Raw genomic sequence first — 57671 nt, forward strand, 5'->3', positions numbered from 1 at the left:
GCAAATTGGCGGTGCCGACGAGATTGGAGCTGATATAGCTTTCCGGATGATCGATGCTGTATCGAACGCCGGCCTGTGCCCCAAGATGGACGACGATGTCGGCGCAGGCTTCCGAAATCGCGTTCAGGAGGCGCGGCTTGTCCTCCAGCATGGCCTCGACCATGTGAAAACCGGGAAATTCGGCGAGACGGTGCAGGCGCGCGCGCTTGAGGCGCACGTCATAGTACGGCGTCACACCATCATAGCCGATCACCTCATGACCATCGCGCAACAGACGCAAGGCCAGGTGAAACCCGATGAATCCCGCCGTCCCGGTGATAAAAAGCTTCATGGCGATATCCAGGGCTTTTGCCTGGTCGGCACACAAAGCTCGTCTCTGACGCAAAACCGCAAACAACGGCCAAACACAGCGCGGCTGACGCCAATATTCATCTAACTTCTCTTCTCACGTCGCTCTGGGTGCGATCTCATCATCGATCACATCGCCTGGTCTGCCGCAAACAGAACTTTGTTAGATCATCCACGCGCCTGCCGCTAGCCGGCCTTGCTTGAGACGCAGAATTTTATCGCTGGCGGGGACCATCTGGCCCGCGCGCTGGATTGCCTGTTGGCTGCAAACGCGGCGTTAGAGGCGTGGCAGAAACAAGGCCCGCGCTATGGCCGAGCTGGCCTGGACATCGAGCGGGCCAAGATCGCACGCCGATCGTATGCCGGCATCTTCGCAGAAGGTCTGCAGCACCTTGATGGTCTTGCCGTCCAGCGTGCCGCCGCGCTTGCCGGTGTAGAGTCCCAACTCCGCTAACTTGGTTTGCAGCACATGCACATAGACGTTCTTGCTGACACCGCGCAAGCGCATGACCGCGCTGATCGCATTGGGCGGCGTGAGCAACTCCAGGTCACCATTGACCTTGTCGAACACGGCGGGCGTGGGCGGCAGTTTGGCGGCAAGATAGATGCGCTCGAGGGCCGCTGTTTCGCGGCCCAAAACCTGTTCCTTGTCGCTGATCAGCGCGGTTGCGGCCGCTGGATTGGGCTCGACGATGGAGCCCACGCCGTCACGGTAAAAACCGATCAGAAAGCGGATGGCTGCGACATTGTCCGCGTCGATGGCAGGTTGCAGGGTCGCGACCACGTCGCCAGCTCCGGCGCCGGGCACCAGGCCGGCGATTTGCAGGCGCGCCAGTTCGAGCGCAGCGCCCGGAACGCCTTCGCCGATGGCTTTCTGTAAATCCGCGATGGCCTGCTCGCCATGGACCTCGGCGAGAGGCCCGTTCGCCACCGCCACGTTGCCGCGCACCCTGGCGGACGGATTGCCGGCCGATACCGATTGCGCGAAAGCGGCCACTGCGCGCTCGTAATCGGCGGGCAGTGGGTCGCCGGAGGAAAACACCACACCAAGTTGCTGGTAGGCAGTTGCGTCGCCTTTGGCGGCTGCATCTTCCAAAAGGGCTACCGCTCGCCCGGCGTCGGCCGGAACGCCCGGAGCCCCCCTGAGCAACAGGGCAGACAAGGCCCGCCGGGCGCTATTGTCGTCCAGGGCGATGGCTTTTTCATAAAGCGGGACTGCATTTTGCGGCTGCGGGCGCAGCCTTGCGCCATTGATCGAGCCATTGCGATAAAGGTCAGCCAGCCGCACGGCGCCGGCGGCGCTGCCGGCTTCACTGGCCTGCTGGTAGAGCGTGGCGGCTTTTGCGGCATCCGGACGGATGACTTCGCCGCGCGCCAACAGATCGCCGGCGAGAACCCAGGCCGCCGCATCGCCATCGGCGCCCAGACGTTCGAGCGTAGCGATGGCGCCAGCCACGTCGCTCGGGGTTCCCTGCCCGCGCGCCAGCATTTCGGCGGCCAGCCGCTTGCTCGACGCATCGCCCGCCGCACTATAGAGTGCGAACGCCTTGGCAAAGTCTCGATCGACCCCAGGTGCACCATTATAGTTGAGTTGGGCGAGCCTGGCGGCGGCCTGGGCATTGTCGGCATCGACGCCGCGTTGATAATAGTCGGCGGCGCGGGCAGCGTCGATCGCCACGCCGATGCCGCGCGCATAGTAATCCCCGATCGTAACGAAAGCGCTGCTGTCATTGGGCGCAAGCGTTTCCAGCATGGCGATGCCACCAGCAGCATCGGCAGGACCGCCTTCGCCCTTGACCCGCATATCGGCAAATTTCTTTTGCGCATTGCCGTCGCCGATCCGCGCGGCCTCGCCATAAAGGGCGAGCGCCGTTTCCGGATCGGCCGGCATGGTTTTGCCGGCGCGATAAAGATCGCCCAAACCGTTGATAGCGCTGGTATTGGCAATAGCGATCCCCAAGCCATACAGCGCGACCGCCCGTTCTGCATCCGGCTCTATCCAGGTGCCTTGTGCGTAAAGCCCGGCCAGTTGCGTCGCGGCCGACACATCGCCACTGGCAATCGCCTCCTCGAGCAACATTACGGCACGAGCGGTATCGGCAGCAATGCCGTTGCCAGCGATCAGAAGGCTGGCAAGACCGCGCCTGGCGCCATTGTCGCCTTGCAGTAGAGCCTGCTCGTAGAAACCCGCGGCGGCGGTGGGATCGGCCGGTACACCGAACTGCCCGGACCGCAGGATATCTGCCCGACGGGTCAAGGCCTCGGCGATACCGGCATCGGCAGCCGCGAAGAGTCGCGTCAAGCCTTCGGCTTTTTCCGCGTCGGTGCGGCTATTGCCCAAAAGATAGCGGGACAGAATCATCGCTGCACCGCTGTCGCCGTCATCGGCGCGTTGCCGCACGTTTTGCAGCGCCGCAAGGCCGATAGCGCCAAAATCGTCGCCAGCCAGGGCAGCGAAACCAAATTGTGCGGCGCCACCTTGCGCGAACGCAGGAACGCCTGAAAGCAGCCCGATGACGAGCCCGAGAACCGTTATTGATCGCCGCATTGTGGACCTCCGTCGGTGCTCGATAGTCGCTGACAACACCTGCTTCGTCAATTTGACAGCGGCTCGGACGGATCAAGGATGCGTGCGCGCTGGGGCCGGAGCAAGGCACCAGCGAGCCTTGCCGAGCCGACGAGATCAAGCGAAAACGCCCTGCAACAGACCTGTCCATCAAGCGTCTGATGATGTTAAATACCATTCCCGTTCAGCCAATTAGCTGCCAAGATTGGCTATCGAAGCGTTTGAACAAACTCAACTCTGCTGCGGCTCCACTACCATTTTCGCAGCACTGATTTTACCGCCTGCGCCGCTTGAGCATCGTTCAAGTTGTCGACGTTAAGGTAAACACGCGGTAAAGCTGGCATCGAGAGGCGCGACGCGCCACAAAGATTGGGAGCCCGAGCTTCTCGGGAACGCCCAATGTCGAGGGAGCGACGCTTCCGCCGCAACGGTGTTGCTCCCTCGGTCTTTCTACTGCTGACCCGGAAGCAACTCCACAACACGATCAAGCGAATGCGCTGCTGCTGGTTCAGCGCACGCCCTAGCCGGCTTGACCGGTTCAACACCACCCAAACACCGAAGGCTATCCAATGGTGTTGGATAGCCTTCTGTGACGAGAGGTGCGGCGGACACTCGACACAGCATAGACGGAATCGCCGACTTTTCGTTCCGCCGATCTGAAAAATTGCTTGGCGTCAACGAGTTGAGTGCCCATAGCGGTCCTTGGCCGTCACTGCCCCGGAATTGTCTTAATCTGCACTAAAATATTAACGACGATTTACCCATCTTTGCCGCTCGGAAATGGCGGCATCTTTGTACCCCTGCGGCAGGCCATGGCCCATGCAGGCGGTGTGGAAGGGGCAGCGCCGTGCGGCGGCGATGCTGCCCCCTTCACCCTATTTCATCGTCAATGCCGGAAAATAATTTGCCGCCCCAGGGGCCAGCATCGTCGCGATGTCCGCCAAACGCGCACTCTTGATATCGCGCTGGCAGGCAGAAATCGCGCTGGGCAAACCTTCCAAGGTGAAGACGACTGTGTCACCGGTTTCAAAACGGATGGCAAGATGTTCGGCAATCAGATCTTTGAGGGGGCAATCCTGATCCATGCCAGGGCTTTGGACGGTGGCAACCTCGTTGACAAGCCAATCGATCAGCTCGGCTGGTGCGCCTCCGCGCTCACCAGTACGCCATCCCTTGAATATCTTCGACAATGCCAGGGGCGCACCGGCGACCACGTCATAATTATGGCTGGTGGAATAATGTTGAGGGCCAGGCCCGCCACAGAACGAACTTCCTGCCGCGACCCAACTCATTACGGTTGGCGACAGATAGGTAACGCGCAACTGGGCTTCATCGTACCAGCCGAGGGAGTCTGCGGGCGCTGGTCCCATAGCATCGTTCCAGCCAAAGCCCGCATAGCCCGCCGACAGACATTGGAATGCTGCAGCATTCAGACGCGCGTGCTCGCTGGCCAGCGCCCGATTGATCGGCGCTGTATCGCTGCCATCAGGCAGCGCCACGACGCGCGGGAAAGCGAATTTCGTTCGGGGATCCACGACATATTGGAAACTGGCTCCGGCAACGGTTTGCACGGGCCCCGTGTCCAGCGCCACGTCCATCTTGAGCATGTCATAGGGCAACGCCTCGGAGGTAAAGCTCAGCGAGCGATCATCAGCCGCCATCAGCGCAGTATTTCTCAAGGTGTCGGGCGTGACGGTGGCCGCAACCGGCAAGGCGCGTTGGGCGACGCGCTCAAGCTCGATGGCCAAACGGCCCGCCGACTTGCCTGCCGGCTTTCGACCGCCTGAAATGTGCTGTCCGTCCGCCGACCGCGTCAGTAGCCAGGTTGCGGCGAGCGGCGGCCTGGCTTGGGCATCGTCGTCGTCCGCTGCCGTGGCGCAAGCCCCCGGCAGGCAAGGCGCCTCCTCGGACAGGGACCAGAAATTCCCATCGGCGCGCCGTGCCTGCAACGGCACGTCGCCTCCATAGCTGCGATAGAAAAACCGGCCGACGACGGCACCATCCTGCGGTTCGGTTATTTCAGCGACAATCGGTACGCCGCCGAGCACGCCTTCATAGGTCACCGCAGCAGCGAACACCTGAGACGTAGACAGCAAAATGGCGAAAATGGGCAGGGCAAGGCGCATGGTCAACACTTTCGGCTCGCCCGCCCATGTCTAACAGATTGCCATGGCCGCGACAGCTTTTATGTGGTGGCTCGGCAGCCAGACATCTGGCGACCGACCCGCTGCGAAACAGGCGTAGAGATCACCCTGCCCTCAGCTGCCCCTAGGACCTATTCGCTGATCGGCAGCGGCGACCACCGGCCATCAGACTGGCACCGGGCGCCCGTTCCAACCTCGCTGCCGCTTTCGGCGGCGCCAACGCTGTAGAATTGACCTTCAAAGAAGCAACCGCCGGAGCGATCCTCTGTCGGCTCCCACTGATAAGCAGGCGAGCATTTCATGATGGCATTGCCGGCGCGGACCGTGGCGCCAGGCGAAAAGCCCATGCCGCCCACGAGGCAACTTGAAGCGCCGCTGGCGCCAGGTATAGTCTGGGCTGCAGCAGGCATTGCCCACAATGCCGCCAAGCCGATCATCATCAATTTTCCGAGTGCCATGACGTTCTCCATGAGCGATGGTGCAGTGTTCGCTTCTTACCGCCGTGGCCTTGCGGAATACACGTTTTACACGCGGTTTATTAAACCACAACAATTGCCCGGGCAACTCGTAAAACATCTTCTGTTAACCAAGACATACTGCTGTCATCGCAGCAGAACGTCGCATCATCGTACGGCCAAGGCCGCCAAGGTTCGATCATCACTGCGGTGATCTTGCCGGCGCTATGCCGTGTGTCGGCCGGTGCTCGATCAGCTGAATTGCGCCCAGATGATCCAGCCGATGGCAATCACCAAAAGCCAGGCCAAGACCGCCAGCACGACGATGATCGGCGCCCTGCGTTGGCGCAGCCAATCGATTGCCTCTTCTGGATATCCCAGGTCTCGCAGGATTTGGAACACGCGATGCATCGGCGATCACTGCGGGATTTCCGCTAAGGGCGTCTTGCCAAAATCCAGAGAATGCAAGCTTCCACCGTTTCTACCAACGGGTCCGGCGAGCTTTTGCTGCAAAAGTATTTTGAGCCCGACACAGCGGCTTTGCCGCCAGCCGTTTGGACGATCAACAGTGAAGACTGACCAATAAGCCCGGCCGAAAAGGCGTTCACCATTTCTTCTTTGTAATAACAGGCACCGTTTGGCGTGGCGCCGGCTAGGGCTTAATGTGGGGTGGGCCCGAAGATACGAAGATTGCCACGCAATCTGAGCAGCACGCCCCGCCGCCAGCGTGACGCTGCTCCCCCACCCCTGCCGCTAGCCGGCACCCAGAATCTGCGCCCCCATGGCTAATATCAGGTTAACCAGCGGGCCTCTCTCCTCGCGCAATGCAAAAATCTGCGGATCACCGCCAAAACTGCAAAGCTGCAACATAGCCAAGAAAAAACGCCTGCTCGGCAAACTTTTAGTAAAATATGACTGTATTTTTTCTTGGCCGCGACTCATAGAGGACGCGTGGGCCTTCGGTTTTCCGTAGGGATCGACATGAGTCGAAGGGGCAGCGTCTCCGCCGCACGGTGCTGCCCCTCCACAGCTCACCAAGGCAATTTCCGGCCAGTACGAGCAAGCTTGCTGACACCCTGCCTGAGCGTTACCAGATGAGCTGCATCAGCCCAAAAACCAGTGTCCAGGACAGCAGCGCCAAAATGAGGATTACCACAATCCGGCGCGCAAATAGCCACTGGATCGCCTGCTCCAGGTAGGCGATCTGCCGGATAATAAAATACAGGCGGTCCAAGCTTGTTCTCTCGTCTCTGCAATGTCGGCGTCACGTTCGCGCCCGCTAGCAGCATGCTTGAAAAAAGTGGACCGAAACGGATCGAAGAAATCACTCTCGCATCGGCAGAATTGCTCCGCCAAGGATGACCTTCGCATAAGTCTGGTTGTGGCGCGAGAGGACGTACGGTTTCATGGCATGCCGGACTGGCGCCAATCGAGCCAGCTTTGGCCATGCGCGGCTTAGGACGTCAGGTGCTTACCCGCCGACTGCCCGAATGAAAATTTGGAAACCAAGCCCAAAGGCGGCCACGACGCCCCAGCTTCCCAGCCCAAGAGCCGCTATGGCCTGACCCCGCGCCGGAACGCGATGCGCTTGTATGAATGGTCGATCGTCCAACACCATTTTATTGCCCTCCGCAAACAAGGTTAACGAAGATTAAGACCATTTTGGGTCAGGGGCATATTTCGCGCTGAGGTCGCCGCGACCTCAACGCATCAGCGCGACTATTCCGACGACAGGGTCATGATATTTAGAAACTATCTTGGGCACAGCCCGTAACTGCGCCACGATGGGACCACCGCCGCAACGGCCCATCAGCAGACCGTTCCGCCTTGGCGGGCGGTCTGCACTAGCGGCTTGCCTAGCCCAGCACGCTGGTTGCTACGGTTTGCACACCGCTCGCAGCGATAGAAACCGCCGCCCAACTCGCTAATGCCAATCCAAGCACGATCCACCCTCGCGGGATCGGCAATGGTTTGTTCGATGCGGCGCCCAGCTTTGCCATATCCCGATCATCGCCGAATACTCTTAGCAATTGGTTCAACAAAAGCGTGCACCGCCTTTACTGGCCGCGCGTGCCGGGCCGCGCGACACCGCATCTCTCGTGCACGCGTTTACCAATCGGCTGACATGGTTAATGCTTCTAAATAATTGTTTAATTTATGAGATTTGTCCCTATGCGATTTTTGCAGCCGTTCTTATCATCGTTAAAATTTGATTAACAAAGGGTTTTGAAGTTTATTGAATGCAGCCGCTCAGATGTCAGGAGTATGCGGATGCTTCTTCAACCTCAGGTCCCCGGATCATCCACCAGCTACGCATCGCAAATCGAGGTACCGGGCCTGGACCTGAGAACCGGTCGCTCCGCGGGTCGGCTTTGGCCCGAATTGGCGCAGCTGGAGTGCGCCCATGACATCTCCCACGCCACGCTGTGGAGCTTCATGAACTTTGCCGGTCGCCCGTCTTACAACCCTGCCCTGCTCGTCGAATTTCATCGCTGGCAGCGCAATATTGCCCGCCTGAAACACGAGACCGGCAATGCGCTGAAATACGTCGTGCTCGGCTCGCGCTATCCCGCCGTGTTCTGCTTCGGCGGCGATCTCGTGCATTTCCTCGACTGCATCACCCACGGCGACCGGCAGGCTTTGGTCGATTATGGGCTGTCTTGCGTCCAAATTCTTCATAACAACTGGAAAGCGCTCGGTTGCGACATCACCACGATCGGGCTGGCGCAGGGCGATGCGCTGGGCGGTGGATTTGAATCCCTGCTATCGTTCGATGTGGTCTGCGCAGAAAAAGGCACGAAGTTCGGCTTTCCAGAACAATTGTTCGGCCTTTTCCCCGGCATGGGAGCGCTGTCGTTTTTGGGGCGCAAGCTTGGTTTCGCCAAGGCCGAATGGTTCGTGCGGACCGGCAAGACGGTAACGGCCGAAGAGCTTTACGAGCTCGGACTGGTCCATATCCTGGCTGAGCCCGGCAAGGGCATCGAGGCCGTGCAGCAGTATATCCACAAAAACAGCCCGCGCCACGGCGCGCAGCTGCAGATGCACCGCGCGGCCAAGCGCGCCAACCCCATACCTTTCGAGGAGCTCAGCGATATTGTAGGGCTGTGGGCGGACGCCTGCATGCAACTGGAACATCACCACTTGCAGGTCATGCGCCGCCTGGTCGGCGCCCAGTCCAAGCTGGGCAAGGTGGCTTAGGTGTCAAGCTGCCAGAAGTCGACGAAAGGCCGCCGGCGAATATTCGCGCACCATGGCCGCGAGCGCGGTCCCCGATTGTGGCCGGCCAAGCAGATAGCCTTGCACATGGCTGCACCCGGCTGAAACCAGGAACTGCAGCTGATCCTCGGACTCAACGCATTCCGCCACGACCGACATGCCCAGGATTCTGCCGATCGTGCTCACCGCACGGATCACCGCCACCGAACTCGGATCACGCCCCAAATCGCGCACAAACGACCCGTCGATCTTGATCTTGGTGAACGGGAACTTGCGCAATTGGCTGAGTGAAGAATAGCCGGTGCCGAAGTCGTCGAGCGAGACGCCGATGCCCATAGCCCGGAACTTGTCGATCATGTTGCGAGTCTCGAACGACTCATCGAGCAGGGCGGTTTCGGTGATCTCAAGCTCAAGCCGCTCAGCCGGCAATCCGGTTTGTTGCAAGGTCTTGAGCAGAAATTGCGGGAAAGTCTTGTCCTGGAACTGGACCGCCGAAAAATTCACCGCCACCGATGCCGTGGTTTCCAGTTCCACGGCCATCTGGCAGGCATGCTCCAGGACCCAACGGCCGATTGCAATGACGAGGCCGGTTTCCTCGGCGACGGGGATGAATTCCGCAGGGGAAATATAGCCGCGGGTTGGGTGCCGCCAGCGAATGAGCGCCTCGAAGGATTCGATCTTGCCGCTGGCCAGCGCCACGATAGGCTGGAATGCCAGCGAAAACTGGTTCTCGGCAATGGCCGTGCGGATATCGAGTTCGAGCAGGCGCCGCTGCTGCGCGAGTACGTCGAGATTGTCTTCGAACATGACCGCAGAGTGCCGGCCCTGCGCTTTGGCCTTGTAGAGCGCCATGTCGGCGCGCTTGAGCAGCACATCGCCGGCATCCCCGTGCTCGGGCGACACGGCCATGCCGACGCTCGCGCCGATATTGATTCGGTGCCCACTGATTTCAAACGGACCGCCAATGGCTGCGATGATCGCCGCCGCCAAGGTCTCCACGGCAACCGAGTTCTGGTGCAGCGGTTGAATGATCACGAACTCGTCCCCGCCCAGGCGAGCGACATAGCCATTGCTGTTGGTGACCATCACGATACGCTTGGAGACCTCGATCAGCAACTCGTCGCCGATCGGATGTCCAAGCGTGTCGTTGACCGTCTTGAAGTTATCCAGATCGATCAGCAGCAGCGCCAGTTTGGTAGTCTTGTCACCCTCTTCGAGCGATTTCTTGATCAATTCCTTGAAGGATGCGCGGTTCATCAGCCCGGTCAACTCGTCCGTCCAGGCCAGTTGCTGGATACGCTCCTGCGCCTTTTCCTGTTCGGTCACGTCCTCGAACACGATAACGACATTGCCGTTTTGCATGATCTGACGCGATACCGCGACGGTCTTTTCATTGCCAAGCTTAACGAAGCTCTTGCGCGCCCGAGTCGAACTGACGCTTTGCCGGATCACATCCACCAGTGGGGCGGTATTCACCGTCTTGTCCTCATTCGTGTCCAGACTGCTCAGCATCTCCTCGAGCGCCATGCCTTTGGTGAAGGCCAGCTTTCCCAGCCCCAATATGCCCAAGAGCTTCTTGTTCCAGACCAGCAGGTTGCCGTTGGCATCGAACATGGTCAGCCCATGCGACATGTTGTTGAGCGCATCGTCGAACAGGTTGGCTTGCTCTTGCGAGGTTTTCGCCAACTCGGCATTCAACCTGCGGGTCTCCAGCGCGTTCACGATCGTCTGCCGGACCGAAAGCGTAATGTCCGTCATGCCGAACATGAACAAGAACAGCGCATAGCCCACGATCTGGTAGAACGTCGTCGGATGCAGGATCAGGCCCAGGCACATCGGACCCGCCGCCAGATACAATTGGGTCAAGGCGATCCACGGCCGCCCCGCATTGCGCCCGGCAATGCTGGCAGCATAGGCTGCGGTCGTCGTGGTCAGCATCAAATGCAGTGGCTCGCTGCTGACCCGCAGGATAGCCAATAGGCTGACAAGCCCCAGCAGCGCCGAAAACAGCGCAGCAAAACTGGCATAGGCGAATTCCCACCGATTGACGTTGCCGCCATCGACGCTTTTGCTTGCGTTTACATAGCGAAAGCCGACAAAAATGCGGATAAACGCCACCACCACGATGGCATCGGCAACGCTGCGAACCCACACGTCTTCAACCATGAAGCTGACGGTTACAGCGATCCAAAGTCCCGCCAGCGCGCCCGTGATCAACGAAGCGAACGGATAGAACAGTCCATTGACCAGGTTGAGGCGAACTTCCAGCGACAATGTCCGCTCAGACCGCAACATTTCGATGAAGCGCTTGAACATAGGCGCATACCTCCGACACGGAAACTAATTGCAAGTTGTGAACAAATCTTTGTTTGTTCGATCAACTTTTGTCCATGTTGTTGCAAGGCGCGCTCACCTGTGGGCCCGCGAGCCCGCCGTGGCACCGGCCTTTCAGCCGGTTTACGGGAATGGCTTGCCCCACCGCCCGCATTACATGTCGATGGCATTGCGCGAAAAGCTGCGAACGACGTTGATCGGCGCGTTCGAGAGCCATTTCCAAACGGATGCCACACCCGCAAGCGACCCCCGCCGCCTGACGGAACCGCGACGCCCGGGCGATAGTCTACGGCCCAGATTGCACGACTTTATCCACCTAGTCCCCGATCCTGGCGTCCGGGACATACTCAAGGTCCGCTCTCTTTTGAGGACCTTTCGATGCCCGACCGCTACGCCGACTACGCCTCCAGCCTGGAATCGCCAGCCGCCCACGCTTTCGCGGTTACGCCCCACGATACCAATCCCCTGCCCGAGCCGACCCGCGCACTTTATGTGGGCATTGGCGGCAGCGTGGCCGCGGTCCTGGTATCGGGCGCCGATGTCTTGTTCACCAACGTCGCCGATGGGTCTATCTTGCCGCTGCGCGTCACCCGCATCAAGGCCACCGGCACGACCGCCACGGCCATTTTGGGCCTGGCATGATGTTGGGTCTCGGCATCGCACTATCGCCGGCACTGGCGCCGTCGAGCCGATTGGCACCCTATCAGGCTCGTCCGGCCCTGCCCGCTGGAACTATTATCACGCAATGGCAATCCGGCCATGGCTGGACCAAGGGCGGCACTGGCGGTTCAGGCGGCGACGACACTGCTGTGTTTGCGGAAGGCATCCAGAGCTATCGACTGTCCACCCCCGCCAATGCCACGCCGATTTACGCTACCAAGGCGGGGCTTTCGGGCATCAACCTGACGACCCACTTCCTGCGCTACCGTTTGCGCGTCAGCGAGTGGGCCAAGCTCGGCGCCCTCTATTTGGCTATTACCGATGGTGCAGGCGTGTTTTCCCAGACGACCATAGGCTCGGGACTCACCGGGATCGCCAGCGACGGCGAGTGGGTGTATCTGCACCTCACCGGTGGCGACTTCAAGCAGCCGCAAGCATCCAATTACCTTACCGTCGATCCGAGCAACGTCACCGCGTTCCGGCTGTCGGCGCAAGGAACCGCCAGCAACGCCCCATTCGACTTGAACATTCAGCATCTGGAACTGCTGCCCTATGCGGGCCCGGGTCACGTCATCTTCGCTTTCGACGATGGCTGGAAATCGACCTATGCCAAAGCCTTGCCAATTTTGTCTGCCCGCAATTTTCCCGCGCTCGTGTACCCGATCTGCGATGCCATCTCCGCCGGCATCGGGTCCGGCAGCTATATGGGCCGCGATGAGCTCCGCAGTCTTCAGGACACCTATGGCTGGGATATCGGCTGTCATGCCGCCACCCTTGCCCATCACAACAGCGCCAATGGTCTGCTCGACTTGTCCCTGGCCGATTTTCGTCAGGAATGTATCGACATGAAGCGGTGGAACCGCCGCTATGGCTTCACCGCCGACCATTTTGCCTGGCCGCTCGGCAAGCAGGACCGCGACCGCCGCTTGATCGCGGCGCAGTATTTCTCCTCGATACGGGTCTTCAGAAACCAGTTGAACAGCTTCGAAACCGACACCTATCCATTCGCCGACCCCACCTATTTGCGGCAAATGGCGGTGACCGGAGGCTCGTCGCCATCCAGCGCAGCGGCGGTTACGGCCGCGATCGATCAAGCAATGACGGCAAAAAAGACAGCGATCCTGACGTTCCACAACATTGTCGACGGCGGCGGCTCCAACGGTATCGACTACCCGACAGCCAGTTTTCAGGCGATCGTCAACCATGTCGCCGCGCAGGGATACAAGGTCACCACGCTGACAGAGGTTTTCGCCGATGGTTTGAGCTGAGGACCAACGCCGAGACGGATCAGCCACAGTTTTCAACTGCGCCGCAAAACGCTGCGCGCCGCCATCATCAACGGATTAACCAGCCAATATCCCAGCCGATACGGTGCATCCGTTATGGCGTGTAGCAACTTGCCAAAAGCGGGATGATAAATCTTGAGCGTTTCGCGCAGATAAATGAAGTCATACAATGACGTATTGGCAAAATGAATGATCGCAGGTTTGACCAACTGCCCTTCCTTGACGAAGGAACATTTGAACGCCGGAATATCGATTTCTATCGGGCCGGTTTTATTGATCGGCGTGCGCATCGTACTGCCATGATCTTCCACGACGCCGACGCCGTTAAGCGCCATCGCAATGGCCAGAACCGGCTCGTCGGCCGCCGCCCAATGCCGACCAGGCGATGATGAAAGACCAATCTGGCTGTAGCGATCAAATTGCTGGCGGGCTTCGCGGAAAATGGCTTGGCTGACTTCAGAACGGTTAAAATACATGAGACCGCCATTGAACACCGGCAGCGGGCCAGCAATGCCGAACTGCGCACGAATGTCGGCGATACGCATGCCGTACCATAAATGGTCCCCCCGCATCCGACCACAAACGCCGAAATCCTGGCCTTCGAACAGCGGCCACATGAACTCGATCGGCCTGGTCGCAAGGCAGTCGGAGTCGATATACAGCGTCCTCTCGTAAGGTGAGTAGGAATCCAGATTGAGCTTGTGCCGCATATCCGGGCCCAGGTGAGGCTGCACATCTATAATTTGGTCGTAGTCGCCTTTAGCAAAATGTTGCCGCCCGTCAGTGACGACACTCAAATTCAGGTCTGGCGAGGTGAACCGAAGCGAGCGTCCCAGCCGCTTGGCCATTTCGTTGTAGCGCGGCTTTCCAAAAAGCAAACGTAACTATACCGGAACTGCCGGGAACCCAGGCGGGATTGTTTTCGATATTGCCGCTCTTCATATTTGCTTGCCCTGGTCCGGTCGGACATCATGATGTCCATGCTCACATCTGGCGCTTGTCGCCAGCAATAATCCAGCCGCAGCATCCCGTCATCAACTTGTATCGTGACTCCCGACGGTGTTGACGGCATATTGGCTTCGTCGACAACGGGAACTTCCGCTCATGCCTCGAATGATGTTACGCGCCCTTGTAGCTGGGGTGCTGGTTATTCTGACGTCCGGCGCGTTTGCCCAATCGGCAAATGTTGTCGCTCCGGCGGCCCCTGAACAAGGCTGCGCGACGTCCGGCCTCAAGGATACGCTGCAGCAATTCGACGACATCCCTACAACCGGCAAGCTCACGCCCAGCATCAATCGCCAGTTTTCCGGGCTTGGCCGAATCGCTTTTGGCGACGGCTGCCAGGTAAAGATCACCTGCGTGGCACCGGACACCGACCCGGCTTCTGTGGAGGCGAGAAACCATCAATGCGGTGCCGTCTATGGCGCTCTGATTTCTTTTGAGCGTCGCCCCAATGTGCGGTTGCGCCTCATGCGATCAATATCGCAAGTCAAGGCACCCGAGACCGAAGTCAAATACGTCCTGCCAGGGATAACCTATCTGTTTTTTTACTAGAGACCTTGGGCTTTGGCATAGACAAGCCAATGTCCACCAGACTCGTCGTCAGGCGGTATTCGTCCCACCGCATTTTGTGTTGAGATCGACAACGATGGACATGGCCGCGTTGGACTTACAGCACGACAGGCAATTGGCCGAACGGCGGGATTTGCTGTTTTTCAGCATCGTGCTGTTTTGGTTCCTGTTTGACGCCAGCAACATGTCCTACTGGCGCGCAACGTCCGAAGCCACGCTGCTCACCTATGAGCGCCCTTTCGATCGGATCGAGGTGGCGCTGACTTTTGGCCTGCAGGGCCTCTATTTGCTGGCCAATCTCAAGCTCCTTTGGCGCATGGCAATGGTGTTCTGGCCCGTGATTGCGCTTGCAACGCTGTGCCCGGTGTCCACGCTCTGGTCCTACGATCCACCGCTGAGCTTTACCTCCGGGCTGAGCCTTGTAACGACCACCGGGTTTATCGCCACGGCCGTTTTCCGCCATTCATCCGAACAGGTCATCCAGCGCATGACCGTGATCATGACCGTGCTGGTCGCGATTAACCTCGTCAGCCTGCTGGTCCCCAGCCTGTCTTTCATGACGGCCGAACACCGCGGCGCGTTTCGCGGCTGGACCAACCACAAGAATACGTTTGGCCCCCTGCTGGCGCTCCATATTGGCCTGTTGCTCGTGCAGTGCACCAATCGGGACTTTGCGTCTCGAACGCGCCTGCTCTTTTTGGCGCTGATGCCCATTGAGCTGGCGGCTTTGGCCCTGACCCAATCCTCCAATGCCCTGATTGGCGTCGTGGTAGTGCTCGTGCTGTTCACCGGCGGCAATGTGCTGAAGCGCGCATCGCGTGGCGTATGGACACTGGTCTGGGTCATCGGCGCGACTTTGCTGGTACTGACCCTGCAGTTCGCCTCCATCGACGATCTGTTCGCCCTGGTTGGCCGGGAATCCAACTTGACCGGGCGGACGCAGATCTGGGAGCTTGCCCTGCGCTTTGCCGACCAGCGCTTCGTGTTGGGTTGGGGCTACAAGGCCCTGCCTCTGACTGAATTGTTGAGCACTGTTCCGCGCGCCGATGGCGGCGCCCGCTTCATAGTGGGTAGCACGCACAATTCCTATATCGAGATCTACGCCGGCCTGGGACTCATCGGGTGCTGCGCTTATGTCGCCGCCATGACCTGGCTGGCGGGCCGAAATTGGTTGCGGCCCAAGGAGCCATACCGCCGGCTCGGTTTTCTCGTCCTTGGCGCCTATCTGACTATGGGCTATGCGGAAAGTACCATGGGCTTGCATGCCGGGGTAGGCTATTGCTTGCTTCTCGCCTGCATGTTGCCCTCGGTCATCAAGCGACAACCTGCCTTTTTGATCCGTCCCAGCACCGCATCGCCGCTACAAGAATTCGGCCCATCTTTTGACCGCGTTAATACTTAATATTGATCACGCTCGTATTGTTAACAGACAAGCGGCAAGTAGGCTTGGTGTGCGGACCTGGTATGAAGTTTCTCGGCATCAACTTTATTGACGGCAGCGAGGCGCAGCTCAAGACCAGCTTGCTCCATGCTAGCGGCGAACGCTACAGCTATTGCGTTACGCCCAATGTGCAGCACGTTAATATTCTGCATGCGCACTCGACACGTGGCGATCAGTTTCGCCAGGCTTATTGCGCGGCAAGTTTCGTCATCTGCGACAGCCGGATCCTGCAACTGCTGGCGTCGCTGGCCGGCCGCAGGCTGTTCACCCTGCCAGGCTCGGACCTGATTGCGCAAATTCTATGCGATCCGCGTTTTATCGAGAAAAAAATCGGTGTCATCGGGCCTGGTCGGGACGATTTTGAGAAACTGGCGCACCAGTTTGTCGAACGGCAACTGACGTTGATCGATACGCCGTTGCAAATGAGCACGGAGTCTGAGGCGTTTGCCCAATGTCTGCAGGCCGCAGCCGCCGCTGACTGGGACATCCTGCTGATCTGCCTGGGTGCGCCCAAACAGGAAATCTTTGCCAACCGCCTCAAGGCGCTGCGCCGCGATGGTGTCGCGCTATGCGTGGGTGCCAGTATCGACTACCTGACCGGCAAACAGGCACGAGCGCCTTCCTTTATCAAGAATGCCCGGCTGGAATGGCTCTTTCGGCTGTTGAGCCAGCCACGGCGCATGTTCAAGCGCTACATGCTCGATTTCTTCGCCCTGGTGCGCATCCTGTCCAAGGAACTGGCCAGTTCTTTCTTCAAAAGCCGACGCACCTGAATGGCGCCGCTGTTCAGCGTCGTCATTCCGGTCAAGAACCGCACCAGGCTTCTCGCCCGGGCATTGGCATCATTGGCTGGTCAGACTTGCAGTGATTTCGAAGTCCTCGTCGTCGATGATGGATCGAGCGAGGATGTTGCAGCCGTCACCGCTCGATTTCCCGGTCTCGACATCACTCTCCTTGCGGCTGGCGGCACGGGCGCTTCGTCCGCCCGCAACATCGGCACGGACGTGGCACGTGGCGAATACATCGCCTACCTCGACAGCGACGATGTGTTTATTCCCGAAAAGCTTGCGATCGTTGCCGCCGAACTGGCCAAAACCCCTGCCGACGTCATCGCTTCACCCCTCTACGTTTGGCGCAACCAGCCGCACGTCCAGATTCGCCCTGCTCGCCCGCCGCTGCCAAACGAAGACATTGCCGATTTCTTTTTCGTGGCCGACCAGCGTATCCAATCGACCGGAATGATTGTCCGCGCATCCGCCGCGCGCAAGGTGCGTTGGGACGAAGGGCTGAGCAAGGTTCAGGACCCCGACTTTCTGATTCGCCTGCTTCGTGCCGGCAGCACTCTGCACTTTATCCCGACGCCGCTGGCCGTGCTCTATGACGACACCGCCGAGGGGCGTGTTTCAAGCAACAATAGCGAGGCCAATATGCGCGATTGGCTCCAACGCGACGCAGCCCGCCTGTCCCGCCAAGCCCGTATCGGCTTCGAGCTTTATGCTTTGGCCTATGAGGTCGCGCGCACCAGCAAGCTCAAGGCGCTGGCATTGGTCGGCAAAGGCGCGCTGTCCGGAATGATCGCGCCCACGATAATCGCCAAGTCGATGATTCGTATCCTGCTTCCCGAGGCCCGGTTCAAAGCTTTGGCCCAGACCGCACTGCGCCGGAAACCCGAAGCCCACAACGCGCCGCTGGCCGCATATCTGAATGAACTGGAAACGACGGCCACCTGCAGCTTGCAGGGATAGACGGCACAATGCTGATCGACTTCCGCGACCATTCTGCCCTGCTTACCGACCCCGACGTGGTCGCGGTCGGCGCCGGTGCCGTAGGTCTTTGCCTTGCCGTAGACCTGGCGCGGCGCGGCAAGCGCGTCATCCTGCTTGAAGCCGGCGGCAAAAGTGTCGAGCCGGACAGCCAGAAGTTCTTCGAAAATGCGTCTTGGCACGGCAACGCTCTTGAAGGCCTTCATCTTGGCCGTTTCCGGGCCTTAGGCGGCACCACCAATTTTTGGTCCGGACAACTGCTCGAGTTCGACCCTATAGTTTTTGAGCAGCGCAGTTGGATCGAGGACCATGGCTGGCCAATCCAGCGCACCGACCTCGACGATGCCTATGCGCGCGCTTACGACATGCTTGGGCTCGCTCGGCGCATCGATGATGACGCCGTTTGGCAGCGCCTGAAGATCGCCCCGCCATCGGTCGACCGGAATCTGGATTTCTTTTTCAGCCGCTGGGTGCCGGAAACCAATCTGGCTCGTCTGTTTGAAAACGAAATTGCCAAGCTCACCAATCTTCAAGTTGTGATCAACGCTCCCGTCACTGCCTTGTCGATGAGCAGTGACAAGGCCATCGCGAGCCTTGTCATTGGCGGCATTGGCGGCAAGCAAATTCATTTAAGTGCGCCAAGGATCATCCTGGCCCAGGGCACGATCGAGATGGCACGCTTGCTTTGTATGCCGCTGGCGCTTGGCAACGCTGCGCCTTGGGCGGGTAATCCATGGTTGGGCCGAGGTTTCGCCGATCACGTCGATGCCTATGCAGGTACGGTGACGCCGATCGATCGCAAACGTTTCCACCAGATTTTCGACAGCTCGTTTGTCGACGGGCTCAAGTACAATCCTAAACTCAAGCTGTCCGAAGCCGCCCAACGAGAAAACGCGATGCTTGGAATTGCAGCACATTTCATCTTCAATTCCAGCTTTGCAGAGGATCTAAGTGCACTCAAGGTGTTTGCGCGCGGGATTCTCAAGGGCCGGTTCGACGGGCGTATCCTGACCTACCCGGCCAAGCTCATACCTCTCGCTAAGATCGGCGTCCCCATGGTCTTGCGCTACCTGCGATATCGCCGCACCTACAACCCTGCGGACCGCGGTATCCAGTTGCGTTTGACCGGTGAGCAAATCGCCCTGCGCACCAGCCGTTTGCAACTATCGGATACACGCGATGATCTTGGCATGCCCATCGTGGCCATGGATTGGCAAGTCGACGGCGCTGAAATCGAAACTATGGCAGGTTTTGCCAAGCACGTAGCGGACTTCCTTGAAGCGGAGGGTCTGGCCAAGGTTGACCTCGCGCCGCAATTAGTGGCTCGCGATCGCGCCTTCATGGCTGGGGTCGATGATGCCAATCATCATATGGGCATGGTAAGGATGGGCCGCGACGCCGGCGATGGCGTCGTGGATTCAAACCTGAAGGTCTTTGGTACCGATAATTTGTTTGTGGCCGGAGCCGCCACATTTCGAGCGGCCGGCTTTGCCAATCCCACGTTAACCGCTATTGCCTTGGGACTTCGCCTGAGCGCAGCCATCGATGCGGAAGCACTTTGATGTGCGCTGCCCTGCCCGGCACTGCGCTATGACCAACCCTATGGGACTTGGCACGTCCGGCCTGACCGGCGGATGGAGCAAGGCCGCGAGCATCAGGCTGGTTCATGCAGCATATGAGGCCGGCGTTCGTCATTTCGACGTCGCACCTCCCTACGGCATGGGGACCGCCGAGGACGTTTTGGGCGAGGCACTGTCGGATCGGCGCGCCCAGGTGACGGTTGCAACCAAGGTCGGCATTTCCCGTCCCCGTCGCAGCGATGCCATCGTTTTAGCTCGCGCGCTTGCGGCGCCCCTGCGCAAGCTGGCGCCGGCACTGACCCGTCGCGTCGGCGCTCGCGCCTACAGTGCCGAAACGCAAACCGGCCGTTTTGATTTGCCCTTCGTGGCCAGCAGCCTGGAAGACAGCCTGCAGCGCCTGCGTATGGGTCGAATCGACATTTTCCTATTGCATGAAGTAAGGCGTCAAGATCTCAGCGACGAACTTGTCGCCTATCTTCAAAGTCGAAAACGGGACGGAACGATCGGTGCGATCGGGACCGCGACCTCCTATCTCCATACGCTTGATATCCAGCAGCATTTTAGGAGCGTCTTCGACATCTGGCAATATTCCTGGTGTGTTTTGGACATTGCGCAACCGTCCCCGGCAGAGCCGACCATTACCCATCGCGCCATCCTGAATGCGGCAAGACCCCTTGCCGAGCGTTGGATTGCCTATCCCGAGGAACAGCGCCAACTCTCCGCAATCACGCAGCTGGACCTTGGCGATCCAGCCATACTGGCACGCGTGCTCTTGGGCGCCGCCCACGCACACAACCCACACGGCATAATTCTGTCGTCGTCGCGCAACATCGCGCGCATCCGCGACAACGCCGCTTCGGCGATAGACCCGATGATCGTCAGCGCCGGCGCTCGGTTGGCTGATGCATTGCGCGAAGGATCGCAATCATGACGCTCATCGCCGATCAACGTCCCAGTGCGTCCAACAGCGTGTCGTAGCGATCTGCCAGCACGCCAAGGTTTTTGCGCACATCGAACTTTTCCGCGACAAGGGCCCGACCCGCAGAACTCATTCGGGCATGGACCGCATCTTCGGTCAGCAACACGTGCAATGCCTCCGCCAAGGCTTCAGGATTGGCGTCGGGCACAAGAAGTCCGGTTTCGCCCTGTTTGAAGGCTTCCGGAATTCCGCCAGTTTTTGCGCCAACGACGGGAACGCCCATTGCTTGCGCTTCGGCAGCCGCCAAGCCGAACTTTTCCGCCGATAGCCCCTCGGTAACCGTGCTGGGAAAGCAGAGCACACGGCTTCGGGCCAGCAGGTTGCGGGTCTCCTCTTGGCTTTGAGCACCAAGAAAACTGACCGGCAAGCCGAACTCCGCAACTGTTCGCTCGAGCGCGGCCCGTTCGGGGCCGTCGCCGATGATCTCGACCGTCAATCCCGATACGCGTGGCAGCAAGAGGCGAAAGGCCTCGAGCGCAAAATGGGTGCCCTTGAGGCGGACCAGCCGTCCCACCATGGCCACGCGTGAGGAGCCGTCGGATGACCTGATGCCATCAAACACCTGCCGGTCGACGCCCAGATAATGCACCTCGGTCTTTTTTTCATCCGCCCCGAGCGCCACGACCTCCTGCCGAAGCCACTCCGACACCGTCAGAATCAATGCGGCTTGGTCGAACATGCGCTCGCGCCGGGCCAGGTGCAGACGATCATAGGGCCGCAAAGGTTGGGTAGAGCTAGATATGCGGGAATCCCAGCCATGATAGGTCACCACCAGCGGAACGTCGAGCCGGTTGGCAATATCCATGATTTCGGTGGCACTTGTGGCGAAATGTGCATGAATCAAATCCGGCGCGAAGGCCGCAATGGCGCGCTCCAGACGCGGACCACGCCCGTTGATCAGCAAAATACTTCCCTCAAGTTTGCCGAAGGGAAAGGCATCGAGGCTGAAATGAGCAATGCCTTCGATATCAAGCGTCGGAACGGCACGCTTGCGACCGGCCAGCATCGTCTCGAATCGCGGTAGCAGCTGCGCGTGGTGTCGCGCCCAAGGCTGATAAACCGGCAGGAGATGGGGAATATAGATCAGTACGCGCCGCTGGCGGGCGAGGTAGGCGCTTTCGGCGGTCGCGTTGGTCATTGACGTACCGTGGACCGTGTCGTCCGTAAACGTTGGACCAGAAGCAAGCCGCCACCATAGCTCACCAGGCCCAGACAGCTGTCGGCAATGATCGTCGCCCAAGCCGCGCCGCGCCAGCCGAAAGCGGGAACCAGGGCTATGTTCAGGACAATGTTCAGAACGCTGGTGACAATGATGAAGCGTGATCGCAGCTGCTGTCGCCCGGCGCCGCTCAGGGCGTCGCCGCCAAGATAGGACAGCACCCGTACCGCCGGAATAACGCACAGCATCTGGACCACCAGGCTCGCCTCTGCAAAACCATCGCCGAATACGAACCCGATATAGGGCGCGATCAAGTACATTCCCGCGCCGGCAGCAATTGCATAGGCCAGGGCAATCGGCAGCAGCCGGTTGGCGTAATCCATTGCCGGCGCGATACCACCCTTGCCCAGCTCGAAAAATCGGGGATAGGCCGCTTGGGTCAATCCCCGCAGCGGCACCAGGGCGACGGTGATCACGCGATAGGCGGCACCATAGAAGCCAGCCTGCGCCGCGCCGGCAAAGTGCAACACGATCGGCTTGTCCAGGTTGTCTTGCGCAAAGCTGGCAGTACCCGCGACGGCGTAGGAAAATCCATCCCGCAGTTCATGACGTGACAATTGGCGATGGGAGACCCTCAATCCCAGCGCCGTACGACAAATCCACCAATAGCTCGCGGTAACGACAATCGCGATCGCCAGATAAATGGCCGCCCAGTTTTGATCGGAGACCGTTACGCCAAACACGAGAATCAGGGACACGACGCCGGCCCGAACAAGGCCCATGACCGTCTTGAGCATGAACAACCGACGGTACTGGTGCTGTGCGAGGCACACATATTCCAGAGTGGAGCATATGCCGCTCAAGACCAGCTCGGACACGCAAAGGCACACAAAGGTCATCCAGGCCAGATCGCCAAGCAACAAGGGCTTGACCGTTATGCTGGCGATCGCCGTAGCCACCAGCCCGCCGACAAAGACTGTGGTCATCGCCCGGCTTGCTGCGTCACCGGCCGCGAGACCCGCTTGCTTGATCAGTTGCACGGGAATGATCCACGCGCCACGCCAGGCAAAGGGCTGAACAAATTGCAGCGTTGCAAGCGCTGCGACAAAGCGGCCGAAGCCCTCGACGCCAAGCACGCGGCCCAGAAGGATCAGCATCAAAGCTTGCAAAACGACACGCATGCCCTCGGCCAGCGTCATCGCCAGTGTTCCGCTCCGCATCAGCCGGGCCAATTGAGAAGACAGGGAACTGGTGGAAAACCGACTTCGCAGCGTCATCAAAGCGAGTGTCTTGGGCGAACTATAATTTACGGCCTCATCGCGCTGCTCTAGTTGCCAGGATGGACCGAAGGAGGCAAGCACTCAAGAGGCCCCAAAGGCATCTCTGTCGGATTGACCTTGCCGAACCCGAACAGGTTTTCCGATCGCTACGGTTCTGCCGGTCGCAGGTATTTCGCAGCGCGCGGGGCGTTCAGCGCCACACAATTGCGATGCAGGTTGCAAAGCCGACGTGACATGTCGACTCTTCCCTGAGACCGCGACGGGCGGCCGCCTAGTGGCCCGAGCCCGTCAAAAACTCGTTACGGACGGTCAGCACAAGAATTTTCACATCCAGCCAGATCGTAAAATTGTGGATATAGGCCAGGTCATGATCAACTCGCGCAATCGCCTTGGCCGTTTCGGTCGTCGGACCACGCAGGCCATTGGCCTGCGCCCAGCCCGTGATGCCCGGACGCATCAGCAGACGATCCTCGTAGTAGGGAACGAGATCGCGATACAGCTTCCCGCCGGCATACATCCCGGCGACATGCGGGCGTGGGCCGACAAGCGACATGTCACCGCGCACTACATTGAACAGTTGTGGCAGTTCATCGATGCTGGTCCGGCGAATGAAGCGCCCGATGCTGGTTAAACGCGGATCATTGCTGATAGTCTGTGCGACGCCGCTATGATCACAGTGATCGATCGTCATTGAACGGAATTTCAAGGCCTGAAAGCTTCTGCCGTCCAACCCTTCGCGTGCCTGGTTGAAAAGCACAGGACCGCGACTGGTGATCTTGACGAGCAGGGCAACAATGACAAGCAAAGGCGCCAGTCCGACGATGAGCAGCGATGCCGATACAACATCAAATCCGCGCTTCAGAGCGAGGTGCAGATTCGTAGGACGCGTTGCTGGCACGGGCGAGTCACCGCGCCACTTTAAACTAAGTCCGCCATGACGCGTAGTCCGCGTAAATGATTCCTTGAGAATCGCCCAGTCGCCACTGCCGATAGAACTGACAGTTGATTCGTCGACTACAATTTTGGCTGAAGAGTTGCTTGTGTCAAAGTCGTCGGCGCGCGCAAAGCTGTTCATGGTTACATCACGAAATACAATGCCAGGATGTCTCCGAAGCACTGTTTGATACCGCAAAACGAGATTAACAAATTCTGAATTTAAGCCAAGTCCTTTTGCGGGGCTTTTGTGGTTTAAGTTAACGGTGACGCACACCGGCAACAATGTTTGAACACTGCGCAGTTCGGTCATTTTTGGTACAAAAGGACGGCGAAACGGGCCGATATCTTAGTCTTGTCCACCCTCGATCATGCGTTCTGTGCATTGCACCAATCTGCAAATCGACGACGGTGGACTTGCGTAACGGCAAAACAACTCATGAATCACATTAATTTGCTGATCATTGTGCAAAACATCTGGCGAATCAGGGAACCTAATCAAACTAGATACGCTTCATTGTCTACAGGCCGGGCCGATCCAGATGGTTCCTTAAAGATTTTGCCTCAGAACCAATAGTTAACTTTGTACAAACTTGCGGCGCGATCAGGCATCTTCCCAGAGGCTACGTTAAGAATGAAGTTAATCGACGATTAAGCGTGATTGACAGCAGGCTTTATTAGAGTGTAATCGAATTACGCGGTGCAAGTTACGAGGTTTCCCAAAATGCGCAGTTTTCTACCTGTTGCAGTCATGGCTCTAGGCCTGTCGTCATTGGGCGGCGCGGCTCAGGCGGCTGCGGTGTCCGGTTTCGAAAGTTCATATGAAGCTCTCCAAACCAATTGTTCTCTGCCTGTCGGCTTGGTCAATGAGTGCGAAAGCGGGATCGAAGCTTACAGCTCGGCCCTGGTCGGTGGTGGCATAGCTCTGGATGAAGCAAACATATCCTTTTCTGCCGTTCGTTTGGCCGTCTTCGAGCTGAACGCTGCTGATTCGGATTTCCAGCTCCAGATCGACGCTCTGTTCGACCGCCTGTTGCCAAACTCCGGCGCCCTTGCCGGCGGCGATGACGATGCGACGAGTGCTAGTCTTGCTGGTGACGATGGTGACAACGATCTCGCTATCGATCCAAGCCCATCAGGCGAAGATCTCTAAGCGTTCTGATATAGAGGCACTTAAAAGCATCGCAGGTTTGCGGTGCTTTTTATGCCGTACGCGCGCTTCCATGCGCTTCGACATAGTATTCGCCGTAGCGAACCTGGTAGTCGTTGCGGGATAGCTCCTGCTGGTTCAGGACAACCGTGATAGGAACTACCTGCTTCGTTGACTCGCGTAGTGCTGTCAACGCCTTGCGAGACTCGACCTGAGGCGTGTTCGCCCAGCGCACGACGAAGATGACTGCAGTGGCGTACTGGGCAAGATACAACCCATCCACAACCGGCGCGAGCGGCGGCGAATCAATGACCACGACGTCAAACGTCTTGCGCGAGGCGTTGAGCAGGCGTTGGAACGAACCATCGGAAATAAGCTGATCGGTCGGCACATCGCTGCGACGGCCGCCCACCAGAACCGTCAGATTGGTCAGCGGATCTTTGCTGAGAACCGACCTGATCTCGAAACTATTGCTCTGGTCCAATAAATAATCCAGCAGGCCACGCGATGGCTCCATGCCCAGGGCCTTGTGGACCGTCGGCTTGCGCAGGTCGGCATCCACCAGCAGTGTGCGCTTTCCCGTCAGCGCATAGGACCGCGCCAACGACAAGGCAGTGGTCGTCTTTCCCTCGCCCGGCAAAGTGGAGGTGACCACCACGATTGAGCACTCATCTTCCTCCGCGCGAATGAGGGCGTTGGCGCGACCGACATGATTGATGGACGCACGCACACGCCTGATCGATTCGGAAAAGATGGACAGCGGCGCATTTACCAAAGTATCGGCGTGGCTTGTCGAGCCGGCCTTCAAGGTCTTCTGGCGCGGCAGCGATGCCGCAACCTTCTGGCGCAACACCGCTTCGGTTTGCTGCTCGGACGTGAAACCGCCGATGTAGTTCTCGTACAAGAATGCCAAGCCAACCCCCAGGATGAGCCCCACCAGCCCGGCTGCCAGGAGAATCAGTGTAATGTTTGGAAAAGAGGGCGTTTCCGGCGCGAGCGCAGGTGAAACAATTCGGCTGTCGGCCACTTGCAAGGAGGCCTGGGCATCCAGCTCCTGCACACGCGCCAACAGGGTTTCATATTGTCGTCGCGCCAGTTCCGCGCCCTGTTGAAGCTCGTAAATATTGGTGAGGACTTCGGCAGGCAGGTCACTGCGAATCACCGTTTCACGAATCTGCTGGCGCAGCGAACTTTCCTGGGTCTGGGTGGCATTGACCGCTTCGCGCAAATCTCCGAGCCCCGCCGAAGCAGTATCCTGCAATTGTCTGTCGAGCTGGGACAATTGGGCTCGCAAATCGATCGCTGCCGGAGAGCCGGCGCTTGCGGTGACCAAAGATGCGGTTAGCTGCTCGCGTTGGCGTTCAAGTTCCCGCAGCGCGTCCGAGGCCAGCAAATCGGCCGTGGTCTGCCAATCCTGCTTGGCAACATTGTCGGCCACAAGATCGGCCGTAGCAGCCGTGCGCGACCGCGCGGCGGTCAACTCGTCGATTTGTGCTCGCAGACTGCCAATCGAGGCATTCCCCGCTTGCTGTTCGATACGCTCGATATTGCTGTCGATGAAGGTGTCGAAGGCCCCCTCGGAGGCAACAATGGAATTGCGCGCCTGGGTGATGCGCTCCTGCAACACGTCGCGCGATGTCAATGTGCTGTTCACTTTGGCCAGCACCTGCTCCTTGATGTACTCCTCGGCGACCGAATTGGCGATCTGGGCGGCCTTGGCGCGATCACCGGACCGGGCCTGCACAAGGATAAGATAGGTCAGACCACGACGTTCGACGCTGATTGCCGAGCGCAGCGTATTGAGGACGCTGTTCAACGCCTCCTCGCCCGTTGGCAGGGCGCCATCGCCAAGATGGAGAAACGCCATTATGCGATCGCGAGTGCCCAGCGAAACACCAAAGGCGGGGTCGGTCAGCAGGTTCTGCGCTTGGATGACCTTGAGCAGGACGTTGTCTGATCGCACCAGTTCGACTTCGCTGTCGACCCGCGCGTTGTCGCTCGATGCGCTGCCATATTGCGATGCCGGATCCAGCAAATCCTTCCGACTGGGATCGACCATGACCAGAGCCGAGGCAGTGTAAACCGGCTTCAACACGAAACTGACCAGCACCGCCACACCGATCACCACGGCAAGCGTGATCAGAATCAAATGCAATTGCCGATACAGCAGACCAAAGATAGCTCGAAGATCGATATCAGGTTCGTCCACGATTGGCCTTTTCGGTATCAGCAAAAAACAGGCCCCGCTTTATTGCGAGACCTAAAGCATAAACTAATGATTCGAGGTTACCAATTCATGCCGCCAAGCCAGGCTTGGCAGCAAGTTGCTTGGATCCGCTTTTGCGCGCACGTGCCGACGCTGCAGCCTGCGACCGGACGCCGGCCATGGCATTCGCCAGCAAAGCCAGAAACAAAAACACATTAGCCTGCATTTCCAGGCTGAAATCGACACTGGAATGCACGGCGACAACAACGATGGCGGCCAGACAAGCCAAGGGCGATGCCCAGCCGCTTTCGAACAGCGCAAACGATTTGATCAGCCTGACCACGGTCAAAGCAAGCAGCACCATCGGAATGCTGCCGACGATAAAGCCAAGCTCGGACCAAAGGGTCAGGTAGGTATTATGCGCCCGGATCCAAACAAATTCCGGCGAAACCGGCGCCCGGTGGAACAATTGATAGACCTGCTCGAACGAGCCCCCACCATAACCCAGCAAAGGCCGGTCCAGGATCATCGCCCAAACCTGCTGGTATAGGTTCATCCGCACCGCCGTCGAGTCCTCCACGGTCAGAAATCGCTGCCAGATCGAAGGGCCATATAGCGCGGCCACACCAATGGCTCCCCCGATGATGAGCATTATAGCCACGACCGATATGCGCGACCTGCTGGTTCGCTTCAGCAAGGCACCCAGCAAGGCGATGGTCGCGCCGATCAGCGACACCGCAAGGCCCATGCGCGAATTGCTGCTAAAGACCGCACCAAGCATGACCAGCGCCGCCAACAGATAAAGGACCGGCGTCAAGTCGATGCCTCTTTGCTTTGACTCCTTGGTGCTGAAAACATGTTCTGCGAACAGACTCAGCGTCACGGTGATGCCAAGCGCCATGAAGGTAGCAAACGAATTGCGGTTCACGAATGTGCCAGTGGCTGAATCCAGATAGCCCCATTTTTCCAGACCCAGCAGCGTATTGCCCCACTGATAAAACATCAGGATCGCCAGCAAGGCATGGCTAGCCATGATCAAGACGATGCCCTTGAGGACAAAGATGCGCCGCCGATCGTTGCGCGCAACTTGCAGCATCAGGAAAAAGAACGATCCATAGGTCAGCCACCGCAACAGCATCAACAGCGTATCACCCGGTGCGATGGATATGGATTGCGTGGTGACGGCGACCCCGGTCGACGTAACAATCGGGGGCAGAATGGAGCCGAGAAACGGCAGCGTCTGAACCGCCAGATACACGCAGACAATCGAAAACAGGCCAAACTCGACGCCAAATGCCGACACCGCGACGCGCATCGGATAACCCCGCCGCGCCGAGGTGACGCCATAAACGGTCATGGCAATGCCCAGGCACAACGCCCAGACCGACCACATGAAAGGCAGATTGCTGCCCAATGGAATGGGCGCTATGGCGATTATGACCAGCAGTGCCCACGCAAAGGACTGGTTGAGCTTTTGTTGCCCATCACCAGCTGCTACCGCATTGCCGGTCGTTGGCGAGAACGGCTCGGACCAGATTTCGGTCATTGCGTCGCCCCCTTTTGGGCCACCGCCGAACGCACGTTCTGGACAAACCAGGCCTGGTTTTGCGGCGGCAATGTTTCCACGATGCCGGTGATCCGCTCCCGGAACGCCGGATCATCGACGTAACGCTTGGCGATGGAGGCCAAGCCCACACGACCTTGAACCATCAATCGAAGGTCCGCGTCGTAAGCCTTGCGACCATCGTCGCTAAGCTTATCCAGCGACATTTCCGCAATCTTGATGCGCAAGTCGGCGATCCAAAGTTCGCTCGGGCCCGTGGCTTCGGACATGATCAAGGCATCGTCACGCGCTTTGAAATCGCCCTCCCTGCCTGAGAGATAGGCCAGCAAGGCCCAGGAATAGGAACTTGCCGGCGTGGCAGCCACGATCGTCTTTGCCGCATTGAGGCAGTTCTGCCGCAGGACGCCGCGATCATCGGGGGTCAGGTAGGCCTCGGCAAAAGTGCCGATCGATGCCTGACAGTCCTTCAGCAAGCCTTGCTGGGTCTTGGTCGCCATGCCCAGCTCGCGCGTGCCGTTGATGATGTTCCTCATCCGGTCGGTCACGGTCCCGCTGCCCGAAATATAGGGACTGCTTTCCTGCCACAGCGCCGCGGCTGCGGCGACGCTCAGGAATAGGCCGAAAACGACCATGACGGCCGATTGCAGAAAAACACTTTTCAATCTCGACGAACCCGTTTTCACGCACCGTATTCGCTGGGATTTATCCTATGTCAGCACGGCTAGGCATGGCTATTTGAATTTGACGCTAGTTTTGCAGTGTTTATTGCTGCCACCCCCAACAACAATAGCGCGAACCCTGATAGACCGGGCTCGCGCAACGCGTTATCGAACGCTAGGGCAATCGCCTGTTGAACCAGCCGGTCCGAACTGCAAAACGGTCAGGGCCGTTGCGCTTTTGCCTCAAACAGCAGTCCAACGCTTCGGATTGGCGGTGGACATCGTGCGGATGCGGTAGCCCGACGCCCGCAATGTCTTGACCGAATTGTTCAGATTGTCGAGCACGTAATCGCCTTCGGTGGTCCGCACGATCAGCACGGCATGGGGCGTGCCGCCACGCGTATGGGTGTAGGCAATTCGCAACGAGCCGCTAGGGACGCCCTGGTGGATCAGAGCACTGCGCTTCGACAGCACATAATCTTCGCAATCGCCGCTGCGGGGGTTGAGTTGCCAAATGTCTGCGCTATCGCGTCGCGGCCGGATTGCGCGATTGACGGTGCTATTGACCTGCCTCAGCGCACCGATCAAATTTTGAGTCATTGTAACCTGGGCCGCACCGCCGGCAGAACATTCGCTCCGATGCTGAGCACAGAAATACTGCATCCCGAGCGGCGTAACCGCTGCAATTTGCTGAGTCGGCCTAGTGTTTGGACCCGCATAGGCCGTAGTTCCGCTAGACAGAATTGCGGCGAACGTTATGGTCAGTCCGGCAAGCAATCCCGTGAATTTGTTGGTCATTTCTGCAATCCCTGATGCTTTGATGCCATTAGGATGCGCGTGATAAATTGCTGCTGAAGTCGAAAACTCGGTACAATTTTATGCAAATGCCAGATTTACAAACACAGCTGGCTCAGCGGCACTATAGCTCCAATGTGATGCTGTGGTTGCAATCGGTTTGGCAATTTATACCAAACTAAGATCAAAAACCCGGCCATTTCCGTTTCTCGGCTGAACGCCCCTCCCCTTGCGCTAGCGCCGCAATGGCTTAGATTTCACCTGGGGGCCATGATTTGCGGAAGGCACACCATTATCGACGAATTCTGCGGCGACTTTATCAACCTGTTTCCCTCATCCTGGCATCACACCGGTCGGCGGCGACCGGCAAACGGCGCGGTCGATCAACTGGTCGGCCCGCATTGGCAATCTGGCGTCGATGCTGCCGATTTCGGCGGCAAAAGACCGATTGCTGAAAACGAGATTGTGCCATGAGGATATCCTTGCAGCGCCTGTCCGACTATTTCGGTACGCGTCCCGAACCAGTTGCTGGCGGCCGGCGCTTGCTTCGGGCAAAGACGTGGCCCGCGGCAGTCTATGCCATTGGCGATATTCATGGCTGCCTGGACGAGTTGATCGGGCTCGAGCGCACCATTCTCGCGGACGCATCTCGCATCAAAGGCCGCAAATGGCTGATCTATCTGGGTGACTATGTGGATCGCGGCCCCAATTCGGCGGGGGTGATCGATCATCTCCTGTCCGATCCTCCGGCGAGCTTCACCCGCATTTGCCTGGCGGGAAACCACGAAACCATGATGCTGAACTATCTTGAAGCACCTGACGAAAATGCACGTTGGCTGGCCTTTGGCGGCGTCGAAACCTTGCAGTCCTACGGCATCAGCGCTGGTGCATTGCAAGGCGCATCACGCCGAACCATGTTGGCCACATTCGACAGTCATATTCCCCATGAGCATGTCGATTTTCTGCGCGATTGTCCGCTGGCCATGGCCTTGCCCAACGCCACCTTCGTGCATGCGGGCCTTCGCCCCGGCATCGCCTTGGAACATCAGGCAGAAGGCGATCTGTTGTGGATTCGCGAAGATTTCCTCGATGCAGACTGGCCGGCCGACCAGCTGGTTGTCCACGGCCATACCCCTATAGCCGAGCCGGAAATGGTTGGCGGCCGTATTAGCGTCGACACGGGAGCCTTTGCCACCGGGCAGCTGAGCGCCGTGCGGCTGACTGAACATGGTCACCCTATGGTGCTCAGTTTTAGCAGCAGCCCGGTGGATTGAAGATGCTATCGGCGGGGCCCGGGCCCCGCCGATAACGCATGTTAATAAGTGGTGATGACGCCAGTTCCAGAAATCGCCTGCGCGCCTGTCAGCACCGGCATCCGGCGCAGCCTGATTTCCCCGCCACTGGCCAACAGCGCACGATCGGCTTGGGTGAACGGCTTGGGCTCGCACAGATCCAGATGCATCAACGCGGTGCCACTGACGCGGAATTCCACCGGCGGGAACGCGCCGCCACGAATGATATCGCCCAGGCTTTCCGTCGCCAGCGTTCCTGCCGCCCAGATTTTGCTGGTATCAATCCAGTGCACCGTTCCACCGTGATTGCCGGTGTACTTTCCGGCCAGATCGATGCCGATGACGTTTTCATGCCCGGTGTGTCCATTATTGGACAGGCTTCCAGCACGACCGCAGTCTGCAGCGGAACTGTTTTGCGTCAGCGTGTACATGCCGTTTACGGCACTGTTGACGTTGTGGAAGTTGAAGCCGTCCGAAATGGACGACGAAGCGTCGCATTGATTGAAGAAGGTAATGCCGTTGACGCTTTCGATACTGGCATTATTGGCAAGGCTCGACGGACTGCCCGCATAGCGCATCGAACAGTTTTCAGCTCCGACGATGACCCTTGTGCCAGATGTCGAGGTCGAGAAACTGACGCGCAAAGCGCCTTGCGATCCGCCGTAAAGATCAAAGCCGGATTGAGCATCTTCGCCGCAGAAAAACACGGTCCGTTGCGTCGTCTGCTGGAAATGCATCCCCAGGAGCGATCGCAATGCCAGCGTATTGCTCGTTGCTTCGGTCGAGCCGATGGTTGGGGCGGTGCCGTCATAGCGGTTTACATACAAGATGCTGCTGCCCCAAAACCACGAGTTCGGGGTGATATTGCAACGGGCGGCACTGCTGACCTGCGTCATCTCGACATAGCTGCCGAAACGCGTCTTTCGCGATGTGTCGAACACTCGCGCCGGTGTCGAGCTGAACGAAGCTGAATACGTGTTCGTCTGCGTCCCGTCGACGGCAAAGGTAACCCCGGACGTATCGAAGGTGCCCACAACCACGCGTCCGCCGGTTGCCACGAACACCATCGGCACGTCAAGCGTGGTGGTTTGCGGCAGAGATGCGCGGCTGTAAAAGCCGGCGGAAACCGAAATCACATTGCGCACGGCAGAGGTATTGGCGGTCTGGATCGCCTTTCGAATCGTGCGGAAAGGCGCAAGGGCGGTGCCGGTGCCAGTGGTGTCGTTACCGGTAATCGACACATAGATCTTGGCCCAGGTCGCCAGATCGGGAAACAAGCTGGCCTTGGTGATCGCGCAATTGCCAATCCACTGGCCACCTGGCGTGCGGGTAATAGTGACCGTGCCGAGGGGATAGTTCGTCTGGTCCCAAGGGTGACCGGTGGGTAGTACCACTTCGATCGGATCATAATATTCTGCCATGTTCTGCTCCTGTTGTTGATTTGCCTAGGGTGTCACACTCCAACCACATGGGGATAAGGTGTATTGGTAAGTTTAAATGTCCGCAGCCCAAATTTAATGATATTTTTGTATAACCAACAGCTATTGTATATATTGGCGCATCAAGCATAAAAATAGCTGCATGCATTAGAGGTCTGCTGCGCTTAAATCTTATCGCAGATCGGCATGACATTTTCGCCAGACGGCGCATTTTGATCAAGCATAAAACAGGCTGCTTTTGCCAATGTCCCGCATCGATCATCCCGTTAACGCTACTCATTAGCCGTGCCACGACATTTCACGCCGCTCCGAGGCATCGCGTTTGCCAGTCCCGGCAGCTTGCGACATAACCAAGCGGCGATAGCCGCACGACTCGAGCCAATGGCGCGGACCACCGGACAGGGCAATCAAATTGGCGAGAACGGTATCGAAAAACTTGGCTGCGGCGGTGTTCTCGCACGTGCTGCGCTACCTGGCGCCGCTCCTGGCTTATCCGATTTTGACCCGCACCCTGCAGCCTGACGGCTTTGCCCAGTTCGCGCTGATATTGGCGACGAGCCTGATCTTGTCCCAGTGCATCGAGTTCGGCTTTGGCCTGATGGGCGTGCGCGAAATCACCCAGGCCCAAGGCACCCAGACAAAGGTGGTCGTCGGCGAAATCATCTATGGCCGAATGGCGACCGCACTGGTGACCATTTGCGGCTATCTGCTGGTTTTGCCGTTCATTCCCATTCCAGAACTGCGCGACCCCGTCAGCATTGGCGCTACACTGTTCCTGGCTACGGCGTACGGCTTCAGCTCGTCGTGGTACTATATCAGCATAGAGCGCGCCCCTGCCCTGGCGCTGCAGGATATTATCTGCTCGGCCACGACCCTTGTTCTGATCGTCCTTCTAGTCAAGCAGCCCGGTCAAGCGACCTTGGCGATTTCGTTTTTCGCCCTGCCATTGTGGTTAGGCGTCCTGTACGGTCATGTCCGCGCTGTCCGGCAACTGGGCATTCAGCGCCCGACCACCCGCGAGCTTGGGATGAGCCTGTCCGCATCCGCTCGGTTTTTTATCCTGACGGGAGCGTCGTCGATCATCAACCGGCTGAGCGTGCTGTTTCTGGGTGCCTTGTCTTCCCCAGCGCAGGTGGCGTTCTATGCCGCCGGCGAGCGGCTGGTCACCGCCGCAGTGAATGCAACGGCGCCGTTCATTCGCGTTCTGGTTCCACGAATTTCAAATCTGGTGATGCGCGATCCCCCGGCCGCCCGGGCCATATTCCGGCGGGCTGCGCTGTTGCTGACGCTGGCTTTCACCGCCGGGGCCATAGGCGCGGCCGTCCTGTCGCCTTGGCTGGTACCTTGGTTCTTTGGCGCCAGCATGGCCGGCGCGGTGCCGATCATCATCGCCCAGATGGCTATTCTGCCGGCCACGGTGGCCAATCGTACGATCGGCATGCTTGCTTTGGTGCCCCTGCACGAAGAAAAGGCCTATCAGCGTTTTACCCTGATTGCCGCCGCCGCCAGCCTATGCCTGGTCCCTTTGGCAGCATCCATGGGCGGTGGCCTGGCCGTGGCACTGACGCGCGCCGCCCTTGAGGCCGGCTTGGCCGTCCTTTGCCTCATCGCGCTGCAGCGCACGCCGGCGGGTTGGCATAAACTGTTGCCGAAAGCCGACGGAGAGCATCAATGAAGTGGCGCAACTACGCGAAAAAGGCGGCACCCCTGTGCATCGCGACCTCACAATGGCGCAAGCGCCGCTTCGTCGGTCGCTTCATGGCGCGCTACTACAGCGACAAACTGGCCAGGAAATACGGCATCTACTGCTCCCCGCTTGCGCAAATCGGCACCGGCCTGATGCTGCCGCATCCCGTCGGAGTGGTGATCGGAGATGGCGTCATCATCGGGCCTAACGTCACGCTGTACCAGCATGTCACATTGGGCAAGAAGACTCGCGATGGCAACGATTATCCCAGGGTCGAGAGCGGGGCCATAATCTACGCCGGCGCCGTGATCCTGGGGGGCATCACCATCGGCCAGAACGCAGTCGTTGCCGCCAATGCCGTCGTCCAGACCGATGTTCCGGCCAATGCCACGGTTGGCGGCATTCCCGCCAGGATCCTGACCCGGCGCAGCGCACCGCCTAGCTAGGACGGCGAGGCTTGACGTAGATCGGGCACCGCCGCGCCCCGCGCCCGGGACGATCGTCCGCCCAATACCGCATGGATGACCATGGCCAGCGCAAATACCGCGAGCAAGGATGCGCCGTACTGGATGACGTATTGCGTTTCCCGCGATCCTCCCGAGAAATAGAGCAGGAAGATCACGTACAACACGAGCAGTTCCGGACGCCCGGAACCCCGCTTGAACGCGGCCAGCAGCGTCCCGAAGATCAAACCGACCGTGCCCCCGACCAACACGATGCCAACGGCGCCGAAATTCCAGTAGGCTTCGGCGATCGGCCCTAGGGGAATGCCCCAGGCCGCCGGTGCATCGCCGTCGACCGGATTGCCGAAGAACGCCACCCAGGTGTTATACGCATGACCGGTACGGGGCTTGTTTTCCCAGATGATCCTTGGCATGGGAAAGGCCAAGACCGACAGGTAACTCTGGCCCCAGATAAAGCCCATTCTGTCCGCCGCGACGAACGCCGCCAGATCGCCTTCTTCTGCATTGCGCTCGACGATCTCGGTCGACGCGGTCTCGAGCCAAGTGCCGAAATTGGCCGGATCGAAGACGCTGGTATTAACGCTGGTCGAGGTAAAATCGTGCCTGATGCTGCCCAGGACGCCCAACAGGGCTACACCCAGCACGCCGGCCATTACGATGGTGGCGACCGGCAGCCGCTTCATGCGAATGGCTGCAATCGCCAGCAGTCCGATGATTGCGTAGATGATCGTGCTGCGCGAGCCGTCCACGATCCACACCACTGGCAGAACCGCCAATGTGGTCAGGATGAACATCGGTGACTTCAACGGCAACGTCTTGGCACCCGCCATCCAGGCAAACAGCGCGATAATGGCCGCCTTGACCGCGGAGATCGACACACCCGATCCCGAGAGCGTTTCGTATCGTCCCTTACTCAGGGAAACGATGTGCGCTTCAAGACCACCACTGGAGCGGAACAACAACAGCGCGATACCGACGCAAGCCATGCAGACCAAGAAAGCCGACATCGGAATATAGCGCAAATAAGCCGGTCGCTCGCGCACCTCGCTCCTTATATGCTGCGCCTTCTTGTCCTGTTGAAAAAAGAAGAAGTAAAGCGAGGCATAATAAAGGATGCTGTAGATCGAAAACTGGATTCGGTACTGCGCATAGTTCTGCGGATCGAGATCGATGAGAACCGCAGCCCAGCTGGGCGACACTGTCGCGAACAATCGCGTCGAAACGACGAACGGCAAGAACAGGTGAGCCGGTGCGAAGGCGACATTGGTCGCGATCAGCAGGAACGCGGGAAACACCAGCGGGTGAAAATACCCGGCGCGCTTCATGAAGATCACCGGCACGATCAGCATGATTTCCAGCGCGCCGTCGGTGATCGCGCGCAGGATCGTCAGTTCATTGACGTCTCCGGCCACCGCCGCGACGTAAGGCGGCGTCAAAATGCGGTAAATGACAACATAAAGCACCACCGCCCACCGCACCCAAGACGGCAACGGCTCGTGGATAAGGTTGAACAGCGTCGATTGCTGCGCCTGGGCGAACGGGGTGTCACGCAAGGACTTGATGCACCTTCGGGTTGGCCGCATCCGCTAGACGGCGGCAAAAAGCGATCCGGCGCGCCAGAAGCACATCGCGCTCGTAGGCCGACGCCTTTTGGACATTGAGCCTTGCTTCTTCTGCCAGATCCGAAGGCGATGCCGCAAGGGCCGCCACGATCCTCGCGGTGAGTGCCGCCGCGTCGCCGGGGGCGTGTAACCGCTCCGGCTTGAGCAGTTCTGGCGTCCCCCCCGCGGTCGAACCGATGCTGATGGCACCGCGGCTAAGGGCCTCGATCACGGCGCGAGGCAAACCCTCCTGAAACGAGGGTTGCAGGTAGATGTCGACTTCGTCGAGCCAGGCAAACACCGCGTCACCGGCCGGCAAAACGCCATCGAACCGAATTTTCTCTCCGATGCCGGCTGCTGCAGCCATCGCCCGATAACGCTGCGGATCGCCTTCCCCAAGCACCCGGTATTCGAAATCGCGCTCACGCAAACTGGGGTGCGACAAGGCCTCGATGGCAGTTGCCACCCCCTTGAGCTCGGTCGACAAATTCCCGATCGTACCAAGAATAACTTTCCGGCCGGGCAATGACGCAAGCCTAGGCAGACGCGCCTGCAAGGTCTGCGGATCGGATTTTGCCAGCATCACGTTGGACGCGTGGATCTGCGCTCCAGAACTCGGATATCGCCCTTGCAGAAAGTGCTCCGTCACATAGCGGACCATGTCTGCCTGTTTGACCGCTGCACGGGTCCGCGCCGTCAGGATCGGGGCATAAACTTTGGAAACAAGCGAACCATGATACCAAAGCGCGTCCCAGGGGCATGCCACCACTTCGATCATCGCCGGAATGCCCAAGGTCTTGGCGCCATGAAAGGCCGCCAGCCCAATTTCGCTGGGCAAGCGGCTCACCACCGCGTCGGCCTTGGCCAGTTCGGCCATCAGCGCTGCGCGATCAGCCGAGTAATCCAGCGCTCGCGCCAATCCCCGCCGTCCGCCGATCAACACATGGCGGACGCCTGGGCCTGATGACACCGAGAGTTTGGCATCGGCCACCAGCGGTCGCCCGCGACTGACCACCACGACTTCGTCAAAAGCCTCGAGATAAGTCTGCCACGCAGAATAGGGGAACTTGCCGCCCATCGTATAGACTGTGCCGTCCGTATCGATGCGGAACAGATGATCGACGGCAAATACTAGCCTGCTCATGCCGCCAAAAATCCCTTACTTCTGCGCCATCATGCCAAAAAGCGTCGCTCGCAAATGGGTCCATACCACTTCGTTGGAAAAATTCTCGCGCACCCATCCAGCGCCGCGCTTGCCGAATTTTTCCCGCATAGGCTTGTCGGTCAACAGCGCGATCGAGTTGTCGACAAAGCCCTCGGTGTCGCCAGGCGCCGCCAGGAGGCCAGTCTCGCCATGGCGAACCCCTTCGCGCACGCCGTAAATCGCAAATCCCGAAACCGCCAGTTCCATAGCCTGCGCTTCCAGCGCCACATTGCCAAAGCCTTCCCGGTTAGAGGGAAACAGCAGCAGGTCTGCAGCCGCGAAGGCTGCAGCTGGGTCCGCCTGATACTCAAGCCGGGTCACCAATGGGCTGGAATCAATGAACTCCAACACTTCCGGCGCTGTCGGTTCGCGCCAGTCCACCGGGCCGGCAATAACGAAATGGACCGGTAGTTTGAGGCTTTCCACCCGCTTGATCAGGGCTGGAATATGTTCCACACCCTTGCCCTGCGCCAGCCGCCCAATAAACAAGGCAACCAGTGTGTCGGGAGCGATGCCGAGCGACTTGCGCAACCCGGTACCGCGCTCCATTGTCACTGCATCCTTGACGTAAACCTTGGTGTCGATGCCGTTGCTCGATCCCTTGCCGAAATAAACCAGTTTCTCGGGCGAGCAAATCCCGTCGCGAACCATGGCTTCGCCCATTTCGCGGCTGATCGGTGCAACGCTTGTGCTGAGCGCGCATACGCAACGGTCGATCCACTCGAAAAAGCTTCTCCGCCACCCGGTCATGTCCTCATAGATGCGGATACGCACCACGAACAAGATGTTCTTGTGACCGGTCAGCCGACCCGCAATTGCCCCGAGAAACGCCGCCTTGGGCGTCGATATATGCAGGACGTCGTACCGGTTGCGGGCGAAAAACCAGATCATCTGAACAAGCGAAATCAAGTCCTTCACGATTGAAGGTGCCCTGGTCATGGGAATGACGTGAATATTGACGTCAGCCAGCTTCGCATGCCCCTCCCCCAGATACTCGGCGTCCCCTACGACCGCGTCGCAGTCGATGCCATATCCAGTCAGATGGGGAAACAACCCGCGAAACAGTGTCCTGAAGGCAAAGCTGTGATTGATCACGAAGCAGACCTTGTGCCGGCTTCCCGCTGCATCGAGCGTCAATTTCTGCGTCATCATCTGGTCTTGCATGGTCTACAAATCTTCACACGAACCGGGCCCAGTCACGCAATAGTCAATCCACCCGCTTGCGTCGCGGTGATTGCGGCTGGATGCGCAACACGACGGATATACTGGCATCGAACCCTCACCTGACATGACGGTGATCGGCAGCGCAATCGGTATACGATGCTATCTTGCCCCAAACCACAGGTGACTTGCGATATCCCTAATGCAGCAACGCCACTCTATGGGTCGAGCCGTTCCCGCCGCCACTATCGAAGCTGTCGGCCTTAACCATATTCAAGGACTGGTAGACATTGATTTGCAGCAAAACGCACCACAATAATCCGTCACCGTTTGCAGCGTACATATGCGGCGTCCACTGTAGCCCTGGCGTGGAAACCATCTTAGAATTTGGCGATGGCAGGTTCCTCCGTTCTTGGCTAACGGTACGCCAAAGTAAGTTGAAAGGTGTGGTATGCGCATTGCTGTAATCGGTTCAGGCTATGTCGGTCTGGTAAGTGGCGCTTGTTTCGCGGACTTTGGTCATACCGTGGTCTGCGTCGATTTGAACGAGCAAAAGATCGCGGCGCTCAATAACGGCGAGATACCGATCTTCGAGCCTGGTCTGGATCAGCTGGTCGCCGCCAATGCCGCGGCCGGACGCCTGTCGTTTACCACCGAACTGGACAGCGCCGTCGCCAATGCCAATGTCGTCTTCATCGCGGTCGGGACGCCGTCGCGTCGTGGCGACGGTCACGCCGACCTGTCTTATGTCTATGCGGCCGCCGCTTCGATCGCCAAGGCAGTCTTTGGCTTTACCGTCGTGGTGACGAAGTCGACAGTGCCGGTCGGAACCGGTGACGAAGTCGCCCGCATTATGCGTGAAACCAATCCATCGGCGGAAATCGTCGTCGTCTCCAACCCCGAATTTTTGCGCGAGGGTGCGGCCATCGAGGACTTCAAACGGCCCGATCGCATCGTGATCGGCATCGAGGATGAAAGCGCCCGCGAGCCGATGACCGAGGTTTACCGTCCACTCTACCTCAACCAGGCGCCGCTGATGTTTACCGGCCGGCGCACGGCGGAACTCATTAAATATGCGGCCAATGCTTTCCTCGCGATGAAAATCACCTTTATCAACGAAGTTTCCGACCTCTGCGAAAACACCGGCGCCAATGTGCAGGACGTTGCCCGTGGTATCGGCCTGGACAATCGTATCGGGGGCAAATTCCTGAACGCCGGTCCTGGCTATGGCGGCTCCTGCTTTCCCAAGGATACGCTGGCCATGATGAAAATCGGCCAGGACTATGGCGCACCGCTGCGCCTGGTCGAGGCTACTGTGGCCATCAACGATCAGCGCAAGCGCGCCATGGGCCGCAAGATTATCACCGCCTATGGCAGCGATGTGCGCGGCAAGACCATCGGCATTCTCGGCTTGACCTTCAAGCCCAACACCGACGATATGCGCGATGCCCCCTCGATTGCCATCATCCAGACCCTGGTGGACGCCGGCGCGATCATCAAGGCCTATGATCCCGAAGGCATGGAAGCGTCAAAATCAGTCATCAGCGGCATTCAATATGCCAGCAGTGCTTATGATGCGGCGACGGGCGCCGACTGCCTCGTGCTGGTGACCGAATGGAATGCTTTCCGGTCCCTGGACTTCGCGCACCTCAAGTCCATCATGCGCAATCCCTGCTTCGTCGATTTGCGCAACGTTTATCGCGACAAGGAAGTCGAGCCGCACGGCTTTACCTATACCAGCATCGGCAGGCCGTCCCGCGCCGGCCTAGAAGAACTGGGCTCCGCCGCCGCCGAATAGACTGTCATCGTATGGTACAAAACATTCGCGCGGCCCGTGATTGGAGCCGCGCGATCGCGTGTCCAGGATCCGGTGCGCCGACTGAGCGGCCTAGCCGGCCTCGGAATAATATCCGGCATACTTGCCGCGATAGGACGCCTTGGACGCTTCTTGCTGGGTCAAGACGGACAGGATCTGCACGTTCTTGTTCTTTACGTCATCGAGCGCGTTGACCGCGTTGCGCGCGTCGGTCTGCGAGGTACTCGCCCAACGGGTGACGAAGACGATGACATCCGGAAACTGCGCCAGATAGAGGCCATCCACTACCGGCCCGATCGGCGGGGTATCCAGGATGACGATATCGAAGGCCGCCCTGGCCGATTTGACCAATTGGGCAAAGGACGGCCCGGCAATCAACTGGTCGGTAGCCGTATCGCTGCGCCGCGCGCCGACCAGAACCTGCGTGGAACTGAGGGGATCGCGGTTCACGATGGTTTCGAAATCCGCCACGTTCTCGTTGCCGCTCAGGTATTCCAGCAATCCCATCGACGATTCCAGGCCAATCGAGCGATGCAGGCTTGGCTTGCGGAAGTCGCAGTCGACCAGCAGGACCGAACTGCCCGACAGGCTATAGGCACGGGCCAGCGCCAGCGACGTCGTCGTCTTGCCCTCGTTTGGCGCAGCCGACGTCACCATGATAATCCGCCCCGATTGGGTGGGCGGCTTGTTGCGCCGCAAAGCCTGGTCGACGCCAACTCGGACGCGGCGGACCCCTTCGGCGAACACCGAAAGCGGCGAAGTTGCCACGAGATCAGCCGAACTCAACGGCTCCGGGCCGCGCCCCTTCTTGACCGGCCTTTGCGCGGGAATGCTAGCGACCACATTGGTCTTGAGAACCGAACGCAGTTGCTCTTCGGAGGTAAAACCGCCGACAAAGTTTTCGGCAAGGAACGCCAGCCCGATACCCAAGCCGAGTGCGACCAGGCCCGCCAGCACCAGAAACACTCGGGTATTGGGAAATGACGGTGAATTGGGCGGCGTGGCTGGGGAAACGATGCGGCTGTCGGCAACCTGAAGATAGGCCTGCGCTTCCAGATCCTTCATTCGCGCCAGCAGCGTCTGATACTGCGTCCGCGCGATTTCGGAGGATTGCTGCAGTTCATAGATATTGGTCAGAACATCGGCCGGCAGGTCGCTGCTCAAGACGCTCGTGCGCAGTTGGGTGCGCAAATCGGTGGCTTGCGACTGCGCCGAGTTGACCTGTGTCCGCAGGGTCGTCAGCTCGGTCTGGGCGGTATTGGTAATGTCGCCCTGCACTTTTGCCAGCTCGGCGCGCAGATCGATGGATGTCGGCGAATCGGTTGCCGAACCGGCCAATCGCGCGGCGATCGCCTGGCGCTGGGCTTCCAGGCGCCTCAGGGCGTCCGACTGCAGCGTATTGGACAGGGCCGCGAAATCCTGCTGCTGCAGGCTGCTGTCGGCCGTCTCGACCAATTGCGCCAATCGGGTCCGGTTTGAGTTCGCCGCCTGCAGATCGTCGCGAATCTTGGCAATGTCGGTGCGGCCAGATTCTTCGGTAATGCGTTGGATATTGTCGGCAATAAAGGTGTCGAACGCCCCTTCGGATGCTACGACGGCGCCACTGGCGTCGGCAATGCGGGCCTGGATGATGTCACGCGACGCGAGCGTCGACGCGATCTTGGAATTGAGCTGCGCACTGATATAGGCGTTGGACATGGCATTGGCGATCTTCGTCGCGCTCTCCGGATCGTCGGCCCGAGCGCTGATCGCCAGCAGGTAGGTCAGGCCACGGCGCTGAACGGAAACCGAATCCCGCAACTTGTCCAACACCGAATTCAGCGCATCCTCGCCGGTCGGCAATTGCGGCGTTGCGATCCGCAACAGACCCAGTATCTGGTCGCGAAGACCAAGCTTTACGCCAAACTCCGGATCCGACAGCAATTTGGCGTCTTGAATGACCTGAAGCAAAATCGTCTCGGATTTGGCGATTTCCACTTCGCTTTCAACCCGGGCACTGTCCGACGTCGAGCTCGCGGCCGCTACTTCAGGATCCAGCAAGTCCTTGCGGCTCGGATCGACCAGCACTAGGGCTGTGGCCGTGTAGGCCGGCTTGACCGAAAACAGGGCGATACTGGCAACGCCAAGCACAAGAATGAACGTGATGATGATGAGCTTCAGTTGTCTCCGCAACAAACCAAGAGCAGCACGCAGATTGAATTCCTGATCGTCCATCTGTTGTCCTGGAATCTCACAGTTGTTGTCGAGTGGCCGGCAATCCGTTTTTTAGTGCCCGAGATCGGCCGTTCGCGCAATGGCCCCGGCCGGACTATGGCTAATTGCTCGCCCATAAAATTCCCCAGCGCACATATTGCCGGCGGGTGATGCCATTTCGGCACGTCCAAGCCTCTGTGGCGCCCTGCTGCCGGTAAACAGCGCCAACGGTTTAGCTGTGCTCCGATGGCGAAGCCGTGATAATCAACCCGCGAGCAGTTCTGGGAGAGATCAGTGGCGAGCCGACCGACCGAGCGCATCAGCTTTGTGACCAACGGTACCCCCGAATCCGAAATTGCCGCGCAGCGCTTGCGGCAGCGCTACGGCGACATCGCCTTTGACTCAGCCGAAGTCGTCGTCGCTTTGGGCGGTGACGGACTGATGCTGCAAACCCTGCATCGTGTCCTGCGCACCAATGTGCCGGTTTATGGCATGAATTTCGGCTCGGTCGGCTTCATGATGAACGCCTTTTCCGAGGATACCTTGGGCGAGCGCCTCTCCGCAGCCCAGCAGACCCGCATCTACCCGCTCTCCATGCAAGTGATCGATACAAGCGGCCGGCAGCAAACCAGCCTGGCGCTCAACGAAGTCTCGCTGTTCCGCTCGACCTATCAGGCCGCCAAAATCCAGATTGTCATCGATGGCGAAACGCGCCTGGAGGAATTGATCTGCGACGGCGTCCTGTTGTCGACGCCGGCTGGCTCTACCGCCTACAATCTTTCGGCTCATGGTCCGATCCTGCCGATCGAGGCACCGCTGCTGGTGCTGACCCCGATCTCGCCGTTCCGGCCGCGCCGCTGGCGTGGCGCCATCCTGGGCAATCGCGCGGTGGTCAAGTTCATTACCCGCGAGGCCGCCAAACGGCCCGTTAGCGCCGTCGCCGACAACATAGAGCTCCAGAACGTGCTGGAAGTCACGGTGCGCGAAGATCGCTCTCAAGGCGTCACGCTGCTGTTTGATCCAGGCACGAGCCTTGAGGAACGCGTCCTGAGCGAACAGTTTCGCTACTGATTTAATCGGTCGACCCCAAGGCGCCGAGCTATGCCGCGGGCAAGGCCAGGCGGTCATCGACGATGGAGGGCAGCGCCATGCGTTTATCAGCAGTGCCGGCGAACGCTGCCATGACCCCGCGCGCGGCCCGGCGGGCGAGTTGCACGTTCTGCTCGCTCAAATAGGCGAAGGCTTCTTCCAACTCGTTGGGGATAGCCCCGGCATGATCAACGATCAGCTCCTCGGTCAGTGCGGTCACGACATAGTGCCGCGCCGCTGCATCATCGGCCAGGTCCGCCGCACGTGCGTGCATGACCAGCTTGACGAAAAGCAGGCGCATTCCCTCCCCCAGGCCGCATCGGCCCAGCATGGCGTTAAGCGCCGGCCGGCTGCCGTTTTCCAACAGCGAGAACACTTTGTCGCGCGGGGTCTGCCCGAGCTCGGCCAGGCAATCGGCAAAAAACATGACATGGCCCGTGACCACCGCGTGCAGCAGCAGCCTGGTATTTAGCCGGTCGGAAACGATCAGATCGGCGGCAAAACCGGTTTGCGCCTTGACGGCCTCACGCTCGCCAATGGCCGATAGCGCAGTATCGCGGCTGTTGCGCAGGACCCGGGCCAGCCGATCGCTTGCCAGAGCGCCCTTGACGATGCGGGCGCCCGCCAGCGCTTCCACGGCTTTTTGCACCACCAGTGCGCGGATAGCCGCAGGCAGTTCGCGGCGCATCAGCAATGCTCCCCGCATATCGGCATCGTGCCCCTCGCGCTCGGCCAATTGCTGCAGCAAAGCCGCGCCCACCGCCGCATCGGCCCGCCGCAGGACGCGCAAGCTCACAGGCTGCTCCCCGCGTGCGATCAGCGCCGACGCCAGACGCTCGCTGATGGCGGAGCGCTGGCAAACCGCCAGCAGCATCGGCAGATCGAATTCGCGCACCAGCCCGACGATATCCGCATCGATCAAAACCGGCGAATATTGCACCACCGCCCGGGAGATCACGGCGCTGTCATGCAGCAGGGCCAGCATGATCGGCCGCGGCGCATCCGCCGCGTGCAGCAAACCATAGGCCAGCGCGGCGCGCACCTTGACCGAGGGATCGTCCAGAAATCCGATCAGGGAGGCGTACAAGGCGGCCTGTTCGTCAGCCGGCCCCTGATGGCCGAGATAAGCCATGGCCGCCATATGCGCCGCACCGCCGCGCTCTTCGCTGTCGCTGGATTGAGATAGCCGGACGAAGTCCTTGTAGCCAACCATTCCGATCTCCGGATTTCCCGCAGACCAAGCTAGCGATCAAGGCTTAAGGAACGGTTCACCATAAATGGTCGACGGTTTAGACGCTTGCCGAAATGTAGGCGAACAGCGCGGTCACAATGTGCATGCCGGCTATCACCAGACCCCATGAAGCCAGAGCCAAACCCAGGATTGTCAAACCCCTCGGCAGCGCTAAATTTTTTACTACGGCAGTGGCTGCGCGTCGCATCATATGGCCTTGTCTCGTCACCGAGCGATGCGGCATCTACGCGTCTTAATCTTTAACCGGTGCTGAATCTGCCCGGCGCGTTTGGCCGCAAATCATCAATCCGTCAGTTCCGTTCGATCTATCCTTCACCAATGGTGAACGCCTGCTGCTATCTTGCGTTCCTACCGCCCGTAAAGCTGGGTAAAAAACGCACTTCCCCCGGCACTCACCGGTCCCAGCGGCGATTGCGGGGCGGCCTGCACCTCGTTTTTGAACAGCCCGGTAAACGACATGTTCGCCGGAGAGAACCGCGACGGCACCACCGGCTCGGCAACATGCGCGACCGGCTGATTAGCCATTTGCTGGGCGGCGAACTGTGCTGAGGGCCCACCGATCTCGTGCTTGGACACTAAGGCACGATAGACTTGCCGGATGGTCCGCGGCTGTCCGTCGTCGTAGAAAATCGTCTTGTTGGCCTGCGCCTGGCGCGGAAACAGGTATGCCGCGATCTGGTCGGGATTGCTCAGCCCCGCATCGAACATCTTCTCGGCGCCTTGGGCTCCCAGGAAATGGGCTATATAGAGCTCGCCCGCGCTGGGCTGGCGGCCAAACTTGGCGCTCAGATAATCGCCGTTCGACTTGGTGAATGCGGCGGCCAAATCCGCTGCGATCTGAGGGTCTTCGCGCAACTTGAGGATTTGCGCGCGCGCCTGTGGATCGCTGACCTGATAGCCATCGCCGGTCTTTTCGATCGCATTGGCATATTGCTGGTAGCCCAGCCGCGGGCCCTCCTCCTTCATCACTTGCAACCAGGTGCTTTCCAGAAACTGGAACAGCCCGACGGCCGATGATGTCTGCGCCTTTGCCTGCGGGTCAAGGCTGCTCTCGCGCATCGCGGTCTGCAACAGGTAGTCGAAGTCCACGCCATTGCGATCGCCTGCCGAAGTCAGGACATAGGCAAGGCTCTGTGGTACGGCGATTGGCTGGACGCCCATGAACCCGTCTCGAGAGAATCGTCGAAGTTAATCAAACACGAACGCTGGTTAACTCCGCGTTAACCTTGCCGGAGTGCTCACTGGCTTGTCGACAGGTCGGCATTCTCGCCATCGGCGCCAGACTTCCAGGCGCTGTGGAACGTGGAATCAATATCCTGGACTAGAACTTCGACCTCGAGGCCCTTGCTGAACTCCACCCGGGCCGCCGCTACAGCCGCTACAAGCGCCTCTTCCTTGCTCTCGAACGGGCTCTGTTCGGTGCCGTGAAAGCTCACCTTCCAATGGCTGTCCGAGCGCGCGACGATAAAATGGTGGGTGACCATATGAGCCTCTCCTGCGCTCCGAAATCGCGCTTTCGGACAGTATCTTGCATGCTCTTAAGTCATTTGCCAACGGGACACGATGTCTTCAAGACGTGGCCGCGCCCGATCCTCGATCACCGCCGCTGCCGTACCGATCTGCACGAATGCGACGAAGCGTTCGCGCTCACGGGCGCCCAGAAAACGCGCCGCGTCCTTATCGAAGGCGTACCACCGGGTCACCCAATTGGCGGCAAAACCCATCGCAAACGCAGCATTCACCAGGTTGAGGGCCACATTGCCCGCCGACAACAATTGTTCGAACTCCGGCACGGTGGGATGCGGCTTCGGCGCCGACAGCACCCCGATGGTCAGCGGGGGCTGGAAGCGCATGCGCTCGCGTTCCAGGTCCGTTTCGTCCATGCCTGGGTTTCTGGCTTTCGCCATCTCTTTCAACTTATCCCCGATATGCGCGCGATCCTCGCCGGCAAACAGCACCAGGCGCCAGGGATTGAGCTTGCCATGGTCCGGCACGCGCGTACCCATGGTCAGGATCTGCTCGAGTTCAGACCCATTCGGCCCCGGTTCCTTCAAAAAAGCCTGGCCGACCGACCGGCGGTTCATCAGGTAATCGCGCAGCGCTGCATTGACCGGCATCATTGTCTCCTGGCATCTGCGCCAACCCATAACCACACTCCCGCAATCGGGATAGCCCTTGATGGGTAATTCCGGATTGGCCCGGTTACGGTCCGGTCAACGCACATAAATTCGTTGTTCCGGCACCACTAACCTGTTCCCAATCAGCAATGTCTATGACACAGCTTTTCCCCAATCGACGCCTATCGAGGCGCAGCACTCGACGGGGCGCAATCATATTGGCGTCCACGCCGCCGGGGATAACAATGCGTTCGGCACTCACTTTCACCCTCCTGTTGCTCCTGCTGGCGCCGCTTGCGCCGGCCGTATTCGTGCTGCCGACGCTGGCACAAGACGCGACCGAAATGCCGGCCCTGCCGCGACCCCGCCCCGATCGCGATGCCCCCACGCCGCCGGTGAACATCGCGCCGCCTGCCCCCGAAACCCCCGCTACCGAGGCGATCAGCGCCCTGACCTCAGCGCCGCAGCCCGTCTCGCTGTCCGCCCGCATTACCGAGGACGGCAGCGTCATTCCCCACGGTCTGGTCTGGCGCATTTTCGACACCACGCCCGACGCCAGCGGCGAATTGGCACTGGTCGCCAAGTCCGACGATGCCATCGCTTCGCTGGAACTGCCGCCCGGCGAATATGTGGTTCATGTCGCCTATGGCCGCGCCCAGGCCAGCGATACCCTGACCGTGGCACCGGGGCCCAATGAGAAGGGTTTCGTTATCGGCGCGGGGGCATTGCGGCTCAATTCGGCCATTACCGGGGATATCGCCATCCCCGCTAACCTGTTGAAATTCGACATCTTTACCACCGGCAGCGAAACCAGCCGCAGCACCATCGCCGAAGGCATGCTGGCCAATGAAATTGTCACGCTCAACGCCGGCACCTACCATATCGTCTCCCATTTCGGGACCGTCAATGCGGTGGTGCGGGCCGATCTGCGGGTGGAGCCGGGGCAGTTGACCGATGCGACGCTGTTCCAGAAAGCCAGCCAGATTTCCTTCCGACTGGCGTCCGAAGAAGGTGGGGAAGCTATTGCCGACGTCGAATGGACTGTCAAAACCACTGATGGCGCAACGGTTTTTTCCGATCTCGGCGCTTTTCCGTCCACGGTTTTGGCGGAGGGCGAATACCTGGTTCTGGCCAAGCAGGGCGAGACTGTTTTCAACCGGGAATTCCAGGTCCAGGCCGGTGCGGCCAAGGAAATCGAAGTGCTAACGACCGCCTATTGAGATGGCGTATCGGTTAGCATCGCGTTAACATTTGCCCCACCCCGACTGTCGCAATGCGCATTGCCTATTGCTGGTAAACCGGCAATGGCACAAATTGCGCCCGAACCAGCCCGGAGAGTTAACCGTGACCCTTGCTATTGCAGCCCATTCCAAACTTGCCGCCATCGCCGCCGCCTGTCTGCTGACGGTGGCACTGCCGTCCAGCGCCATGGCTCAAAAGATCAAGACGAAGTCCCCACCCGAGGCGCCGCCGCAAGCCGAAATCAGCAAGCCCGAGATCAGCGTCGAGATCGCCACCATCGATGCCGTCGGCTCCAGCGTCGACGAGGCGACCTTGCGCGATATGTTGAGTGGCAGCATCGTCGACAATGCCGATGCGCTGGCGACCCTGGATGCCACCAGCATCACCGTCCCCACCATTGCCGTGAGCTTTTCCTCCATGGTCGATGGCGAAGCCAAGTCCGGCGAAGCCGTCATCCAGGACTTGGTCCTGGATGACGTCAAAGACGGTGTTGCCGGCTCAGTCACCCTGGGCGGGATCGAGCTGACCAGCAATGACGACTTCTCCGGCAGCTTCGGCGAAATTTCCGCCAAGCAGTTCGACATCGGCGGCATGCTCGGCATCTATGGCCTTGTCGACGCCCCGGACAGCACCGACCTGGCTGTCATCTACAGCGACTTTGCCGCCGAGGGCGGCACGATCGAGGCCGAGGACGTTTCGTGCACCATCGGATCGATGGAAGTTGCCGAGTTCAGCGGCCGGCCGTTGAAATCGTCCTTCGCCGACATGATGGCGGTGTCCCAGGCGCTGGAAGCGGAAGGCGACACCCCCTCGCCCCAGACCATCGGCACCTTCCTGCACATGTATGCCGACATTTTCACCGCCTTCAAATCCTCCCCGTTCACGTTCAACGGCTTTGATTGCTCGGGCAAGGACGAGACCGGCGCCCCGCTCGACTTTTCCATCGAAAGCGCCAGCACCGATGGCATGTCTCCGGGCATCTATCCGGCCGTCAAGATGGAGGGCCTCAAGATCGCCGTTGAAGGCGATGGCGAAGTCAGCGTGGGCAATATCGCCATCAAGGCGACCGATCTCAGCGGCCCGATCGCGCTGGTCGAAGCCGCCCCTGCCGCCATTGACCAGGCCTGGTTCGAGGCCAATGCCCGTGCCCTGGTCCCCGCCTTCGGTGGCTTCTCGTTCGAGGACATCAAGGTGGACGTTCCCAATCCCGACGCCGAAGGCGAACGCATCGTCGCCTCCGTCGGCGGGTTCGATCTGAGCCTCGAGGATTATTTCAACGGCATTCCCACCGCGATCGCCAGCAGTGCCAGCCATATCGTCGTCGACCTGCCGACCGATACTGCGGACGAGCAGCTCCAGCAGTTGATCAATCTGGGGGTCACCTCGGTCGACATCGGCTATGTCCTCAAGGCGGCATGGGATGAAGCGGCCGACGCCATCGAGGTCGAGGAGGTGTCCATCAACGGCGCCAACCTCGCCAGCGTCGCGCTGGCCGGCACCATCGGCAATGCCACCAAGGCCCTGTTCGATACCAATCCAGATACCGCCCTTGCCGCCGGCATGGCCGTCGTCATCCAGAACCTCAAGCTCGACGTGGTCGATGAGGGTCTGGCCGACATCGTGCTGGCCAGCGTCGCGGCAGAACAGGGCTCCGACGCCGCCACCATGCGCCCGATCTTTGCGGGACTGGCCGAAGGCACCATCATCGGCATGCTCGCCGGCGCCGCCGAGGCCCAGAACGTGGGCGCTGCCGTCAGCTCCTTCATCAAGGGCGAGGCCAAGTCGCTGACAATCGAATTGACCGCCAAGGAAGAACCCGGCCTGGGCATGGCCGACTTCATGGCCGCCGAGCAGGACCCCACGGTGCTGATCGGCAAGACCAACATCACCGCGACGGCCAAGTAGGAACCAAGACTTCGGGGCGCGGCGGCCATGGCCTAGGGCCGAGAGCTGCCGCGCCGTCCTCGGACCTATCTCTGCATCACGGTGCAGCCCCCGCCGACGCCGAATCTCAGCTATTCATCACTCCCCGTCAGGAATATCGCGCCGCATCGTCTTGGTGACCGAGCGGATCGACTTTCCCTCGAGCCGCCGCTTTTTAGAGGCGAGCGTCGGCCGCGTTGCCACCCGGAACTTGGGCGCGACCGCGCCTTCCCTCAGCAAAGCCACCAGCCGCTCCTGCGCCTCGGCGCGGTTCATCGGCTGGTCGCGGTGCCCATTGGCGGTGATCACCAGCACGCCCTGCTTGGTCAGCTTGCGCCCGGCCAATACCGCCACCCGCCGCTTCATCGGCTCGGGTATATTGGGGGAATTGCGCAGATCGAACCGCAATTGCACCGCGCTCGATACCTTGTTGACGTTCTGCCCGCCCGGCCCGGCGCTGCGCACGAACGTCTCTTCGAGCTCGCTGGCATCGATCGAAATGGTGCGGGTGATTTCGATGGGGTCAGGCATTGTTTGAGACTACCCCCACCTAACCTTCCCCTGGAAGGGGGAGGAATACCATCGAGTTAGCCACCAACTCGCCCATCAACCGCACTGTCCCTCCCCCCTTGCAGGGGGAGGAAAGGTGGGGGTCCTACCGCCGCAGCCGACCGGCGAAGATGATCTCGCCTTCGTGGATCGTCAGCCCCGTGATCGTTGCCCGGAATTTGCCGGGTAGTCCCTCGGCAGGAACCACCCAGCCTTTTTTCAGCATGCCGGCGAAGGTCTTTTCGCCGATATCCTTGAAGTCGTCCGGCCCAAGCGCGTTATCCTCCCCAAGGTGAGTCAAGGCCTTGATCTCGCGGTTGGACGGGCGCTGCGGCATGGATCAGGCCGCCTTGGCCTTGAGATCGGGCGGGGTCGCCTCCGCCATCAACTCGACCAGGGCATCCATGAACGGCACGACCTTCTGACCCTCGGTGCCGAGCCGGCGCACGGACACGGTGCCCTCCTCGGCCTCGCGCTTGCCGACGACGAACATCAGCGGCACCTTACCCACCGAATGCTCGCGCACCTTGTAGTTGATCTTTTCGTTGCGCGCGTCGAGCTCGGCCCGAATGCCAGCCGAGCGCAATTGCCGGACCAGCTTTTCGGCGGTCTCGTCGGCATCCGAGACGATGGTTGCCACCACTACCTGGGTCGGCGCCAGCCACATTGGCATCTTGCCGGCATACGATTCGATCATCATGCCGATGAACCGCTCCAGCGATCCCAGGATGGCGCGGTGCAGCATCACCACATATTGGCGGCTGCCGTCCTCGGCCACATAGGTTGCGTCGAGCCGCTCGGGCAACACGTAATCGAGCTGCAGCGTGCCCACCTGCCAGGATCGCCCGATCGCGTCCTTGAGGTGGAATTCCAGCTTGGGCGCATAGAACGCCCCCTCGCCCTCGGCGATCTCGAAATCGTAGCCGGTGGCCCGCAAGGCGTCGCCCAGCGCTTTTTCGGCAGCATCCCAGCGCTCGATGGTGCCGCCGAATTTCTCCGGCCGCGTCGCCAGTTTGATCACCACGTCCGAAAAGCCCATATGGGCATAGACCGAATAGAGCAGATGCACGAAATGCTCGGTTTCGGCCTGGATCTGGTCCTCGCGGCAAAAGATATGCGCGTCGTCCTGCGTCATCTGGCGCACGCGCATCAGCCCATGCAGGGCGCCATGTGCCTCGTTGCGATGGCAGCAGCCGAATTCGGCCATCCGCAGCGGCAGGTCGCGATAGCTCTTGATGCCCTGGTTGAAGATCTGGATATGGGCCGGGCAGTTCATCGGCTTGAGCGCCATCAGCTCGCCCTTGCCGCTGAGCACCGGGCCCTCGTCTTCGGTACCGGGCACTTCGTCAGGCACCACGAACATGTTTTCGCGGTACTTGCCCCAGTGCCCCGAGGCCTCCCAGAATTTGCTGCTCATCAACTGCGGCGTCTTGACCTCGACATAGCCCGAGCCATTCAGCCGGCGCCGGATATACGTCTCCATCTGGTTGTAGAGCACATAACCCTTGGGATGCCAGAACACCGACCCCTGCGCTTCGGGCTGGAAATGATAAAGGTCCATTTCCTGGCCGATCTTGCGATGATCGCGCTTTTCGGCCTCCGCCATCATGTGCAGGTACGCGTCCAGCTCTTCCCTGGTGGCAAAGGCCGTGCCGTAGATCCGGCTCAACACCGGATTGTTGCTGTCGCCACGCCAATAGGCGCCAGCCACCTTCGTCAGCTTGAACGCATTGCCGATATCCTTGACCGTGCGCATATGCGGGCCACGGCACAGGTCGATCCACTGGCCCTGGCTGTACATCTTGAGCGACTGGTCGGGCGGAATGGCATCGACCAGCTCGACCTTGAAGTTCTCGCCCTTGGTCCGGAAGAAGTCCTTGGCCTGATCGCGGCGCCAGATTTCCTTGCTGAACGCCGCACCCCGGTCGATGATTTCGGCCATCTTCTTTTCGATGGCCGGGAAATCGTCCTCGCTGAAGGGCTCGTCGCGCTTGAAATCGTAATAGAACCCGTTCTCGATCACCGGCCCGATCGTCACCTGCGTGTTCGGCCACAGCTCCTGCACCGCCTCGGCGAGCACATGGGCCGTGTCGTGCCGGATCAGCCCCAGCACGTCCGCCGAGCCGCTGTCGCGCGTTACGAATTCAATTTTGCCATCGGCTTCCAATGGGTCAGACAGGTCGCTCAACACGCCGTTCCAGCGCATCGCCACCGTCTTCTTGGCCAGGCTCTTGGAGATACCTTCGACCACGGTGGTCCCGGTGGTGCCACGCGCATAGTCGCGAGCTGCACCGTCGGGGAACGTCACCTTGATCGTCATTTCTAATATCCTTTGTCGTGGCACAATCGCCGTCATACTGCATTGGCGAATTCGCTAAATCGCCAGGCGGCCTATCTATCATGGTTTGCACCGCGTGCCAGCCCATTGCGCACTGCCACGCCCTCGTGGTTCGAGGCTCGTGAAGAACTCGCACCTCACCATGAGGGCTACCGGAAGATTCGGGGCCGAAGAGTAGCCCTCATGGTGAGGCGGGAGCCCTTGCGACCCTCGAACCACGAGGGCTTGGCACTATTTCCAGCGTCCATAGCTCCACGGCAAAAACCAGTGCGATCCGGGCGGCAGCGTCACCGGGACCGGATCGTAGCCATGCGTTCCGCCCGGTCGGCAGCGGACGATCCGCGCCAACCCCATCCATCCGCCCGGCCAGAATCCGTGCCGCCAGATTGCGTCCCGGGTAAATTCCGAGCAGGTCGGCGCATGCCGGCAGCTTCGACCCAGCAAAGCCGACAGCGTATGGCGGTAAAGCTGGATCAGCGCGAAGGCGACGAGCTTGAACGGCCAGTCGATCACCCGCCACGCCATGTCGATGATCCTTTGCATCAACCGACGACGCCAACCGATTCCGCCGACTCGATCTTGTCCAGCGCTTCGACCAGGGCATCGAACACCAGCAGTGTCGAGGCATGGCGCGGCCGATAGGCCCGCACCGGCTCCAGATATCTCAGATCGCGCCACTTGCCGGCGGGCGGCGCGCCAGTCTCCTTGAGCATGGCGTGCATCTGCACCCGCAGCGCCCGAACCTCGCCGACCGGCGCGCCGACGATCTCGCGCGCCACCACTGCCGCCGAGGTCTGGCCGAGCGCGCAGGCCGAAACCGCGTGTCCGTATTGAACGATCACCCCGTCCTGCACCACCAGGTCCACTTCGATGACCGAGCCGCAAATGCGGCTGACCTTGCGCGCCGAACCATCCGGCGCGGCCAGACGGCCGGGCTGGGGTGCATTGGCGGCCAGTTCCAGAATAGCGTTGGAATAGAGATCGCTAAGGTCCATGAAACGCACAAATCTGTTTCTTGTGAGCGGCTTTGTCCGTCCTTATATATGTGCTCGCGAAGCCACTGTCAGGGCGACCCTGTTGCTTGTGGTCCAAATTCGCATTGGCCCCGTATCAGTGCCCATGCACATCAAGGACAACGCCCCATGGATGCCCGCGTGAAGCCTGTTACTGCTCAAGCCGCCGAACAATCCGCCATAGCCCGCCCCAGCCAGAGCGAAGCCGAGGCCGCTATCCGGGTCTTGATCGCCTGGGCCGGCGACGATCCGGCGCGCGAAGGCCTGCTCGACACACCCCGGCGCGTCGCCAAGGCCTATGGCGAATTTTTCGCGGGCTATGACCAGGACCCCAAGCCGATTCTGGATCGCACCTTCAAGGATGTCGGCGGCTATGACGATATCGTGCTGGTGCGCGATATCCCGTTCCATTCCCACTGCGAACACCACATGGTTCCGTTCGTGGGCAAGGCGCATATCGCCTATCTCCCCCATGACGGTGTGGTCGGCCTGTCCAAGCTCGCCCGGCTTGTCGAAGTGTTCGCCAGGCGCCTGCAGACCCAGGAAAACCTGACCGCGCAGATTATCGACGCGCTGAACGAAAACCTGGGGCCGCGCGGCGCTGCCGTCATGCTGGATGCCGAGCATATGTGCATGACCATGCGCGGCGTGCATGCCCATGGCGTATCGACCGTCACGCACCGTTTCACCGGTGTCTTTGCCGAAGACCGCATCGAGCAGGACCGCTTCTTCGCCATGGTCGGCAAGCGCTAGGCTGGCAAAACCGCATGGAGCGGTATAAAAACCGCTTCATGACTGACCCTTTTGCCGATCCCACGACGCTGAGCCATGCCGAGCTTGAAGAGGGCACGGCGCTGGCGCCCCGCTTCGACGCCAATGGCCTTGTGACCGCCATCACCATGGAGGCCGGCAGCAACGAGTTGCTGATGCTGGCGCATATGAATGCCCAGGCGCTGGCGCTGACGCTCGAGACGGGCTTTGCGCATTACTGGTCGCGCTCCCGCGGCAAGATCTGGAAGAAAGGCGAGAGTTCGGGCGAACTGCAGCGCCTGATCGAAATGCGCATCGATTGCGACCAGGACGCCGTCGTCCTCATCGTCGAGCAAACCGGGCGCGGGGCCGCCTGCCATACCGGCCGCAAATCGTGCTTTTATCGTCGGGTCGTCACGAACGGCGGCACTGCTGCCCTGGAGGACATTGGCCTGCCCAGGCTGTTCGACCCCGCCGAGGTTTACTGACGCCGCTCGAACAGCCCCACCAGCAGCAAGCCGGCGAAAAACCCGCCGAGATGCGCCTGCCAGGCCACTTGCACATTGGTGCCCGTCAGCATGGGCAAGAGCGGCACCGCGGCATTGAGCACCACCCAGACCAGGATGAACATGCGCGCCCGCGTGTCCCCGGCCAGGTCGGCAAAACTTGCCAAGCGCCGCCCCAAGACGATTCGCTCGCCCGTTTCGGGATGCTGGGAAACCAGCACCGGCTGGAAAATGAACCGGACGGCAGCCCCCGTCAGCCCCGCAATGCCGCCCGAAGCCCCCACCAGATAGGCCCCGCTCTGCAGCGTCGTTGCCGCGAACAGGGCTGCCCCCGCCGCCGATGCAACGAAAAACAGCGCCAGCATCGCCCAGGGACCATAGCGGCGCGCCACGGGCGTACCGAAAATGGCCAGCCAGGCCATGTTGATCAGCAGATGGTCCCAGCCCCCATGCAGCAGCGCATGGGTAAACGGCGTCCACACCAGGGGCAAGGCCAGCGCGGGATCCTGCCCGGCGGCAAGAATTCGCAGCGGCAGGAACGCGAACCAGCGGATCACTTGCCCATAGCCCTCCTGGTTAAGAACCAGGGTTGACGCCGCATGAATGGCCACCATGATCCCGATCAACGCCGTGATCACCGCCGGAAGTAAAAACACCGGCTCACGCCCGCCTGCCCCGGCATTGGGCGCTTTTTGATCTTGTTCATGCATCACTTCGCTCCGACTCGCCGGGCCACCACGCCTCTGCCACTTCTTTTCCACATTGGGACACCAGCGTTAACCTTAACTCTTCTTTAAGGGCGCTTTTGCCCTGCCCTTTTGCCAATGTCGATCCGCAGCAGAAGCGCTCCATCGGAAGGAGCGCATGCCCCAGTTTGGATCAACACGAATGCAAAAGACGAGCACCAAGACGCTCTATGAATACTGGAACGGCATCCGCGGTTCGCGCAGCGCGCCGGACCGCAAGGATATCGATCCAACCCGCATTCGCGAAGCCTTGGCCAACACCTTCATTCTCGAACTGGACGAGGACGACAAGTTCTCCTTCCGCCTCGCCGGCTCGCACCTGTGCACCGCCTATGCGCGCGAACTCAAGGGCCGCTCCTTCTCCGGCCTTTGGCATGCCCGCGACAAGGATGCCCTGGATACCCTGATCCGCGCCGTCACCGAGGATCATGCGGTGGCTCTCGTCACCTTCCAGGGCACCACCGCCATCAACACCAAGGCGAGCTTCGAGACCATCCTGATGCCGCTGCGGCATAACGGCTCGACCCATACCCGCCTGCTCGGCGCCATGACCGCGCTCGACGAGCCCTATTGGCTCGGCGTCCAGCCGATCATGGAACAGCGCATCACTGGCCTGCGCCTGATCTGGCCCGATGACGTGGCCCTCGACGACATGGTGCGCGACGTGACCGCCAAAGTCGTTGGCGACGTAGGTTACGCCTCCCCCGTGGCGATGCCGGCCATGGTCTATGGCCGCAGCGCCCGGCGCTATGCCCATCTCGCCGTCATCGACGGCGGCAGGCAGTAAGTAATCTCCCCATCGGTACGCGGCGATTTGAATCCAACTTGCCGCGTGCTCGGCGCGGCTGCGCAACCATGCGTTAACCAGATTACGATAGTGTGATCGGCACGTTAGTCGATTTGTTGGTCAATGCATGCTCAGCGACGGCCTTCCTTCACCCCAGTTCATTGCGCCGGCTCGCACACGGGCCGAAAAGGTGCGTTTCCAGCGCGTCAAGGTGTCGGTACTTGGCCGCTACATGCTGGCCGACCGTCGCGAGTTCCCCTGCCAGATCCTCGAAATGTCGCCCGGCGAGGCCCTGGTCATCGCCCCGGTGCCCGGCGTCGTCGGTGAAAAGATCATCGCCTATGTCGACCATATTGGGCGCATGGAAGGCACCATAATCGCCCAGGTCGATGGCGGCTTCCTGATGGAAGTG

General features: G+C 59.8%; 51 protein-coding genes (2 of these 51 cut by a window edge). 22 read left to right on the forward strand and 29 right to left on the reverse strand.

The window, feature by feature from the left end; translation table 11 throughout:
• The 3 genes from ACFE8X_RS05860 to ACFE8X_RS05870 form a co-directional block, all read right to left on the reverse strand.
• On the reverse strand, positions 1–331 hold the start of the coding sequence (locus ACFE8X_RS05860) for an NAD-dependent epimerase/dehydratase family protein (RefSeq protein ID WP_375450503.1). The gene continues 701 nt to the left of window position 1, outside the view; only the first 331 of its 1032 coding nucleotides appear in the window; the start codon lies at positions 329–331; its stop codon lies beyond the left edge, outside the window.
• A 294-nt stretch (positions 332–625) separates the two neighbouring features.
• A complete protein-coding gene (locus tag ACFE8X_RS05865; RefSeq protein WP_375450504.1) occupies positions 626–2896 on the reverse strand; it encodes a tetratricopeptide repeat protein in 2271 nt (756 codons plus the stop codon).
• Positions 2897–3789: 893 nt separating this feature from the next.
• Positions 3790–5040 (reverse strand): hypothetical protein, encoded by a 1251-nt coding sequence (locus ACFE8X_RS05870; protein WP_375450505.1) that lies wholly within the window; start codon positions 5038–5040, stop codon positions 3790–3792.
• Positions 5041–5358: 318 nt separating this feature from the next.
• On the opposite strand from ACFE8X_RS05870, the gene ACFE8X_RS05875 reads away from it, so the two are divergent.
• Positions 5359–5727 carry a hypothetical protein gene (locus tag ACFE8X_RS05875; RefSeq protein ID WP_375450506.1) on the forward strand — a complete coding sequence of 123 codons (369 nt, stop codon included), beginning with the start codon at positions 5359–5361 and terminating at the stop codon, positions 5725–5727.
• Between the two features lie 38 nt (positions 5728–5765).
• Here ACFE8X_RS05875 and ACFE8X_RS05880 read toward each other — a convergent pair whose 3' ends face one another.
• Both ACFE8X_RS05880 and ACFE8X_RS05885 read right to left on the reverse strand, forming a co-directional pair.
• The gene (locus tag ACFE8X_RS05880) at positions 5766–5924 is read right to left on the reverse strand and encodes a hypothetical protein (protein ID WP_375450507.1); all 159 of its coding nucleotides are present in this window, start codon (positions 5922–5924) and stop codon (positions 5766–5768) included.
• 676 nt (positions 5925–6600) lie between these two features.
• A complete protein-coding gene (locus ACFE8X_RS05885; protein WP_375450508.1) occupies positions 6601–6747 on the reverse strand; it encodes a hypothetical protein in 147 nt (48 codons plus the stop codon).
• 1037 nt (positions 6748–7784) lie between these two features.
• Here ACFE8X_RS05885 and ACFE8X_RS05890 point away from each other — a divergent pair.
• Positions 7785–8711, forward strand: a complete 927-nt coding sequence (locus tag ACFE8X_RS05890) for a crotonase/enoyl-CoA hydratase family protein (RefSeq protein ID WP_375450509.1) — start codon at positions 7785–7787, stop codon at positions 8709–8711.
• 3 nt (positions 8712–8714) lie between these two features.
• On the opposite strand, the gene ACFE8X_RS05895 is transcribed toward ACFE8X_RS05890, so the two are convergent.
• Entirely contained in the window at positions 8715–11045 is a 2331-nt protein-coding gene (locus ACFE8X_RS05895; RefSeq protein WP_375450510.1) for a putative bifunctional diguanylate cyclase/phosphodiesterase, read from the reverse strand.
• Positions 11046–11441: 396 nt separating this feature from the next.
• On the opposite strand from ACFE8X_RS05895, the gene ACFE8X_RS05900 reads away from it, so the two are divergent.
• Positions 11442–11705: a hypothetical protein gene (locus ACFE8X_RS05900; protein ID WP_375450511.1), complete on the forward strand. Its 264-nt coding sequence runs from the start codon at positions 11442–11444 to the stop codon at positions 11703–11705.
• Complete coding sequence (locus ACFE8X_RS05905) at positions 11702–12991, forward strand: polysaccharide deacetylase family protein (protein ID WP_375450512.1); 1290 nt, start codon at positions 11702–11704, stop codon at positions 12989–12991. The genes ACFE8X_RS05900 and ACFE8X_RS05905 overlap by 4 nt, the downstream gene beginning before the upstream one ends.
• Positions 12992–13023: 32 nt before the next feature.
• Here ACFE8X_RS05905 and ACFE8X_RS05910 read toward each other — a convergent pair whose 3' ends face one another.
• Positions 13024–13857 (reverse strand): hypothetical protein, encoded by an 834-nt coding sequence (locus ACFE8X_RS05910; RefSeq protein ID WP_375450513.1) that lies wholly within the window; start codon positions 13855–13857, stop codon positions 13024–13026.
• A gap of 265 nt (positions 13858–14122) precedes the next feature.
• Between ACFE8X_RS05910 and ACFE8X_RS05915 the strand changes: the two genes are divergently transcribed.
• The 6 genes from ACFE8X_RS05915 (at position 14123) to ACFE8X_RS05940 (ending at position 20296) form a co-directional block, all read left to right on the forward strand.
• Positions 14123–14563: a hypothetical protein gene (locus ACFE8X_RS05915; protein WP_375450514.1), complete on the forward strand. Its 441-nt coding sequence runs from the start codon at positions 14123–14125 to the stop codon at positions 14561–14563.
• A 100-nt stretch (positions 14564–14663) separates the two neighbouring features.
• Positions 14664–15983, forward strand: a complete 1320-nt coding sequence (locus ACFE8X_RS05920; RefSeq protein WP_375450515.1) for an O-antigen ligase family protein — start codon at positions 14664–14666, stop codon at positions 15981–15983.
• Positions 15984–15985: 2 nt separating this feature from the next.
• Complete coding sequence (locus tag ACFE8X_RS05925; RefSeq protein ID WP_375450516.1) at positions 15986–16795, forward strand: WecB/TagA/CpsF family glycosyltransferase; 810 nt, start codon at positions 15986–15988, stop codon at positions 16793–16795.
• Positions 16796–17767, forward strand: coding sequence for a glycosyltransferase family 2 protein (locus tag ACFE8X_RS05930; protein WP_375450517.1), 972 nt, complete (start codon positions 16796–16798; stop codon positions 17765–17767).
• Between the two features lie 8 nt (positions 17768–17775).
• On the forward strand, positions 17776–19347 hold the full coding sequence (locus tag ACFE8X_RS05935) for a GMC family oxidoreductase (RefSeq protein ID WP_375450518.1): 1572 nt from the start codon (positions 17776–17778) through the stop codon (positions 19345–19347).
• Positions 19348–19375: 28 nt separating this feature from the next.
• Positions 19376–20296 (forward strand): aldo/keto reductase, encoded by a 921-nt coding sequence (locus tag ACFE8X_RS05940; RefSeq protein WP_375450519.1) that lies wholly within the window; start codon positions 19376–19378, stop codon positions 20294–20296.
• A 13-nt stretch (positions 20297–20309) separates the two neighbouring features.
• On the opposite strand, the gene ACFE8X_RS05945 is transcribed toward ACFE8X_RS05940, so the two are convergent.
• From ACFE8X_RS05945 to ACFE8X_RS05955, 3 genes are all read right to left on the reverse strand, one after another.
• Positions 20310–21584 carry a glycosyltransferase gene (locus ACFE8X_RS05945; RefSeq protein WP_375450520.1) on the reverse strand — a complete coding sequence of 425 codons (1275 nt, stop codon included), beginning with the start codon at positions 21582–21584 and terminating at the stop codon, positions 20310–20312.
• Positions 21479–22723, reverse strand: coding sequence for a lipopolysaccharide biosynthesis protein (locus ACFE8X_RS05950; RefSeq protein ID WP_375450521.1), 1245 nt, complete (start codon positions 22721–22723; stop codon positions 21479–21481). Before ACFE8X_RS05950 ends, ACFE8X_RS05945 begins: the two co-directional genes overlap by 106 nt.
• Positions 22724–23054: 331 nt before the next feature.
• On the reverse strand, positions 23055–24029 hold the full coding sequence (locus ACFE8X_RS05955; protein ID WP_375450522.1) for a sugar transferase: 975 nt from the start codon (positions 24027–24029) through the stop codon (positions 23055–23057).
• A gap of 411 nt (positions 24030–24440) precedes the next feature.
• Between ACFE8X_RS05955 and ACFE8X_RS05960 the strand changes: the two genes are divergently transcribed.
• Entirely contained in the window at positions 24441–24869 is a 429-nt protein-coding gene (locus ACFE8X_RS05960; RefSeq protein WP_375450523.1) for a hypothetical protein, read from the forward strand.
• Between the two features lie 49 nt (positions 24870–24918).
• On the opposite strand, the gene ACFE8X_RS05965 is transcribed toward ACFE8X_RS05960, so the two are convergent.
• The 4 genes from ACFE8X_RS05965 to ACFE8X_RS05980 all read right to left on the reverse strand — a co-directional run bounded on the left by ACFE8X_RS05965 (position 24919) and on the right by ACFE8X_RS05980 (position 30093).
• A complete protein-coding gene (locus ACFE8X_RS05965) occupies positions 24919–27075 on the reverse strand; it encodes a GumC family protein (RefSeq protein WP_375450524.1) in 2157 nt (718 codons plus the stop codon).
• A gap of 85 nt (positions 27076–27160) precedes the next feature.
• Positions 27161–28387: an O-antigen ligase family protein gene (locus ACFE8X_RS05970; protein WP_375450525.1), complete on the reverse strand. Its 1227-nt coding sequence runs from the start codon at positions 28385–28387 to the stop codon at positions 27161–27163.
• 227 nt (positions 28388–28614) lie between these two features.
• A complete protein-coding gene (locus ACFE8X_RS05975; protein WP_375450526.1) occupies positions 28615–29298 on the reverse strand; it encodes a hypothetical protein in 684 nt (227 codons plus the stop codon).
• A gap of 240 nt (positions 29299–29538) precedes the next feature.
• Positions 29539–30093, reverse strand: coding sequence for a transglutaminase-like cysteine peptidase (locus ACFE8X_RS05980; RefSeq protein WP_375450527.1), 555 nt, complete (start codon positions 30091–30093; stop codon positions 29539–29541).
• A gap of 467 nt (positions 30094–30560) precedes the next feature.
• Here ACFE8X_RS05980 and ACFE8X_RS05985 point away from each other — a divergent pair, with 467 nt between their 5' ends.
• Positions 30561–31364 carry a metallophosphoesterase family protein gene (locus tag ACFE8X_RS05985; RefSeq protein WP_375450528.1) on the forward strand — a complete coding sequence of 268 codons (804 nt, stop codon included), beginning with the start codon at positions 30561–30563 and terminating at the stop codon, positions 31362–31364.
• Between the two features lie 41 nt (positions 31365–31405).
• Here the strand turns inward: ACFE8X_RS05985 and ACFE8X_RS05990 are convergent, their stop codons facing one another.
• Positions 31406–32803, reverse strand: a complete 1398-nt coding sequence (locus ACFE8X_RS05990) for a DUF1565 domain-containing protein (protein WP_375450529.1) — start codon at positions 32801–32803, stop codon at positions 31406–31408.
• Positions 32804–33233: 430 nt separating this feature from the next.
• Between ACFE8X_RS05990 and ACFE8X_RS05995 the strand changes: the two genes are divergently transcribed.
• A complete protein-coding gene (locus tag ACFE8X_RS05995) occupies positions 33234–34496 on the forward strand; it encodes an oligosaccharide flippase family protein (RefSeq protein ID WP_375450530.1) in 1263 nt (420 codons plus the stop codon).
• Positions 34493–34954 carry a serine O-acetyltransferase gene (locus ACFE8X_RS06000; protein WP_375450531.1) on the forward strand — a complete coding sequence of 154 codons (462 nt, stop codon included), beginning with the start codon at positions 34493–34495 and terminating at the stop codon, positions 34952–34954. Before ACFE8X_RS05995 ends, ACFE8X_RS06000 begins: the two co-directional genes overlap by 4 nt.
• Here ACFE8X_RS06000 and ACFE8X_RS06005 read toward each other — a convergent pair.
• From ACFE8X_RS06005 to ACFE8X_RS06015, 3 genes are all read right to left on the reverse strand, one after another.
• Complete coding sequence (locus tag ACFE8X_RS06005; RefSeq protein ID WP_375450532.1) at positions 34951–36450, reverse strand: O-antigen polymerase; 1500 nt, start codon at positions 36448–36450, stop codon at positions 34951–34953. The two genes, ACFE8X_RS06000 and ACFE8X_RS06005, sit on opposite strands and share 4 nt — an antisense overlap.
• 67 nt (positions 36451–36517) lie before the next feature.
• Positions 36518–37651, reverse strand: coding sequence for a glycosyltransferase family 4 protein (locus ACFE8X_RS06010; protein ID WP_375450533.1), 1134 nt, complete (start codon positions 37649–37651; stop codon positions 36518–36520).
• Positions 37652–37732: 81 nt separating this feature from the next.
• A complete protein-coding gene (locus ACFE8X_RS06015; RefSeq protein WP_375450534.1) occupies positions 37733–38941 on the reverse strand; it encodes a glycosyltransferase in 1209 nt (402 codons plus the stop codon).
• A gap of 448 nt (positions 38942–39389) precedes the next feature.
• On the opposite strand from ACFE8X_RS06015, the gene ACFE8X_RS06020 reads away from it, so the two are divergent.
• A complete protein-coding gene (locus ACFE8X_RS06020) occupies positions 39390–40736 on the forward strand; it encodes a UDP-glucose dehydrogenase family protein (protein ID WP_375450535.1) in 1347 nt (448 codons plus the stop codon).
• 90 nt (positions 40737–40826) lie between these two features.
• On the opposite strand, the gene ACFE8X_RS06025 is transcribed toward ACFE8X_RS06020, so the two are convergent.
• Positions 40827–42968: a GumC family protein gene (locus ACFE8X_RS06025; RefSeq protein WP_375450536.1), complete on the reverse strand. Its 2142-nt coding sequence runs from the start codon at positions 42966–42968 to the stop codon at positions 40827–40829.
• Positions 42969–43241: 273 nt separating this feature from the next.
• On the opposite strand from ACFE8X_RS06025, the gene ACFE8X_RS06030 reads away from it, so the two are divergent.
• Positions 43242–44018: an NAD kinase gene (locus ACFE8X_RS06030; protein ID WP_375450537.1), complete on the forward strand. Its 777-nt coding sequence runs from the start codon at positions 43242–43244 to the stop codon at positions 44016–44018.
• 28 nt (positions 44019–44046) lie between these two features.
• Here ACFE8X_RS06030 and ACFE8X_RS06035 read toward each other — a convergent pair whose 3' ends face one another.
• From ACFE8X_RS06035 to ACFE8X_RS06050, 4 genes are all read right to left on the reverse strand, one after another.
• Entirely contained in the window at positions 44047–45249 is a 1203-nt protein-coding gene (locus ACFE8X_RS06035; RefSeq protein ID WP_375450538.1) for a DUF2336 domain-containing protein, read from the reverse strand.
• 387 nt (positions 45250–45636) lie between these two features.
• Entirely contained in the window at positions 45637–46449 is an 813-nt protein-coding gene (locus ACFE8X_RS06040; RefSeq protein WP_375450539.1) for a transglycosylase SLT domain-containing protein, read from the reverse strand.
• 77 nt (positions 46450–46526) lie between these two features.
• Positions 46527–46772, reverse strand: a complete 246-nt coding sequence (locus tag ACFE8X_RS06045) for a hypothetical protein (RefSeq protein WP_375450540.1) — start codon at positions 46770–46772, stop codon at positions 46527–46529.
• 54 nt (positions 46773–46826) lie between these two features.
• Entirely contained in the window at positions 46827–47408 is a 582-nt protein-coding gene (locus ACFE8X_RS06050) for a nitroreductase (protein WP_375450541.1), read from the reverse strand.
• 242 nt (positions 47409–47650) lie between these two features.
• Here ACFE8X_RS06050 and ACFE8X_RS06055 point away from each other — a divergent pair, with 242 nt between their 5' ends.
• Both ACFE8X_RS06055 and ACFE8X_RS06060 read left to right on the forward strand, forming a co-directional pair.
• Positions 47651–48625, forward strand: coding sequence for a hypothetical protein (locus tag ACFE8X_RS06055; protein ID WP_375450542.1), 975 nt, complete (start codon positions 47651–47653; stop codon positions 48623–48625).
• 124 nt (positions 48626–48749) lie between these two features.
• Positions 48750–50552: a hypothetical protein gene (locus tag ACFE8X_RS06060; RefSeq protein ID WP_375450543.1), complete on the forward strand. Its 1803-nt coding sequence runs from the start codon at positions 48750–48752 to the stop codon at positions 50550–50552.
• 117 nt (positions 50553–50669) lie between these two features.
• On the opposite strand, the gene arfB is transcribed toward ACFE8X_RS06060, so the two are convergent.
• From arfB to ACFE8X_RS06085, 5 genes are all read right to left on the reverse strand, one after another.
• Positions 50670–51101, reverse strand: a complete 432-nt coding sequence (gene arfB, locus ACFE8X_RS06065) for an alternative ribosome rescue aminoacyl-tRNA hydrolase ArfB (RefSeq protein ID WP_375450544.1) — start codon at positions 51099–51101, stop codon at positions 50670–50672.
• Between the two features lie 124 nt (positions 51102–51225).
• Positions 51226–51456, reverse strand: a complete 231-nt coding sequence (locus ACFE8X_RS06070; protein WP_375450545.1) for a hypothetical protein — start codon at positions 51454–51456, stop codon at positions 51226–51228.
• Between the two features lie 3 nt (positions 51457–51459).
• Entirely contained in the window at positions 51460–53439 is a 1980-nt protein-coding gene (gene thrS, locus ACFE8X_RS06075) for a threonine--tRNA ligase (protein ID WP_375450546.1), read from the reverse strand.
• 249 nt (positions 53440–53688) lie between these two features.
• Positions 53689–53982: a membrane protein insertion efficiency factor YidD gene (gene yidD, locus ACFE8X_RS06080; RefSeq protein ID WP_375450547.1), complete on the reverse strand. Its 294-nt coding sequence runs from the start codon at positions 53980–53982 to the stop codon at positions 53689–53691.
• 17 nt (positions 53983–53999) lie between these two features.
• Complete coding sequence (locus ACFE8X_RS06085) at positions 54000–54452, reverse strand: iron-sulfur cluster assembly scaffold protein (protein WP_375450548.1); 453 nt, start codon at positions 54450–54452, stop codon at positions 54000–54002.
• Positions 54453–54599: 147 nt separating this feature from the next.
• Here ACFE8X_RS06085 and folE point away from each other — a divergent pair, with 147 nt between their 5' ends.
• Both folE and hisI read left to right on the forward strand, forming a co-directional pair.
• Positions 54600–55223 (forward strand): GTP cyclohydrolase I FolE, encoded by a 624-nt coding sequence (gene folE, locus ACFE8X_RS06090; RefSeq protein ID WP_375450549.1) that lies wholly within the window; start codon positions 54600–54602, stop codon positions 55221–55223.
• A gap of 38 nt (positions 55224–55261) precedes the next feature.
• Complete coding sequence (gene hisI / locus ACFE8X_RS06095; RefSeq protein ID WP_375450550.1) at positions 55262–55708, forward strand: phosphoribosyl-AMP cyclohydrolase; 447 nt, start codon at positions 55262–55264, stop codon at positions 55706–55708.
• On the opposite strand, the gene ACFE8X_RS06100 is transcribed toward hisI, so the two are convergent.
• Positions 55702–56436 (reverse strand): rhomboid family intramembrane serine protease, encoded by a 735-nt coding sequence (locus ACFE8X_RS06100; RefSeq protein WP_375450551.1) that lies wholly within the window; start codon positions 56434–56436, stop codon positions 55702–55704. The genes hisI and ACFE8X_RS06100 overlap by 7 nt on opposite strands.
• Positions 56437–56614: 178 nt before the next feature.
• Here ACFE8X_RS06100 and ACFE8X_RS06105 point away from each other — a divergent pair, with 178 nt between their 5' ends.
• Positions 56615–57259 (forward strand): PAS domain-containing protein, encoded by a 645-nt coding sequence (locus ACFE8X_RS06105; RefSeq protein ID WP_375450552.1) that lies wholly within the window; start codon positions 56615–56617, stop codon positions 57257–57259.
• 127 nt (positions 57260–57386) lie between these two features.
• Positions 57387–57671, forward strand: the start of a protein-coding gene (locus ACFE8X_RS06110) for a PilZ domain-containing protein (RefSeq protein ID WP_375450553.1). It continues 348 nt past the right edge of the window; 285 of the gene's 633 nt are visible here — the first part of the coding sequence; the start codon lies at positions 57387–57389; its stop codon lies beyond the right edge, outside the window.

This window comes from uncultured Devosia sp., assembly GCF_964244875.1.
Taxonomy (GTDB): Bacteria; Pseudomonadota; Alphaproteobacteria; order Rhizobiales; family Devosiaceae; genus Devosia.

Excerpts from the sequence above, each read along its gene's own strand:
- ACFE8X_RS05890 (WP_375450509.1), top strand. The coding sequence starts at position 7,785 with ATGCTTCTTCAACCTCAGGTCCCCGGATCATCCACCAGCTACGCATCG.
- ACFE8X_RS06040 (WP_375450539.1), bottom strand. The coding sequence starts at position 46,449 with ATGGGCGTCCAGCCAATCGCCGTACCACAGAGCCTTGCCTATGTCCTG.
- ACFE8X_RS05915 (WP_375450514.1), top strand. The coding sequence starts at position 14,123 with ATGATGTTACGCGCCCTTGTAGCTGGGGTGCTGGTTATTCTGACGTCC.
- ACFE8X_RS05950 (WP_375450521.1), bottom strand. The coding sequence starts at position 22,723 with ATGCGGAGCGGAACACTGGCGATGACGCTGGCCGAGGGCATGCGTGTC.
- folE (WP_375450549.1), top strand. The coding sequence starts at position 54,600 with ATGGATGCCCGCGTGAAGCCTGTTACTGCTCAAGCCGCCGAACAATCC.
- ACFE8X_RS06045 (WP_375450540.1), bottom strand. The coding sequence starts at position 46,772 with ATGGTCACCCACCATTTTATCGTCGCGCGCTCGGACAGCCATTGGAAG.
- ACFE8X_RS06010 (WP_375450533.1), bottom strand. The coding sequence starts at position 37,651 with ATGGGCGGCAAGTTCCCCTATTCTGCGTGGCAGACTTATCTCGAGGCT.
- hisI (WP_375450550.1), top strand. The coding sequence starts at position 55,262 with ATGACTGACCCTTTTGCCGATCCCACGACGCTGAGCCATGCCGAGCTT.
- ACFE8X_RS06050 (WP_375450541.1), bottom strand. The coding sequence starts at position 47,408 with ATGATGCCGGTCAATGCAGCGCTGCGCGATTACCTGATGAACCGCCGG.
- ACFE8X_RS05870 (WP_375450505.1), bottom strand. The coding sequence starts at position 5,040 with ATGCGCCTTGCCCTGCCCATTTTCGCCATTTTGCTGTCTACGTCTCAG.
- ACFE8X_RS05910 (WP_375450513.1), bottom strand. The coding sequence starts at position 13,857 with ATGGCCAAGCGGCTGGGACGCTCGCTTCGGTTCACCTCGCCAGACCTG.
- ACFE8X_RS05960 (WP_375450523.1), top strand. The coding sequence starts at position 24,441 with ATGCGCAGTTTTCTACCTGTTGCAGTCATGGCTCTAGGCCTGTCGTCA.
- ACFE8X_RS05865 (WP_375450504.1), bottom strand. The coding sequence starts at position 2,896 with ATGCGGCGATCAATAACGGTTCTCGGGCTCGTCATCGGGCTGCTTTCA.
- ACFE8X_RS05990 (WP_375450529.1), bottom strand. The coding sequence starts at position 32,803 with ATGGCAGAATATTATGATCCGATCGAAGTGGTACTACCCACCGGTCAC.
- ACFE8X_RS05985 (WP_375450528.1), top strand. The coding sequence starts at position 30,561 with ATGAGGATATCCTTGCAGCGCCTGTCCGACTATTTCGGTACGCGTCCC.
- ACFE8X_RS05940 (WP_375450519.1), top strand. The coding sequence starts at position 19,376 with ATGACCAACCCTATGGGACTTGGCACGTCCGGCCTGACCGGCGGATGG.
- ACFE8X_RS05955 (WP_375450522.1), bottom strand. The coding sequence starts at position 24,029 with ATGACCGAACTGCGCAGTGTTCAAACATTGTTGCCGGTGTGCGTCACC.
- ACFE8X_RS05970 (WP_375450525.1), bottom strand. The coding sequence starts at position 28,387 with ATGCGCGTCGCGGTGTCGGCATTTGGCGTCGAGTTTGGCCTGTTTTCG.
- thrS (WP_375450546.1), bottom strand. The coding sequence starts at position 53,439 with ATGACGATCAAGGTGACGTTCCCCGACGGTGCAGCTCGCGACTATGCG.
- arfB (WP_375450544.1), bottom strand. The coding sequence starts at position 51,101 with ATGCCTGACCCCATCGAAATCACCCGCACCATTTCGATCGATGCCAGC.
- ACFE8X_RS06055 (WP_375450542.1), top strand. The coding sequence starts at position 47,651 with ATGCGTTCGGCACTCACTTTCACCCTCCTGTTGCTCCTGCTGGCGCCG.
- ACFE8X_RS05935 (WP_375450518.1), top strand. The coding sequence starts at position 17,776 with ATGCTGATCGACTTCCGCGACCATTCTGCCCTGCTTACCGACCCCGAC.
- ACFE8X_RS06035 (WP_375450538.1), bottom strand. The coding sequence starts at position 45,249 with ATGGTTGGCTACAAGGACTTCGTCCGGCTATCTCAATCCAGCGACAGC.
- ACFE8X_RS06025 (WP_375450536.1), bottom strand. The coding sequence starts at position 42,968 with ATGGACGATCAGGAATTCAATCTGCGTGCTGCTCTTGGTTTGTTGCGG.
- ACFE8X_RS05920 (WP_375450515.1), top strand. The coding sequence starts at position 14,664 with ATGGCCGCGTTGGACTTACAGCACGACAGGCAATTGGCCGAACGGCGG.
- ACFE8X_RS06020 (WP_375450535.1), top strand. The coding sequence starts at position 39,390 with ATGCGCATTGCTGTAATCGGTTCAGGCTATGTCGGTCTGGTAAGTGGC.
- ACFE8X_RS06100 (WP_375450551.1), bottom strand. The coding sequence starts at position 56,436 with ATGCATGAACAAGATCAAAAAGCGCCCAATGCCGGGGCAGGCGGGCGT.
- ACFE8X_RS06105 (WP_375450552.1), top strand. The coding sequence starts at position 56,615 with ATGCAAAAGACGAGCACCAAGACGCTCTATGAATACTGGAACGGCATC.
- ACFE8X_RS05930 (WP_375450517.1), top strand. The coding sequence starts at position 16,796 with ATGGCGCCGCTGTTCAGCGTCGTCATTCCGGTCAAGAACCGCACCAGG.
- ACFE8X_RS06070 (WP_375450545.1), bottom strand. The coding sequence starts at position 51,456 with ATGCCGCAGCGCCCGTCCAACCGCGAGATCAAGGCCTTGACTCACCTT.
- ACFE8X_RS06015 (WP_375450534.1), bottom strand. The coding sequence starts at position 38,941 with ATGCAAGACCAGATGATGACGCAGAAATTGACGCTCGATGCAGCGGGA.
- ACFE8X_RS05905 (WP_375450512.1), top strand. The coding sequence starts at position 11,702 with ATGATGTTGGGTCTCGGCATCGCACTATCGCCGGCACTGGCGCCGTCG.
- ACFE8X_RS05895 (WP_375450510.1), bottom strand. The coding sequence starts at position 11,045 with ATGTTCAAGCGCTTCATCGAAATGTTGCGGTCTGAGCGGACATTGTCG.
- ACFE8X_RS05980 (WP_375450527.1), bottom strand. The coding sequence starts at position 30,093 with ATGACCAACAAATTCACGGGATTGCTTGCCGGACTGACCATAACGTTC.
- yidD (WP_375450547.1), bottom strand. The coding sequence starts at position 53,982 with ATGGCGTGGCGGGTGATCGACTGGCCGTTCAAGCTCGTCGCCTTCGCG.
- ACFE8X_RS06085 (WP_375450548.1), bottom strand. The coding sequence starts at position 54,452 with ATGGACCTTAGCGATCTCTATTCCAACGCTATTCTGGAACTGGCCGCC.
- ACFE8X_RS05900 (WP_375450511.1), top strand. The coding sequence starts at position 11,442 with ATGCCCGACCGCTACGCCGACTACGCCTCCAGCCTGGAATCGCCAGCC.
- ACFE8X_RS05880 (WP_375450507.1), bottom strand. The coding sequence starts at position 5,924 with ATGCATCGCGTGTTCCAAATCCTGCGAGACCTGGGATATCCAGAAGAG.
- ACFE8X_RS05875 (WP_375450506.1), top strand. The coding sequence starts at position 5,359 with ATGATGGCATTGCCGGCGCGGACCGTGGCGCCAGGCGAAAAGCCCATG.
- ACFE8X_RS06000 (WP_375450531.1), top strand. The coding sequence starts at position 34,493 with ATGAAGTGGCGCAACTACGCGAAAAAGGCGGCACCCCTGTGCATCGCG.